Source organism: Kitasatospora sp. NPDC058444 (assembly GCF_042721415.1).
In the GTDB taxonomy this organism is placed as follows: Bacteria; Actinomycetota; Actinomycetes; order Streptomycetales; family Streptomycetaceae; genus Kitasatospora.
The window spans coordinates 1-56,534 of sequence record NZ_JBHXLL010000046.1 but is presented as its reverse complement, the minus strand read 5'-3'; the positions used below and the strand labels follow the sequence as shown (position 1 = coordinate 56,534).

Annotated in this window: 49 protein-coding genes (1 of these 49 running past the window's edge); 16 read left to right on the top strand and 33 right to left on the bottom strand. The window is 73.0% G+C overall.

What is annotated here, in order from left to right:
* From ACFWP2_RS33030 to ACFWP2_RS32990, 9 genes are all read right to left on the bottom strand, one after another.
* On the bottom strand, window positions 1–1,284 hold the start of the coding sequence (locus tag ACFWP2_RS33030) for an NADH-quinone oxidoreductase subunit G (RefSeq protein WP_380458377.1). Its footprint begins 1,299 nt before the window's first position; the window shows 1,284 of its 2,583 coding nt (coding positions 1–1,284); it begins with the start codon at window positions 1,282–1,284; the stop codon falls past the left edge of the window.
* Window positions 1,281–2,642 (bottom strand): NADH-quinone oxidoreductase subunit NuoF, encoded by a 1,362-nt coding sequence (gene nuoF / locus ACFWP2_RS33025; RefSeq protein ID WP_380458375.1) that lies wholly within the window; start codon window positions 2,640–2,642, stop codon window positions 1,281–1,283. The genes ACFWP2_RS33030 and nuoF overlap by 4 nt, the downstream gene beginning before the upstream one ends.
* Entirely contained in the window at window positions 2,642–3,496 is an 855-nt protein-coding gene (nuoE, locus tag ACFWP2_RS33020) for an NADH-quinone oxidoreductase subunit NuoE (protein ID WP_380458395.1), read from the bottom strand. Before nuoE ends, nuoF begins: the two co-directional genes overlap by 1 nt.
* A 17-nt stretch (window positions 3,497–3,513) precedes the next feature.
* A complete protein-coding gene (locus ACFWP2_RS33015; RefSeq protein ID WP_360343468.1) occupies window positions 3,514–4,854 on the bottom strand; it encodes an NADH-quinone oxidoreductase subunit D in 1,341 nt (446 codons plus the stop codon).
* Window positions 4,854–5,567, bottom strand: a complete 714-nt coding sequence (locus tag ACFWP2_RS33010) for an NADH-quinone oxidoreductase subunit C (RefSeq protein WP_380458373.1) — start codon at window positions 5,565–5,567, stop codon at window positions 4,854–4,856. The genes ACFWP2_RS33015 and ACFWP2_RS33010 overlap by 1 nt, the downstream gene beginning before the upstream one ends.
* Entirely contained in the window at window positions 5,564–6,118 is a 555-nt protein-coding gene (locus ACFWP2_RS33005; RefSeq protein WP_380458370.1) for a NuoB/complex I 20 kDa subunit family protein, read from the bottom strand. The genes ACFWP2_RS33010 and ACFWP2_RS33005 overlap by 4 nt, the downstream gene beginning before the upstream one ends.
* 128 nt (window positions 6,119–6,246) lie before the next feature.
* On the bottom strand, window positions 6,247–6,606 hold the full coding sequence (locus tag ACFWP2_RS33000; protein WP_380458368.1) for an NADH-quinone oxidoreductase subunit A: 360 nt from the start codon (window positions 6,604–6,606) through the stop codon (window positions 6,247–6,249).
* Window positions 6,607–7,273: 667 nt separating this feature from the next.
* Window positions 7,274–7,972 carry a response regulator gene (locus ACFWP2_RS32995; protein WP_380458366.1) on the bottom strand — a complete coding sequence of 233 codons (699 nt, stop codon included), beginning with the start codon at window positions 7,970–7,972 and terminating at the stop codon, window positions 7,274–7,276.
* A 35-nt stretch (window positions 7,973–8,007) separates the two neighbouring features.
* A complete protein-coding gene (locus ACFWP2_RS32990) occupies window positions 8,008–9,087 on the bottom strand; it encodes a sensor histidine kinase (RefSeq protein WP_380458364.1) in 1,080 nt (359 codons plus the stop codon).
* A gap of 199 nt (window positions 9,088–9,286) precedes the next feature.
* Between ACFWP2_RS32990 and ACFWP2_RS32985 the strand changes: the two genes are divergently transcribed.
* Window positions 9,287–9,871, top strand: coding sequence for a hypothetical protein (locus ACFWP2_RS32985; protein WP_380458362.1), 585 nt, complete (start codon window positions 9,287–9,289; stop codon window positions 9,869–9,871).
* Between the two features lie 13 nt (window positions 9,872–9,884).
* On the opposite strand, the gene ACFWP2_RS32980 is transcribed toward ACFWP2_RS32985, so the two are convergent.
* Window positions 9,885–10,877, bottom strand: coding sequence for a DMT family transporter (locus ACFWP2_RS32980; protein WP_380458360.1), 993 nt, complete (start codon window positions 10,875–10,877; stop codon window positions 9,885–9,887).
* 176 nt (window positions 10,878–11,053) lie between these two features.
* On the bottom strand, window positions 11,054–11,719 hold the full coding sequence (locus ACFWP2_RS32975) for a CatB-related O-acetyltransferase (RefSeq protein WP_380458358.1): 666 nt from the start codon (window positions 11,717–11,719) through the stop codon (window positions 11,054–11,056).
* Window positions 11,720–11,813: 94 nt separating this feature from the next.
* On the opposite strand from ACFWP2_RS32975, the gene ACFWP2_RS32970 reads away from it, so the two are divergent.
* The 3 genes from ACFWP2_RS32970 (at window position 11,814) to ACFWP2_RS32960 (ending at window position 13,724) form a co-directional block, all read left to right on the top strand.
* The gene (locus ACFWP2_RS32970) at window positions 11,814–12,464 is read left to right on the top strand and encodes a TetR/AcrR family transcriptional regulator (protein WP_380458356.1); all 651 of its coding nucleotides are present in this window, start codon (window positions 11,814–11,816) and stop codon (window positions 12,462–12,464) included.
* Window positions 12,465–12,557: 93 nt separating this feature from the next.
* Window positions 12,558–13,265, top strand: coding sequence for a peptidylprolyl isomerase (locus tag ACFWP2_RS32965; RefSeq protein WP_380458354.1), 708 nt, complete (start codon window positions 12,558–12,560; stop codon window positions 13,263–13,265).
* Between the two features lie 102 nt (window positions 13,266–13,367).
* Complete coding sequence (locus tag ACFWP2_RS32960) at window positions 13,368–13,724, top strand: MazG-like family protein (protein WP_380458352.1); 357 nt, start codon at window positions 13,368–13,370, stop codon at window positions 13,722–13,724.
* Between the two features lie 155 nt (window positions 13,725–13,879).
* Here ACFWP2_RS32960 and ACFWP2_RS32955 read toward each other — a convergent pair whose 3' ends face one another.
* The 6 genes from ACFWP2_RS32955 to ACFWP2_RS32930 form a co-directional block, all read right to left on the bottom strand.
* Window positions 13,880–15,190: a geranylgeranyl reductase family protein gene (locus ACFWP2_RS32955; RefSeq protein ID WP_360343495.1), complete on the bottom strand. Its 1,311-nt coding sequence runs from the start codon at window positions 15,188–15,190 to the stop codon at window positions 13,880–13,882.
* Window positions 15,191–15,386: 196 nt separating this feature from the next.
* A complete protein-coding gene (locus tag ACFWP2_RS32950) occupies window positions 15,387–16,082 on the bottom strand; it encodes a demethylmenaquinone methyltransferase (RefSeq protein ID WP_380458349.1) in 696 nt (231 codons plus the stop codon).
* Between the two features lie 154 nt (window positions 16,083–16,236).
* Window positions 16,237–16,824: a hypothetical protein gene (locus ACFWP2_RS32945; protein ID WP_380458347.1), complete on the bottom strand. Its 588-nt coding sequence runs from the start codon at window positions 16,822–16,824 to the stop codon at window positions 16,237–16,239.
* A gap of 249 nt (window positions 16,825–17,073) precedes the next feature.
* Window positions 17,074–17,739: a hypothetical protein gene (locus ACFWP2_RS32940; RefSeq protein ID WP_380458345.1), complete on the bottom strand. Its 666-nt coding sequence runs from the start codon at window positions 17,737–17,739 to the stop codon at window positions 17,074–17,076.
* A gap of 130 nt (window positions 17,740–17,869) precedes the next feature.
* Window positions 17,870–19,090: a cyclic dehypoxanthinyl futalosine synthase gene (mqnC, locus tag ACFWP2_RS32935; protein ID WP_380458343.1), complete on the bottom strand. Its 1,221-nt coding sequence runs from the start codon at window positions 19,088–19,090 to the stop codon at window positions 17,870–17,872.
* 199 nt (window positions 19,091–19,289) lie between these two features.
* Entirely contained in the window at window positions 19,290–20,126 is an 837-nt protein-coding gene (locus tag ACFWP2_RS32930) for a menaquinone biosynthetic enzyme MqnA/MqnD family protein (protein ID WP_380458393.1), read from the bottom strand.
* A 536-nt stretch (window positions 20,127–20,662) separates the two neighbouring features.
* On the opposite strand from ACFWP2_RS32930, the gene ACFWP2_RS32925 reads away from it, so the two are divergent.
* The gene (locus tag ACFWP2_RS32925; RefSeq protein ID WP_188301247.1) at window positions 20,663–20,866 is read left to right on the top strand and encodes a cold-shock protein; all 204 of its coding nucleotides are present in this window, start codon (window positions 20,663–20,665) and stop codon (window positions 20,864–20,866) included.
* A gap of 384 nt (window positions 20,867–21,250) precedes the next feature.
* On the opposite strand, the gene ACFWP2_RS32920 is transcribed toward ACFWP2_RS32925, so the two are convergent.
* Window positions 21,251–22,597 carry a dicarboxylate/amino acid:cation symporter gene (locus ACFWP2_RS32920; protein WP_380458340.1) on the bottom strand — a complete coding sequence of 449 codons (1,347 nt, stop codon included), beginning with the start codon at window positions 22,595–22,597 and terminating at the stop codon, window positions 21,251–21,253.
* Window positions 22,598–23,021: 424 nt separating this feature from the next.
* On the opposite strand from ACFWP2_RS32920, the gene ACFWP2_RS32915 reads away from it, so the two are divergent.
* Window positions 23,022–24,275: an MFS transporter gene (locus ACFWP2_RS32915; RefSeq protein WP_380458338.1), complete on the top strand. Its 1,254-nt coding sequence runs from the start codon at window positions 23,022–23,024 to the stop codon at window positions 24,273–24,275.
* A 75-nt stretch (window positions 24,276–24,350) separates the two neighbouring features.
* Here ACFWP2_RS32915 and ACFWP2_RS32910 read toward each other — a convergent pair whose 3' ends face one another.
* The 5 genes from ACFWP2_RS32910 to ACFWP2_RS32890 form a co-directional block, all read right to left on the bottom strand.
* On the bottom strand, window positions 24,351–27,629 hold the full coding sequence (locus tag ACFWP2_RS32910) for an SdrD B-like domain-containing protein (RefSeq protein ID WP_380458336.1): 3,279 nt from the start codon (window positions 27,627–27,629) through the stop codon (window positions 24,351–24,353).
* Window positions 27,630–27,747: 118 nt separating this feature from the next.
* Window positions 27,748–28,869: a LacI family DNA-binding transcriptional regulator gene (locus ACFWP2_RS32905; RefSeq protein ID WP_380458334.1), complete on the bottom strand. Its 1,122-nt coding sequence runs from the start codon at window positions 28,867–28,869 to the stop codon at window positions 27,748–27,750.
* A 29-nt stretch (window positions 28,870–28,898) separates the two neighbouring features.
* Window positions 28,899–29,252: a DUF4229 domain-containing protein gene (locus tag ACFWP2_RS32900; protein WP_380458332.1), complete on the bottom strand. Its 354-nt coding sequence runs from the start codon at window positions 29,250–29,252 to the stop codon at window positions 28,899–28,901.
* A 124-nt stretch (window positions 29,253–29,376) separates the two neighbouring features.
* A complete protein-coding gene (locus ACFWP2_RS32895) occupies window positions 29,377–29,904 on the bottom strand; it encodes a GNAT family N-acetyltransferase (RefSeq protein ID WP_380458330.1) in 528 nt (175 codons plus the stop codon).
* Window positions 29,905–30,055: 151 nt separating this feature from the next.
* On the bottom strand, window positions 30,056–31,372 hold the full coding sequence (locus ACFWP2_RS32890; protein ID WP_380458328.1) for an MFS transporter: 1,317 nt from the start codon (window positions 31,370–31,372) through the stop codon (window positions 30,056–30,058).
* A 120-nt stretch (window positions 31,373–31,492) separates the two neighbouring features.
* Between ACFWP2_RS32890 and ACFWP2_RS32885 the strand changes: the two genes are divergently transcribed.
* Window positions 31,493–32,530 (top strand): GlxA family transcriptional regulator, encoded by a 1,038-nt coding sequence (locus ACFWP2_RS32885; RefSeq protein ID WP_380458325.1) that lies wholly within the window; start codon window positions 31,493–31,495, stop codon window positions 32,528–32,530.
* A 405-nt stretch (window positions 32,531–32,935) separates the two neighbouring features.
* On the opposite strand, the gene ACFWP2_RS32880 is transcribed toward ACFWP2_RS32885, so the two are convergent.
* On the bottom strand, window positions 32,936–33,409 hold the full coding sequence (locus tag ACFWP2_RS32880) for an ATP-binding protein (RefSeq protein WP_380458323.1): 474 nt from the start codon (window positions 33,407–33,409) through the stop codon (window positions 32,936–32,938).
* A gap of 565 nt (window positions 33,410–33,974) precedes the next feature.
* Here ACFWP2_RS32880 and ACFWP2_RS32875 point away from each other — a divergent pair.
* Complete coding sequence (locus ACFWP2_RS32875; protein WP_380458321.1) at window positions 33,975–34,541, top strand: RNA polymerase sigma factor; 567 nt, start codon at window positions 33,975–33,977, stop codon at window positions 34,539–34,541.
* Window positions 34,538–35,752 carry a zf-HC2 domain-containing protein gene (locus ACFWP2_RS32870; protein ID WP_380458319.1) on the top strand — a complete coding sequence of 405 codons (1,215 nt, stop codon included), beginning with the start codon at window positions 34,538–34,540 and terminating at the stop codon, window positions 35,750–35,752. The genes ACFWP2_RS32875 and ACFWP2_RS32870 overlap by 4 nt, the downstream gene beginning before the upstream one ends.
* A gap of 31 nt (window positions 35,753–35,783) precedes the next feature.
* On the opposite strand, the gene purU is transcribed toward ACFWP2_RS32870, so the two are convergent.
* Both purU and ACFWP2_RS32860 read right to left on the bottom strand, forming a co-directional pair.
* Window positions 35,784–36,650, bottom strand: coding sequence for a formyltetrahydrofolate deformylase (gene purU / locus ACFWP2_RS32865; RefSeq protein ID WP_380458317.1), 867 nt, complete (start codon window positions 36,648–36,650; stop codon window positions 35,784–35,786).
* Between the two features lie 121 nt (window positions 36,651–36,771).
* The gene (locus ACFWP2_RS32860; RefSeq protein ID WP_380458315.1) at window positions 36,772–37,206 is read right to left on the bottom strand and encodes a hypothetical protein; all 435 of its coding nucleotides are present in this window, start codon (window positions 37,204–37,206) and stop codon (window positions 36,772–36,774) included.
* Between the two features lie 255 nt (window positions 37,207–37,461).
* Here ACFWP2_RS32860 and ACFWP2_RS32855 point away from each other — a divergent pair, with 255 nt between their 5' ends.
* Window positions 37,462–38,760: an ABC transporter substrate-binding protein gene (locus ACFWP2_RS32855; RefSeq protein WP_380458313.1), complete on the top strand. Its 1,299-nt coding sequence runs from the start codon at window positions 37,462–37,464 to the stop codon at window positions 38,758–38,760.
* Between the two features lie 123 nt (window positions 38,761–38,883).
* Here the strand turns inward: ACFWP2_RS32855 and ACFWP2_RS32850 are convergent, their stop codons facing one another.
* Together ACFWP2_RS32850 and ACFWP2_RS32845 are read right to left on the bottom strand one after the other, a co-directional pair.
* Window positions 38,884–40,086, bottom strand: a complete 1,203-nt coding sequence (locus ACFWP2_RS32850) for a hypothetical protein (protein ID WP_380458311.1) — start codon at window positions 40,084–40,086, stop codon at window positions 38,884–38,886.
* Window positions 40,087–40,345: 259 nt separating this feature from the next.
* Window positions 40,346–41,722, bottom strand: a complete 1,377-nt coding sequence (locus ACFWP2_RS32845) for a transcriptional regulator (RefSeq protein WP_380458309.1) — start codon at window positions 41,720–41,722, stop codon at window positions 40,346–40,348.
* Between the two features lie 306 nt (window positions 41,723–42,028).
* On the opposite strand from ACFWP2_RS32845, the gene ACFWP2_RS32840 reads away from it, so the two are divergent.
* On the top strand, window positions 42,029–42,742 hold the full coding sequence (locus ACFWP2_RS32840; RefSeq protein WP_380458307.1) for a bifunctional DNA primase/polymerase: 714 nt from the start codon (window positions 42,029–42,031) through the stop codon (window positions 42,740–42,742).
* Window positions 42,743–43,193: 451 nt separating this feature from the next.
* Here the strand turns inward: ACFWP2_RS32840 and ACFWP2_RS32835 are convergent, their stop codons facing one another.
* Complete coding sequence (locus ACFWP2_RS32835; protein ID WP_049649967.1) at window positions 43,194–43,886, bottom strand: metal-dependent transcriptional regulator; 693 nt, start codon at window positions 43,884–43,886, stop codon at window positions 43,194–43,196.
* A 221-nt stretch (window positions 43,887–44,107) separates the two neighbouring features.
* On the opposite strand from ACFWP2_RS32835, the gene ACFWP2_RS32830 reads away from it, so the two are divergent.
* The 3 genes from ACFWP2_RS32830 to ACFWP2_RS32820 all read left to right on the top strand — a co-directional run bounded on the left by ACFWP2_RS32830 (window position 44,108) and on the right by ACFWP2_RS32820 (window position 47,079).
* Window positions 44,108–44,872 carry a sugar isomerase domain-containing protein gene (locus ACFWP2_RS32830; RefSeq protein ID WP_380458305.1) on the top strand — a complete coding sequence of 255 codons (765 nt, stop codon included), beginning with the start codon at window positions 44,108–44,110 and terminating at the stop codon, window positions 44,870–44,872.
* Between the two features lie 369 nt (window positions 44,873–45,241).
* Window positions 45,242–46,159, top strand: coding sequence for a DUF4231 domain-containing protein (locus ACFWP2_RS32825; RefSeq protein ID WP_380458303.1), 918 nt, complete (start codon window positions 45,242–45,244; stop codon window positions 46,157–46,159).
* 23 nt (window positions 46,160–46,182) lie between these two features.
* A complete protein-coding gene (locus tag ACFWP2_RS32820) occupies window positions 46,183–47,079 on the top strand; it encodes an alpha/beta fold hydrolase (RefSeq protein ID WP_380458301.1) in 897 nt (298 codons plus the stop codon).
* On the opposite strand, the gene ACFWP2_RS32815 is transcribed toward ACFWP2_RS32820, so the two are convergent.
* From ACFWP2_RS32815 to ACFWP2_RS32805, 3 genes are all read right to left on the bottom strand, one after another.
* Complete coding sequence (locus ACFWP2_RS32815; protein WP_380458299.1) at window positions 47,050–48,012, bottom strand: 2-hydroxyacid dehydrogenase; 963 nt, start codon at window positions 48,010–48,012, stop codon at window positions 47,050–47,052. The genes ACFWP2_RS32820 and ACFWP2_RS32815 overlap by 30 nt on opposite strands.
* A 146-nt stretch (window positions 48,013–48,158) precedes the next feature.
* A complete protein-coding gene (fxsT, locus tag ACFWP2_RS32810; RefSeq protein ID WP_380458297.1) occupies window positions 48,159–52,169 on the bottom strand; it encodes an FxSxx-COOH system tetratricopeptide repeat protein in 4,011 nt (1,336 codons plus the stop codon).
* Window positions 52,166–53,641 (bottom strand): TIR-like protein FxsC, encoded by a 1,476-nt coding sequence (locus ACFWP2_RS32805; protein ID WP_380458295.1) that lies wholly within the window; start codon window positions 53,639–53,641, stop codon window positions 52,166–52,168. The genes fxsT and ACFWP2_RS32805 overlap by 4 nt, the downstream gene beginning before the upstream one ends.
* Before the next feature lie 198 nt (window positions 53,642–53,839).
* On the opposite strand from ACFWP2_RS32805, the gene ACFWP2_RS32800 reads away from it, so the two are divergent.
* Window positions 53,840–54,034: a DUF397 domain-containing protein gene (locus ACFWP2_RS32800; RefSeq protein WP_380458293.1), complete on the top strand. Its 195-nt coding sequence runs from the start codon at window positions 53,840–53,842 to the stop codon at window positions 54,032–54,034.
* Window positions 54,035–54,196: 162 nt separating this feature from the next.
* Here the strand turns inward: ACFWP2_RS32800 and ACFWP2_RS32795 are convergent, their stop codons facing one another.
* On the bottom strand, window positions 54,197–55,756 hold the full coding sequence (locus tag ACFWP2_RS32795) for an MBL fold metallo-hydrolase (protein WP_380458291.1): 1,560 nt from the start codon (window positions 55,754–55,756) through the stop codon (window positions 54,197–54,199).
* A gap of 78 nt (window positions 55,757–55,834) precedes the next feature.
* Here ACFWP2_RS32795 and ACFWP2_RS32790 point away from each other — a divergent pair, with 78 nt between their 5' ends.
* On the top strand, window positions 55,835–56,416 hold the full coding sequence (locus tag ACFWP2_RS32790; RefSeq protein ID WP_380458289.1) for a TetR/AcrR family transcriptional regulator: 582 nt from the start codon (window positions 55,835–55,837) through the stop codon (window positions 56,414–56,416).
* Window positions 56,417–56,534 lie beyond the last annotated feature (118 nt).

Below are 56,534 nucleotides of genomic sequence, written 5' to 3'. Positions count from 1 at the left end.
GAACGCGGCCACCGAGAACACCTTCAGGCCCGTCGCCCTGGTCGCCTTGCGCAGCCGCAGGAAGACGATCGGCGACTCCTCCTCGGGCTCGAAACCCGCCAGTAGCACCATCGGCGCCCGGTCGAGGTCCTCGTACGCGACGCCGGTGCCGCTCACGTCGACGCCCCGCCCGGCCACCGCCGCGGCCAGGAAGTCCGCCTCCTCACCGCTGTGCGGGCGGGCCCGGAAGTCCACGTCGTTGGTGCCGAGCACCACCCGCGCGAACTTCCCGTACGCGTAGGCGTCCTCGACCGTCACCCGGCCGCCGGCCAGCACCCCGGTCCGGGCGCCGCGCAGCCCCTCGGCCGCCCGGGCCAGCGCCTCCGGCCAGGAGGCCGGCACCAGTTCGCCGTCAACCCGCACCAGCGGGGTGGTCAGCCGGTCGCGCTGCTGGGCGTAGCGGAACGCGAAGCGGCCCTTGTCGCAGTTCCACTCCTCGTTCACCGCCGGGTCCTCGCCCGCCAGCCGGCGCAGCACCTTGCCGCGCCGGTGGTCGGTGCGCTGGGCGCAGCCGGAGGCGCAGTGCTCGCACACGCTCGGAGAGGAGACCAGGTCGAAGGGGCGCGAGCGGAACCGGTACGCGGCCGAGGTCAGCGCCCCCACCGGGCAGATCTGGATGGTGTTCCCGGAGAAGTACGACTCGAAGTCGTCGCCCTCACCGGTGCCGACCTGCTGCAGCGCCCCGCGCTCCACCAGGTCGATGAACGGGTCCCCGGCGATCTGCTGCGAGAAGCGGGTGCAGCGCGCGCACAGCACGCAGCGCTCGCGGTCCAGCAGCACCTGGCTGCTGATCGGCACCGGCTTCTCGTAGGTGCGCTTCATGCCCTCGAAGCGGGAGTCGGCGGCACCGCTGGTCATCGCCTGGTTCTGCAGCGGGCACTCGCCGCCCTTGTCGCAGACCGGGCAGTCCAGCGGGTGGTTGATCAGCAGCAGTTCCATCACGCCGCGCTGGGCCTTCTCGGCCACCGGCGAGCTGAGCTGGGTGCGCACCACCATGCCCTCGGCCACCGGGATCGTGCAGGAGGCGACCGGCTTGCGCTGGCCCTCGACCTCGACGATGCACTGGCGGCAGGCGCCGGCCGGATCGAGCAGCGGGTGGTCGCAGAAGCGCGGGATCTGGGTGCCGATGGTCTCGGCGGCCCGGATCACCAACGTTCCCTTGGGGACCCGCACTTCGACGCCGTCGATGGTGAGCGTGACCAGTTCGACCGCGGTCTCGGAGGCGGTTGGCTCTGTGATCGTCACGCGTGCACCTCCCTTTCGGTGGCGGACTGGTGGCCGGGGCGGGGGCCGTCGGCCCAGACGGTGGAGGCGGCCGGGTCGAACGGGCAGCGGCGCTCGGCCAGGTGCTGCTCGTACTCGGCCCGGAAGTGCTGGAGCGAGGAGACGATCGGGCTGGCCGCGCCGTCGCCCAGGGCGCAGAAGGACTTGCCGTTGATGTTGTCGGCGATGTCGAGGAGCTTCTCCAGGTCCCCGTCGACGCCCTCGCCCGCCTCGATCCGCTTGAGCAGCTGGACCAGCCAGTAGGTGCCCTCGCGGCAGGGGGTGCACTTGCCGCAGGACTCGTGGGCGTAGAACTCCGTCCAGCGGGTGACGGCCCGCACCACGCAGGTGGTCTCGTCGAAGACCTGGAGCGCCTTGGTGCCGAGCATCGAGCCGGCCGCGCCGACGCCCTCGTAGTCCAGCGGGACGTCGAGGTGCTGGTCGGTGAACATCGGGGTGGAGGAGCCGCCCGGGGTCCAGAACTTCAGTCGGTGCCCGGGGCGGACGCCGCCGCTGAGGTCGAGCAGCTGGCGCAGGGTGATGCCGAGCGGGGCCTCGTACTGGCCGGGGTTGGTGACGTGGCCGGAGAGCGAGTAGAGCGTGAAGCCGGGGGACTTCTCGGTGCCCAGGGCCTTGAACCACTCCTTGCCGCGGGACAGGATCGGCGGCACCGAGGCGATCGACTCGACGTTGTTGACCACCGTCGGGCAGGCGTACAGGCCGGCGATCGCCGGGAACGGGGGCCGCAGCCTCGGCTGGCCGCGGCGGCCCTCCAAGGAGTCCAGCAGCGCCGTCTCCTCTCCGCAGATGTAGGCGCCGGCCCCGGCGTGCACGGTGATGTCGAGGTCGGTGCCCGAGCCGAGGATGTTCCGGCCCAGCAGCCCGGCCCCGTACGCCTCGGCGACGGCCGCGTGCAGCCGGCGCAGCACCGGGACGACCTCGCCGCGCAGGTAGATGAAGGCGTGGTCGCAGCGGATCGCGTAGGAGGCGATGATCATGCCCTCGATCAGCGCGTGCGGGTTGGCGAACAGCAGCGGGATGTCCTTGCAGGTGCCCGGCTCGGACTCGTCCGCGTTGACCACCAGGTAGTGCGGCTTGCCGTCGTTCTGCGGGATGAACTGCCACTTCATGCCGGTCGGGAAGCCGGCGCCGCCGCGGCCGCGCAGGCCGGCCTCCTTGACCAGGGCGATCACGTCGTCCGGCGGCATGGCGAGGGCGGCCTTGAGGCCCTCGTAGCCGTGGTGGCGGCGGTAGGTGTCGAGCGTCCAGGGGCGGCTGTCGTCCCAGGAGTCGGACAGGACCGGGGTGAGCAGTTTCTCGGCCGGCTCGGCGGAGGTCATCACGCTTCGCTCCCTTCCTGGCCTTTGCCCGCCTGGCCGTTGCCCTCGGGGCGGGGAGATTCGGAGCGGGACTGCGCGGCGCGGGACTGCTCGGCGCGGGACTGCTCGGCGCGGGACTGCTCGGCGCGGGACTGCTCGGCGCGCGGCGACTCGGGGCGGGGGGAGACCACCTTGGTGCCGGGGGTGCCGGGCAGCGCCTCGCCGCGGGCCAGCCGCAGACCGGCCAGGGACGGCGCACCGCCGGCCCCGGACTCGTCGTTGGCGCCCGGGCGCTCGTCGGGGAAGCCGGCCAGGATCCGGGCGGTCTCCTTGAAGCCGCACAGCCGGGCGCCGCGGGTGGGCCGGACCTCGCGGCCGGCGCGCAGGTCGTCGACCAGCTGCCGGGCGCTCTCCGGGGTCTGATTGTCGAAGAACTCCCAGTTGACCATCACCACGGGCGCGTAGTCGCAGGCCGCGTTGCACTCGATGTGCTCGATCGAGACCTCGCCGTCCTCGGTGGTCTCGTTGTTGCGGATGCCCAGGTGGTCCTGGAGCTCGGCGAAGACCTGGTCGCCGCCGAGCACCGCGCACAGGGTGTTGGTGCAGACCCCGACGTGGTACTTCCCGGCGGGGCGGCGCCGGTACATGGTGTAGAAGGTCGCGACCGCGGTGACCTCGGCGGTGGTGAGGTCCAGCTGCTCGGCGCAGAAGCGGATCCCGGTCGGGCTGACGAAGCCCTCCTCGGCCTGCACCAGGTGCAGCAGCGGCAGCAGCGCCGAGCGGGCCTGCGGGTAGCGGCCGATCAGCTCCGCGGCGTCGGCGGCCAGCCGGGCGTGCACCTCCTCGGGGTACGGTGCGGCCGGCAGCGCCGGCAGTCCGAGTTCGACGTTGGTCACCGGTCCACGCCTCCCATCACCGGGTCGATCCCGGCCACCGCGACGATCACGTCGGCCACCTGGCCGCCCTCGCACATCGCCGCCATCGTCTGCAGATTGGTGAACGACGGATCCCGGAAGTGGACCCGGTACGGGCGCGTCCCGCCGTCGCTGACCACGTGCACGCCCAGCTCGCCCTTGGGCGACTCGACCGCCGCGTACGCCTGGCCGACCGGGACCCGGAAGCCCTCGGTGACCAGCTTGAAGTGGTGGATCAGGGCCTCCATCGAGGTGCCCATGATCTTGCGGATGTGGTCGAGCGAGTTGCCCATCCCGTCCGGGCCGACGGCCAGTTGGGCGGGCCAAGCGATCTTCTTGTCGGCCACCATGACCGGGCCCGGACGCAGCCGGTCCAGGCACTGCTCGACGATCCGCAGCGACTGCTTCATCTCCTCCAGGCGGATCAGGAAGCGGCCGTAGGAGTCGGCGCTGTCGGCGATCGCGACCTCGAAGTCGTAGTCCTGGTAGCCGCAGTACGGGTCGGTCTTGCGCAGGTCGTGCGGCAGGCCGGTGGCGCGCAGGATCGGGCCGGTGGCGCCGAGGGCCAGGCAGCCGGGCAGGTCCAGGAAGCCGACGTCGACCAGGCGGGCCTTGAACACCGGGTTGCCGGTGGCCAGTTTGTCGTACTCGTGCATCCGGGAGCGGAAGACCTTGACCGCCTCGCGGATCTGGTCGACGGCGCCGGGCGGCAGGTCCTGGGCGAGGCCGCCGGGGCGTACGTACGCGTGGTTCATGCGCAGGCCGGTGACCAGCTCGAAGACGTCCAGGATCAGCTCGCGGTCCCGGAAGCCGTAGATCATCAGGGTGGTGGAGCCGATCTCCATGCCGCCGGTGGCCAGGCAGACCAGGTGCGAGGCGATCCGGTTGAGCTCCATCATCATCACGCGGATGACGTTGGCGCGGGCCGGGACGTCGTCGGTGATGCCGAGCAGCTTCTCGACCGCCAGGCAGTAGGCGGTCTCGTTGAACAGCGGGGTCAGGTAGTCCATGCGGGTCACGAAGGTGGTGCCCTGGACCCAGCTGCGGAACTCCATGTTCTTCTCGATGCCGGTGTGGAGGTAGCCGATGCCGCAGCGGGCCTCCTTCACCGTCTCGCCGTCGATCTCCAGGATCAGCCGCAGCACGCCGTGGGTGGACGGGTGCTGGGGGCCCATGTTGACGATGATGCGCTCGTCGTCGGCCCGGCCGACCGCCTCGACCACCTCGCCCCAGTCGCCGCCGGTGACGGTGAAGACCCGGCCCTCGGTGGTCTCGCGGGCGTCCGCTTCCTCGGTCTCTCCAAAGTGCTGGGTGTTCATCAGCTGTACGACCTCCGCTGGTCGGGAGCCGGGATCTGGGCGCCCTTGTACTCGACGGGGATGCCGCCGAGCGGGTAGTCCTTGCGCTGCGGGTGGCCCAGCCAGTCGTCCGGCATCATGATCCGGGTGAGCGCCGGGTGGCCCTCGAAGACCAGGCCGAAGAAGTCGTAGGCCTCGCGCTCGTGCCAGTCGTTGGTCGGGTAGACGCTCACCACGGACGGGATGCGCGGGTCGGCGTCGGGTGCGGTGACCTCCAGCCGGATCAGCCGGCCGTGGGTGATCGAGCGCAGGTGGTAGACCGCGTGCAGTTCGCGGCCCTTGTCGCCGGGGTAGTGCACGCCGCTCACGCCCAGGCAGAGTTCGAAGCGCAGCGCCGGGTCGTCGCGGAGGATGCGGACCGTCCCCAGCAGGTGGTCGCGGTCGATGTGGAAGGTGAGCTCGCCGCGGTCGACCACGGTCTTCTCGATCACCTCGACCGGGTCCAGGCCCTGCTCCTCCAGGGCGCCCTCCAACTCGTCGGCGACCTCGTCGAACCAGCCGCCGTACGGGCGCTCGCTCGGACCGGGCAGCACGATCGGGGCGGCCAGACCGCCGAAGCCGGAGGTGTCGCCGGTGCCGCTGGTGCCGAACATTCCCTGGCGGCGGCCGACCACCTCGACCGGGATCTCGCGGACCGGCTGCTCGCGCCGGGTCTCGGGTACCTGATCGTTCATCGCAGCTGCCCCCGCATCTCGCTGATCGGGGTCGCCTTCAGGGCGAGCGCCTCGCCGAGCTCCTCGGCCCGGCGCCTGTTCACGCCCAGCGACTCGTGCTGGATCTTGTCGTGCAGCTTCAGGATGGCGTCCATCAGCATCTCCGGACGGGGCGGACAGCCGGGCAGGTAGATGTCCACCGGGACGATGTGGTCGACGCCCTGGACGATCGCGTAGTTGTTGAACATGCCGCCGGACGAGGCACAGACACCCATCGAGATGACCCACTTGGGGTTGGGCATCTGGTCGTACACCTGGCGCAGCACCGGGGCCATCTTCTGGCTCACCCGCCCCGCCACGATCATCAGATCGGCCTGCCGGGGGGAGCCCCGGAAGACCTCCATCCCGAACCGGGCGAGGTCGTAGCGGCCCGCCCCGGTGGTCATCATCTCGATCGCGCAGCAGGCCAGACCGAAGGTGGCCGGGAAGAGTGACGCCTTGCGCACCCAGCCGGCGGCCGTCTCCACGGTCGTGAGCAGAAAGCCGCTCGGCAGCTTCTCCTCGATTCCCATCAGATCCCTCTCAATGCCCTCGAGTCCGCTGATACGTGGGCCGGTTCTGGCTTGTCCGCTCGTTCACAAGCGGGTGCGCAGCCGGCGGACGGGTGGGGTCGCCACCCCGCGCTCGGACCACTCCGCGCTCAGTCCCACTCCAGGCCGCCGCGACGCCACACGTAGGCGTACGCGACGAAGACGGTGGCGATGAACAGGAGCATCTCGACCAGCCCGAAGATCCCCAGGGCGTCGAAGGTCACCGCCCAGGGGTAGAGGAAGACGATCTCGATGTCGAAGACGATGAAGAGCATCGCCGTCAGGTAGTACTTGATCGGGAACCGACCGCCGCCCACGGGCTGCGGGGTCGGCTCGATGCCGCACTCGTACGCCTCCAACTTGGCCCGGTTGTAGCGCTTGGGGCCGGTGAGTGAGGCCATCGTGACGGAGCCGACCGCGAACGCCGCCGCGATGGCACCGAGTACGAGGATCGGCGCGTAGGCATTCATAGCCCCCGCTCCCTCCGTCCAGTCGTCCTTGACTGCAGATCGGAACCGGCGGGTCACACAGAGGTGAACCCGCGTTCCAGTTCCCGAGATCCACCCCATGTGAGGCAGTTCACAAAGCCTGGAACGAGCGCATCCTATGCCCGCCGGCTTGTGATCTGCGACACGCAGTTCACCGCCATCTTTGTGATCTACGACACTCTTCGAATGGTGTCGAATGTGAACATGCCCAGATTTGTCGACGCAAAGCAGCCAAATGATCACAAGCAGTCGCATTTACCTGTGAAGCGGCAGGTCAGAGGCATGTTCCTATATCAACTATGCGTCGGCCTGAGCAAATTTCCAGGCGTCATGTTGACGTGTTATAGAGGCTCACTCGCAGGGGTGGCGGGGGTCCGAACGCTCGCTTGACCCTTCGTTCACAAGCGCGCGAGCTTGTCGTTGGGTGGGGTTCCCCTGCGGCTCCCCGACCGCCGCCCGCCGCCTCGGATCGCACCTTCCACCCGCTGCCTCGGCCCGGTGGGGTGGCGGGCGGTGGGGCGGCGGGGCGGCGGGCAAGTGCGGGCAGGACACGGTTCGGCCTGCCCGGGCCTCGTCTCCGCGCTCTCGCCTTCGGGCTCTGGCCTCCGGGCTCTTGTCTTCGAGCTCTCGTCTCCGGGACAGGGATCGGCTATTGGCGGCCGACCGCCTGCTCCCAGATCCAGGCCGCGATGCCCACCCGGTTTCGGGCTCCGATCTTGCGCTGGATGTTGGCGAGATGGTTCTTCACCGTTCCCGGCGAGATGAACAGCCCTGCGCCGATCTCGGCATTGGTCGCGCCGTCTGCCACCAGCTCGGCGATCTCCCTTTCTCTCGTGGTCAGTTCCTCCGTCGGCCCGGCTGTCGACTGCCGGGCCCCCGCGGCCGCCTTGGCCCCTGGCCCGGGCGCCGGCTCCATACCCGGGAGTGCCATGTGCCGCAGGAGCCGGACGGTGATCTGTGGACTGATCAACGCGTCCCCGGCCATCGCCGCCCGGACCGCCTCGATCAGCAGCACCGGCCCCGACCGCTTCAGCAGGAATCCGGCGGCCCCGTGCCGCAGGGCTGTGTGCACGTACTCGTCCAGGTCGAAGGTGGTCACCACGATCACCTTGCACTGGTCAGCCAACTGCCGTGTGACCTCCAGGCCGTCGAGCTTCGGCATCCGGATGTCCGCGAGCACCACGTCCGGCCGCAGCCTCCTGGCCTCCTGCACCGCCGCGGCACCGTCTGCCGCCTCCGCCACCACCACCATGTCCGGCTGGACGTCGAGGATCATCCGGAACGCACTGCGAACGTCCGCCTGGTCGTCCGCGATCAGAATCCGAACCGGCCCTGCACCACTGCCCATCTCCGTACCTCCCCGTTACCGTCCCGCCTCGGCTCCTACGATCCCGTCTGCCGTGGGCCGGCTGCCTCCAGCGGCAACAGCGCCGTCACCCGCCAGGCCTCCCGCTCATGCGGACCGGCTTCCAGTGAACCGCCGAGGGCCTCCACCCGGGCCGCCAACCCCGGCAGACCGTTGCCACCGCCCCGGCGCGGCCGCCCCGCCGGGCCCGGCGCCCGACCGTCGTTGGTCACCGTCAGCTCCAGCAGTCCGCCGCTGCGGCGGGCCCGGACCTCGATCTTCCGTGCGCCCGGGGCGTGCCGCCGGACATTGGTCAGGGATTCGACCACGATCCGGTGGACGGTGCCCTCCACCTCGCGCGGCACCGGCTCCTCCGGCAGCTCCAGGCGGACCTCGGCTCCGCCCGTCGCCGTGAACCGCTCGGCCACCTCGGCGAGTTCGGCGAGCCCGGGCTGCGGACCGCGACCGCGGCCCTCCTCGCTGCGCAGCAGCTGTACCGTCCGGTCCAGCGAGGCCAGCGCCCGCTGCCCGGCCTGCTCTATTCGCTGGAACATCTCGGCCGCCCGGGCCGGATCGATCCCGGCCAGGTAGGCCCCCGCCTGTGCCTGGGCGACCATGCCGCTGACGTCGTGCGCCACGAAGTCGTGCAGGTCGTGGGCCAACTCCAGCCGCTGCGCCCGCTTGGCCTCGGCCACCGCCTCGTTGCGCGCCGCGTCCAGGCCCCGCAGGTAGAGCCCGATCAGAACGGCCGGCAGGGAGAGCATCGATCCGAACCCGAAGAGCGTGAGCGTGTCCGCCGGCCCGTCGATGAAAGCGAACCGGGACGGCCAGAGGGCGACCGCTCCGCACGCCGTCCAGGCGGCCGCCGCACACCGCGGACCGTCCTCGGCGCGCAGGCTGACGACCACCGACAGCAGCAGGACGGCCAGCTCGGCCAGACCCAACAGCCCCGCCCAGCGCTGCCCCTCCACCCAGCGGCCGAGGAACCAGAGGGCGACCGTGACCACGATCGACACCGCCCCGAGCGCCATGGTCACGGCCGCCGCCCCGTACCGCCCCCGAGCCGCCCAGGCGGGCGGCACCAGGAGCAGGACGGCCCCGGACAGGATCTGAGTCATCGTCACCACCTCTCCTCGACCCTTCGAATGCCGTCACACTACGACGCCGCCCGGGCGGCGCGCCTGTGCCGATCGGCATATTTCAAAGGCCGGCTGAGCAGGAGGAACAGCCCGATCGGCATCTGCCGCGAACCCTGGTGGGCCTCCAGTCTTGAGTCATCGCACCGGCCACGGAGGCCGGAGCCGAAGGGAGACCACCATGTCGAAGCTCGTGATCAACGCCCGTGGCACCGCCCACCGCGCCGCGGCGGCCACCCCGGCCGCCCCTGCCGTCCCGCCCGCTCCGCGCTGGGCGCGGCTCGCCGCCAAGGCCGCCCTCCTCACCACCGTGCCCTCGGGGCTGTGGCGGATCGCCTTCGGCTTCGGCGTCCCGGTCGGCTTCACCGGTGCGACGTACGCGGCGTACGCCGAGCACCAGCCGGGCTGGGGCACGGTCTACTGCGTGGTGCTGAGCGCCCTGGCCGAGTCGCTGGCCTTCCTGACCCTGGGCCTGGTCCGACCGTGGGGGCTGGTGGCTCCCCGGTGGATACCACTGCTGGGCGGCCGGCGGATCCGACCGCTCGCCGCGATCGTCCCCGCGTTGCTGGGTTCGGTGATACTCACCTACCTCGGTACGGCCGCACTGCTCGGCGGCTGGGCCCACAACCTGGCCGAGCCGGATTCTCCGCACGGTCTCGCCGCCGCGGTGATGACGCTGGCCTACCTGCCCCTGGTCGCCTGGGGCCCGCTGCTCGGCGCGGTCACCCTCGACTACGCCCGCCGGACGCTGCGGCGGCGCCGGTGACGACGGCAGCTGGTCACACCTCGGCCGGCTCCGCGCTCGACCCCACCGGATCGGTCTCGCTCGTACCCGGGCCCTCGTTCCGGGGCGGGGCCGACGCGGGAGCCGTGCGCCGACCCCACTCCGTCGCGACCAGCACCAGGGCTCCGCCGAGCAGGGCGAGCGGGCCCATCCGGTTCCCGGCCAGGGTGATCCCGAAGACGGCGGCCCACAGCGGCTCGGTGCCGAGCAGCAGGCTCACCCGCGAGGGCGACGTGGCCCGCACGGCCCACATCTGGACGAAGAAGGCGAACAGGGTGCAGAACAGGGACAGATGCAGCAGCCAGGCCCACTGGCCGGCCCCGTACGAACGCGCGACCGTCCAGGGCGCAGGACCGACCGACAGTGCGACGACGGAGAACACGCCGGTGGCCACGGCGAGTTGGACCCAGGTGACGGCGAGCATGTCGGTGTCCCGAACGGCCCGGGCGCGGGCCATCGCGAGGACGTACGCCGAGCGGACGAGGGCGGCGGCCAGCACCAGCAGATCACCGAGCGCCGGAGGGCGCAGCCCGCCGTCGCCGGTGAGCAGGGCGACGCCGAGGACGGCCAGTCCGGCGGCCGCGAGGAAGGCCTTCGGTGGTGCGGTCCTGCCGAGGGCGCTCTCGCCGAGCGGGGTGAGCACCATGGCGAGGCTGATGATCAGCCCGGCGTTGGTCGCGGAGGTGTGCACGGCCCCATAGGTCTCCAGCAGGAAGATCCCGCTGAGCACCAGCCCCAGTGCGGCGCCGCCGAGCCACTCGGCCCGGCTCAACCGGCGCAGGGCTCGCCAGGCGACCACCCCGAGCAGCGGCAGCACCAGCCCGAATCGCAGCACCAGCATCGCCACGACCGTCCCGGGCTCGGCCACCCGCTGGACGGCCAGGAAGCTCGACCCCCACACCACGGCCACGAGCAGGACCGGAAGATCACGAAGGACCGACGAGGACGAGGGCAAGCCCTCGGGCAGGTCGGACAAGGAGGCTGGCATGCGAAAGATCCCTCCGAACGGACGGAGCCGACGGGCGCGAGTACCGTACGGCGTCGGACGGACCCAGGAACCGGGTGCGTGGCCCGGCGGCGGACGAGGTGGAGCGCGGAGCGAGGGGGCGCCATCTTCGCGCACCGGGCCGCCGATGATCAATGCCCTGCGCGGGCAGGGGTGGGTCAGGCGGCGAGCAGACCGTTCGCCGCGGCGATCGCCTCGATGTCGGCCGGGGTGCCGGACATGATGGCGCGGACGTGTTCGGTGACCAGCTCGGCCGGCCAGTCCCACCAGGCCGCGCGCAGCAGGCGCTCGATGTCGGCGTCGTCGAAGCGGCGGCGGATCGGTCGGGCGGGGTTGCCGCCGACGACGGTGCACGGCTCGACGTCGGCGGTGACCATCGCTCCGGCCGCGATGATCGCGCCGTCGCCGATCCGGACACCGGGCAGGACGGTGGCCCCGTGGCCGAACCAGACGTCGTTGCCGACCACCGTGTCGCCCCGGCTGGGCAGGCCCGTGACGATGTCGAGGGTCCGCTCGGTCCAGCTGCCCCCGAACATCGTGAAGGGGAAGGTGGAGACACCGATGGTCGGATGGGCGGCGCCGGCCATCAGGAAGCGGGTGCCGGTGGCGATCGCGCAGTACTTGCCGATCACCAGCCGCTCCGGGCCGTACGCGTAGAGGACGTTGCGCTCCTCGAAGCGGGTGGCTCCGTCGGGGTCGTCGAAGTAGGTGTACGCGCCGACCTCGATCCGCGGGTCGGTGACGAGCGGGCGCAGCAGGACGACCCGGTCGTGGCCGGCGAGCGGGTGGAGGGCGGTGGCGTCGGGGATGACGGTGGCGGTCAAGCGAGCTCCTCTCGTAACGCGACATCAGTCGCATTACGATGAGCATGGCATGACCGCCACGCCACGACAATCCTTAATGCGACAGGAGTCGACTTTGACTGAGGCCACCCACCCCGCACCGGAACCCCGCACTCCCACCCCGCGCCCGGGCGGCCGCAGCGCCCGGGTCCGGGCGGAGGTGGTCGCCGCCACGCTCGCCGAGGTCACCGAGAACGGGTACGACGACCTCACCGTCGAGGCGGTCGCCACCCGCTCCGGCATCCACAAGGCGACTCTCTACCGGCGCTGGGGCGGAGTGGACGGCCTGGTCGCCGACGCCCTGACCACCTCCGCCGACCAGCCCTGGCTCCTGCCCGACACCGGAGACCTCCAGCAGGACCTCCGCCGGATCACCCAGGAGGTGTTCAGCGTCTTCACCGACCCGGAGCGAGGCCGCACACCCATCGCGCTGATCTCCGCCGCTCAGCGCTCGGACGCCGGCGCCGCCGCCCTCCACTCCTTCTTCGCGGCCCGCCACCGCCAGGCCGCCGAGGTGGCCGAACGGGCCGTCGCCCGGGGCGAGCTCCCTGCCGGCACAGATGGCGCGGAGGTGGTCCGGGCCGCCACCGCGCCGCTCTACTACCGCCTCTTCGTCTCCGGCGAGCCCCTGGACGCCCACACCGCCGAGCGGGCCGCCGACGCCGCGGCCCTGGCCGCCCGGGCCGGACTCTTCACACCCACCTCGCGCACCACGGAACAGAACTGACAAACCATCACGCCGCATCCGCCCGAGTCATCCGAGCCGCCACAACCGCCACAACCTCTACCGCATCCCCACCCGGCCGTGGATGATGCACCCATGACAACCCCGCCGTCCACCACCCCTCGGAAGGCCCGTCACGTGAAGCGCACCCACTGGGCGCTGGTCGCCGCCGCCACCGTCCTCCCGCTGGTGGCGAGCACCGGCACCGCCGTCGCGGACGCCCCCGTGGCCGCCACCCCCGCCGCCGGCTGCACCTACACGCCGGCCGTCCCGGCCGACAACTTCAAGGGCATCCCGGTCTTCGACGCCAAGAAGGCGGCGCAGCCCTACCGCGCGACGCTGCGGACCAGCCAGGGCCAGATCACCTTCGAGGCCCTGACCGACAAGGCGCCCTGCACCACCTTCTCGTTCCGGTTCCTCGCCGAGCACGACTACTTCGACCGCAGCCACTGCCACCGCCTCACCACCCAGCGGATCTACGTCCTCCAGTGCGGCGACCCGACCGGCACGGGCAGCGGTGGTCCGGGCTACTCGTTCCCGGACGAGAACCTGACCGGCGCCACCTACCCGGCCGGAACCGTGGCCATGGCCAACGCCGGCCCGAACACCAACGGCAGCCAGTTCTTCTTCGTCTGGAAGGACACCAAGCTCTCCCCCGCCTACACGCCCTTCGGCCGGGTCACCGCCGGGCTGGACGTGCTCCAGAAGATCGCCGCCGGCGGCGAGGACGACCAGAACAACCCGGGCGACGGCTTCCCCACGCTCCCGGTGAACATCCGCAACGTGAAGATCAGCACCCGCTGACCGGGCGGGCCGGACAGCCCCGGCCCGCCGCCCACCCGCCCGCCCCCGCTCCCGTACGGTGGCAGCACCAACGACACCGCATGGGAGCAGGAGCAGCGCCGCATGGACAGCCGGATCTGGGAGAGCGTCGACCACTTGGTCGCATGGCTGGACGAGCAGAGCACGCAGTCACCCCAGGAGGAGCGGCTGCTGCGGATCCTCAAGCTCTCCGAGGAGATCGGCGAGGTCGGTGCGGCGGTGATCGGTGCCACCGGCCAGAACCCGCGCAAGGGGGTCACCCACACCTGGGAGGACGTCCAGCACGAGCTCTGCGACGTCGTCTTCTCCGCCCTCGTCGCCCTGAGGACCCTCACCCCCGACGCGGCCCGGATCTTCACCGAGCGCCTCGCCTACGTCGAACAGCGCTCCGCCGCCTCCCGCCGGGCGCCGGAGGCCCCTCGGGCGGCCGACGAGGCGTAGGCGACGAGGCAAAGGCGGCGAGGCGTAGACGGCGAGACCCAGCCGACCAGGCACAGGCGACGCGGCACAGGCGATGCGGCACAGGCGACGCCCCGGCCGGAGCCGGGCGCCCGATCCAGGTCAGGCGCCCGAGCCGGGCCAGGCGTTCGAACAGGTCAGGCGTTCGGCGCGACCCTGGCGAGGCCGTTGATCACGCGGTCCATCGCGTCGCCGCCCTGCGGGTCGGTGAGGTTGGCGAGCAGCTTGAGGGTGAAGCGCATCAGCATCGGGTGGGTGAGGCCGCGCTGGGTGGCGATCTGCATCACCTTGGGGTTGCCGATGAGCTTCACGAAGGCGCGGCCCAGCGTGTAGTAGCCGCCGTACACGTCCTTGAGGATCCGCGGGTAGGCCTGGAGGGCTCGCTCGCGGCCACCGTCGGTGACCCGGGCGAGGGCCTGCACGATGACTCCGGCGGCGATCTGGCCGGATTCCATCGCGTAGGCGATGCCCTCGCCGTTGAAGGGGTTGACCATGCCGCCCGCGTCGCCGACGAGCAGCAGCCCGCGGGTGTAGTGCGGCTGCCGGTTGAAGGCCATCGGCAGCGCGGCGCCGCGGATCGGCTCGGTCATGTTCTCGGGGGTGTAGCCCCACTCCTCCGGCATGCCGGCGCACCAGGCCTTGAGCACCTCGCGCCAGTCCAGCTCGCCGAAGGCCGGCGAGGAGTTGAGGATGCCGAGGCCGACGTTGGAGGTTCCGTCACCCATGCCGAAGACCCAGCCGTACCCGGGCAGCAGCTTGCGCTCCCCGCCACGGGTGTCCCACAGCTCCAGCCAGGACTCCAGGTAGTCGTCGTCGTGGCGCGGCGAGGTGAAGTAGGTGCGGTAGGCGACGCCCATCGGGCGGTCCTCGCGCCGGTGCAGTCCCATGGCGAGCGAGAGCCGGGTGGAGTTGCCGTCGGCGGCGACCACCAGCGGGGCCCGGAAGGTGACCTGGCGCTTCTCCTCACCGAGCTTGGCGGTGACGCCGACGATCCGGCCGGTGCGCTCGTCCAGGACCGGCCCGCTGACGTTGCAGCGCTCGTAGAGCCGGGCGCCGGCCTTCTCGGCCTGACGGGCCAGCAGCTCGTCGAAGTCGGCGCGCTTGCGCACCAGGCCGTAGTCGGGGAAGGAGGACAGCTCGGGCCAGTCCAGCTCCAGCCGGACGCCGCCGCCGATGATGCGCAGGCCCTTGTTGTGCAGCCAGCCGTTCTCGGTGGAGACGTCGATGCCCATGTCCACCAGCTGCTTGGTGGCGCGCGGGGTCAGGCCGTCGCCGCACACCTTCTCGCGCGGGAAGGCGGTCTTCTCCAGCAGCAGCACGTCCAGCCCGGCCTGGGCCAGGTAGTAGGCGGTGGTGGAACCGGCCGGGCCCGCGCCGACCACGATGACGTCGGCCGTGCTCTCCACGGGGCTGTCCGGCTTCGTCAGATCGGCTGCGGTCTCGGACACGTGGACACACTCCTGGAACTGCGGCTGGGGGACGGCGGCTTTGTCTCCGGCAGTCTAGTTCCGCTCACGTCACCGGATGCGCCCCCGCCCCCGACCACCGGCCCGAGCCGCGGCGGTCGAGCCTCACTCCCGAGCCGTGACACCCGAACCGCCGGGCCCGACCCGGCCCGACCCGGCCCAGCCCGACCGAGCCCGGCTAAGCGATCTTGTACGCCCGGTGCAGCGCGACGATCCCGCCGGTCAGGTTCCGCCAGGCGACCTTCGACCAGCCGCTCTCCTGGAGCTTGGTGGCCAGCCCCGGCTGGTCCGGCCAGGCCCGGATGGACTCGGCGAGGTAGACGTACGCGTCCGGGTTGCTGCTGACGGCGGTGGCCACCGGCGGCAGCGCGCGCATCAGGTACTCGGTGTAGACGGTCCGGAACGGCGTCCAGGTCGGGGTGGAGAACTCGCAGATCACCAGCTTGCCGCCTGGCTTGGTGACCCGCAGCATCTCGCGCAGCCCCGCGTCGGTGTCCTGGACGTTGCGCAGCGCGAAGGAGATCGTCACCGAGTCGAAGGTGTCGTCCGCGAACGGCAGCCGGGTGGCGTCGCCGGCGGTGAGCGCCAGCTCGGGGTGGCGGCGCTTGCCCTCGGCCAGCATGCCGACCGAGAAGTCGCACGGGACGACCTCGGCCCCGGCCTCGGCGAAGGGCAGCGAGGAGGTGCCGGTGCCGGCCCCGAGGTCGAGCACGAGGTCCCCCGGTCCAGCGGCCACCGTCTCGGCCACCGCCCGGCGCCAGGCGCGGGCCTGGCCGAGGGAGAGCACGTCGTTGGTGCGGTCGTACTTGGCCGCGACGTCGTCGAACATGGCGGCGACTTCGTGCGGCTGCTTGTCCAGAGAGGCTCGGGTCACGACCCCATTGTTCACCCTCACACGAACGCCCCGACCAACGGGGCACGCCGACCCGAAGCCGAACCCGGCCGAACCCCAGCCGAACCCGGCCGAACCCCAGCCGAACCCGGCCGGACCCGGCCGAACCCCCGCCCGCCCCTGCCGGCACGGCGCGTCAGTGCTGAGCGCGCCGTCCGCCCGCGCGGCGCCGCCGACGCGACCGCTTGCCGTGCGTTATCGCGGGCATCCCGTCCGCCAGCGCCCCCGTCGCCAGTGCGAGGTTGGCGGCCAGCTTCCCCTGCCCGCCGCGGACCGCGAGGGCCTTGTGGTGCCGCCGGATGCGCAGCACGCAGATCACGAAGAGCACGATGGCCACCGGCACGCTGAACCGGGCCAGGCCCACGCCGACCGGCTGCGGGTAGGTGTCGCCGCAGATCCGCACCGCGCCCGGGTCGTCGGCGGCGTGCTCCAGGCAGATCCTGTCGCCGACCTTGGCGGCGTCCGAGAGCGGCAGCGCGGCCGCGGTGTGCGACTCCCCGCCAACCCGGTAGCTGACGGCGCTGTAGGTGCCGCCGCCGGTCGGGAGCTGGGTGACGACGCCCTCGACTCTCACCGGGTGCGCCTCGATCCGGTCGGCCTGGTCGGCCTGGCGCCAACCCAGCAGGCACATGCCGACGGCCAGCACGGCGCTGAGCACGGCGGCGAGGTACCAACCACGGCCCAACCGCGGGATGCGCGGCGGGGGAACGGTCGCGGTTCGCATGGTTCCTGTCCTGGCTTGCCTTCGGGGCCGGGGACACGGCCCCGCCACCCGCGGCGCGGGCGGTGGTGTGGTGAGGGTACGGAGTGAGCTGTCCGGGATCGTATCCGCTGGCGGGCCCTCAGGTCACGATGAAGAGACAATCACTCTCCGCCACCGGCACCGCAGTTCGGGTGCACACGAAGGAAGTCCCGTGCGCCACAAGGAAATCCGGCTACCGGCGGGTACGTCACGCCCACCGTGACGACCGTCTCACCGCCGGCGGTACACCAACCGTCCGCCCAGCACCGTGGCCAGGCACCCGCCCGCCACCGGCTCCGCGCCCGCGAACACCGCGAAGTCCGCCCGGCCCCCGGCCGCCACCCGCCCGTACGCGGCCTCCACGAGCGGCAGCACGGCCAGCGGGTCCAGCGGCCCCGCACCCGCGCCACCCGGCCCTCCTGACGAGCCGGCGGAACCATCCGAACCGGTGGAAACAGCGGAACCGGGCAGCCCCACGATCCCCGACCGCGCCACCGCCGTCCGCACCGAGGCCCGCTCGAAGGGCCCGGCCACCGCCGTCACCCCGTACCCGAGCATCCGCTGCAGTCCCCGCCGCGCACTGGCCCCGCACCGCGCCTCGTCCGTGGACCCGGCCAGCCCGTCCGCCACCGGCTCGACGCCGACCTCCTCCCGGGGATCGGGGTGGTACGCACGTTCCAGCAGCCAGTGCCCGTACGGATTGCGCAGCCCGGGGGTGAGCGCGGCCGCACCCCAGTCCCGCACCCGCGCGCCCGGGTGCGCGGCCGCCAGCTCCCCGTACGGTCCGACCGCTTCCACCAGCTCGCCACGCACCACCACCGCCCCGTCGGCGATGGACGGGGCGGTGGGATCGGCCGGGTCGGGCAGCACGAACGCCGCCCGGTGCAGAGTCAGCACAACAGCGCCTTCGGCTTCGACGACAACGGCTGGGACAACAGCTGGGACAACGGAAGCGACAGCGGCAGCGACAGCGGCACCAGCACCGGGACCGAGACCGGAACCGGAACCGGCATCCGGAGAAGAGGACTCAGTTGTCCAGGATCTTCAGCTCGGGGTGCGCGGTGCCGCCCTCGATCGCCGTGGAGGCGATGTGCGAGGCGACGCGCGGGTCGACCGGGTCGTTGGCCGGGTCGTCGAGCACCCGCAGGTGCTGGTACGTGGTCGAGCGCTGCGCCGGGACGCGGTCGGCGGCCCGGATGAGGTGGATCAGCTCGGTGAGGTTGGAGCGGTGCTTGGCGCCCGCCGCCGAGACGACGTTCTCCTCCAGCATGACGGACCCGAGGTCGTCGGCACCGTAGTGCAGCGACAGCTGGCCGGCCTCCTTGCCGGTGGTGAGCCAGGAGCCCTGGATGTGGGCGACGTTGTCGAGGAACAGGCGGGCGATCGCGATCATCCGCAGGTACTCGAAGACGGTGGCCTGGGTCGAGCCCTTCAGGTGGTTGTTCTGCGGCTGGTAGGTGTACGGGATGAAGGCCCGGAAGCCGCCGGTGCGGTCCTGCACGTCGCGGATCATCCGCAGGTGCTCGATCCGCTCGGCGTTGGTCTCGCCGGTGCCCATCAGCATGGTGGAGGTGGACTCCACGCCGAGGCCGTGGGCGATCTCCATGATCTCCAGCCAGCGCTCGCCGGACTCCTTCAGCGGGGCGATCGCCTTGCGCGGCCGCGCCGGCAGCAGCTCGGCGCCGGCGCCGGCGAAGGAGTCCAGGCCGGCCTTGTGGATCCGGGTGATGGCCTCTTCGACGGAGACGCCCGAGATCCGCGCCATGTGCTCGACCTCGGAGGCGCCCAGCGAGTGGATCACCAGCTCCGGGAAGTCGGCCTTGATCGCCGAGAACGCGCGCTCGTAGTACTCCACGCCGTAGTCCGGGTGGTGGCCGCCCTGGAACATGATCTGGGTGCCGCCCAGCTCGACCGTCTCGGCGCAGCGGCGCAGGATCTCGTCGAGCTCGCGGGACCAGCCCTTGTCGCTCTTCGGCGGCACGTAGAAGGCGCAGAACTTGCACGCCGTCACGCAGACGTTGGTGTAGTTGATGTTGCGCTCGATGATGTACGTCGCGATGTGCTCGGTGCCGGCGTAGCGACGGCGGCGCACCGCGTCGGCGGCGGAGCCGAGCGCGTGCAGCGGCGCCGAGCGGTAGAGCTCCAGCGCCTCCTCCGGGGTGATCCGGCCACCGGCGGCGGCGCGGTCGAGCACGGCCTTCAGGTCGGTGCTGGACGCATCGAGGGTGGTCGCTGCGAGCTCGGTCACCTGGCGGCCTTCTCTCTCTACAAGTGCTACTCGGGTACGGCCGAACCAGCCTACGCCAGCACATTCCGCCGCCCGCGTCAGCCCGCTGAACTGCGCATGAGCCGCGCGGCACCCGGGCCTTGCCGTCCAGGGCGGGAGCAGGACGGGAGCAGGGCCGGGGGCCCGAGAACGGGACCCCGGCCCGAACGCGCGCCCGCCCCTACGCCCCCAGCGGCAGCGCCACCGGCTCCAGCAGCCGCACCGCGACGTCCGGCGCGAACCCGCTGTCGTGCGCGACCCGCCGGGCGAACTCCGTGACGCCCGCCAGCTGCCGCTCGCCGAGCGAGAAGTCGAGCGCCTCGCTGAAGTACCGCTCCAGCACGTCCGCCCCGAAGGCCTCCCAACGGGCGGCCTGCTCGGCGACCTTGGCGGCCTCGACCAGCGACAGGTCGCGCGACTCCAGGAAGGCCCGGTGCACCGCGGCGGTCAGTTCCGGGGCGCGTTCGGCGAACTCGCGCCGCACCGCCCAGACGGCGAAGACGAAGGGCAGGCCGGTCCACTCCTTCCACATCTCGCCGAGGTCGTGGACGGTCAGCCCGAGGTCGGCGGCCTGCCCGAGGTAAGCGCGCAGGGCCGGGTCCCCGATCAGGACGGCGGCGTCGGCCTCGGCGAGCATCGCGCTGAGGTCCGGCGGGCAGCTGAAGTAGTCCGGGCGCACGCCCTCGCGCTCCTCCAGGAGCAGCCGGGCGAGCCGTACGGAGGTGCGGCTGGTGGAGCCGAGGGCGACCCGGCGGCCGTCGAGGTCGGCGAGCGGCACCTTGCTCACGATCAGGCAGGACATCACCGGGCCGTCGCTGCCGACCGCGATGTCCGGCAGGACCAGCAGGTCGTCCGCGTTGCGCAGGTACTCCACGCAGGTGATCGGGCCGATGTCCAGGGTGCCGTCGACGAGCTGGTCGCTCAGCTTCTCCGGGGTGTCCTTGGTGAGGTCCAGATCGAGGAGGTTCCCGGTCCTGGCGAGCCCCCAGTAGAGGGGAACGCAGTTCAGGAACTGGATGTGGCCGACCCGTGGCCTGACCGGGGTGTTCTCCTGGGGCTCTCGCGTCCGCGCGTCCGGTGTCTGTGCTTCCGGTGCTGCCACTGCGCCGCTCCCTTGCTGTTCGTGCCTCCCCGCAGCGTATGCCTGCTGTTCGCGGCGGCTCGCACCGGCCACCCGACACGCCCTCACGCGCCGTCGACGCGCTGCCGAGGGACCGTCGAGGCACCGCCGAAGGACCGACGAAGGACCGACGAAGGACCGCCGAGGCGCCGCCGAAGTGCCTTTCCGACACGCCCTCTCCGGCCCTTACGACACGCGCCTTCCACGCCGCAAGTGACCTCTGGTCGTCACAGCGACCGCATGCTAGCGTTGCCCTCAGTTGCAGTTTGATTCCCCTTGCAGTACTTGAAGCCTGCGGAGCATGTAACCGCAGGCTTTTTGTAGTTTTTCAGCAATATCGAAAAATTTCGGACACGTCCGGAGGCAGGGCGATCAGCGCAGCGGACCGGGTGTCACACGGTGTGGCCCCCGACACGCATCGCAAGGAGAACGGCATGGCTCAGGGAACCGTCAAGTGGTTCAACGCTGAGAAGGGCTTCGGCTTCATCGCCCAGGATGGCGGCGGCCCCGACGTCTTCGTTCACTACTCCGCCATCAACGCGAACGGCTTCCGTTCGCTGGAGGAGAACCAGACGGTCACCTTCGACGTCACCCAGGGCCCGAAGGGCCCGCAGGCGGAGAACGTCACCGCTGTCTGACCATCCTCTGATGATCTGATCGCTCGGGACCCGTACGGGTCCGCCGGCGGCTCCCGACAGCCGCCACCATGAGCACAAGAGCAGTACCCAAGGGGGCCCGCCCATCCGGCGGGCCCCCTGCCTTTTCGAAAACCGTGGCCCGCGACGAAGTTCGGACACGGAGCGAAGGAATGCGGAAAGGGCCCTCCCCCGTCACCGGGAGAGGGCCCTTTCCGTCATGCCGGTCGAACGTCCCCTCTGGCGTTCGACCGCACGTTCAACCGAAGGCCACCAACCTCGGGCCTCAGACTCAGACTCAGCCTCAGGCCGCGAGCTCGGACCGCCACCCTCGGGCCACGACCCTCAGGCCACGAGCCAGGACCGCGGCCCTCAGGACCGCGCCCCTCAGGCCGCGACCGGAGCCGCGCCGCCCTGGCCGGCGGCGACGGCCGGCTTCGCGTCCTCCTCGTACAGGTCCCCGGAGGGGTTGTTGTACGCGGCGACGTCCAGGATCTTCTCCCGGGCGGCGACCACGATCGGCACGACGACCTGGCCGGCGACGTTGGTCGCGGTGCGCATCATGTCCAGGATCGGGTCGATGGCGAGCAGCAGGCCGACGCCCTCCAGCGGTAGGCCCAGGGTGGACAGGGTCAGCGTCAGCATGACGATCGCACCGGTGAGGCCCGCGGTGGCGGCCGAGCCGACCACCGAGACGAAGGCGATCAGGATGTAGTCCTTGATGCCCAGCTCGATGTTGTAGACCTGGGCGACGAAGATCGCGGCGACGGCCGGGTAGATCGCGGCGCAGCCGTCCATCTTGGTGGTGGCGCCGAACGGCACGGAGAAGGACGCGTACTCGCTCGGGACGCCGAGGCGCTCGGTCACGCGGCGGGTGACCGGCAGGGTGCCGACCGAGGAGCGGGAGACGAAGGCCAGCTGGATCGCGGGCCAGGCGCCCTTGTAGAAGTGCAGCGGGTTGAGCCCGGCGGCGAAGCGCAGCACCAGCGAGTAGACGACGAACAGGACCAGCGCGCAGCCGAGGTAGATGTCCAGGGTCAGCGTGGCGAAGGGCTTCAGCAGGTCCCAGCCGTACTTGGCGACGGACTTGCCGATCAGGCCGAGGGTGCCGAGCGGGGAGAGCCGGATGACCCACCACAGCGCGGTCTGGGTCAGCTCCAGCACGGACTCGCTGAGCTTGAGGACCGGCTCGGCCTTGGCACCGAGCTTGATGATCGCCGCACCGACCACGACCGCCAGGAAGACGATCTGGAGCACGTTCACCTTGGCGAAGGTGTCGACGATGTTGGTCGGGAAGATCCCGGTCAGGAAGTCGATCCAGGTGCCCTTGGAGTCGAGCGCCTTGAGGCCCTCGGTCTTCAGGTTGGTGCCCTCGCCCGGGTTGGTCAGCAGGCCCAGGCCCAGGCCGATGCCGACGGCGATGAGCCCGGTGATCATGAACCAGAGCAGCGTGCGGGTGGCCAGGCGGGCCGCGTTGGTCACGTTGCGCAGGTTGGCGACGCTCACCACGATCGCGGTGAACACCAGCGGCGGGACGGCCAGCTTGAGCAGCTGGACGAAGATCTTGCCGATGGTCTCCAGGGTGGTGGCCAGCCAGGAGATGTCGGCGGCGCGGGCCAGGTAGCCCAGGCCGACGCCGAGCACGAGGCCGGCGACGATCTGCACCCAGAAGGGCGTCTTTCGGATGCGGGCGAGCAGGGACGGCGACGAGGTCGCCTCGGGCGCTGTGGACATGGGGGAGCGTCTCCGGGGGAGGGCGTTGCTGACGGTGAGGCGGGGGCGGAGCAGGCGGCACGGCACGGGGCCGGACGGGAAGGGTCGGGCCCCGGTCAGGGGCGTGCCGCCGCGATACAGCTCAGGGCAGTACAGCGCGGGGCGCGACAACGGCGCGGGCTGTCCACAGCACCGGTCAGAGCACACGGGCGGGCGGCGGCGGGCCGTGGGCCCGGGCCGTGCATCCGCAGTGCGTCTGAGGCTGACATGGCCGATACGTTAGCAGTAAAGGTTTGAGATGTTCAAAGTACTTGTTTGAGATCACGCAGAGTGCATGCCCACCGCAACCTCGTCACGAACACGAACTCCGGACACGAACGAGACTGACGCCCCATCAGGGCGACTCGGCAGCCCGATTGACCGCTGAGCAGTTATACGTATAACTTTGGCGGCGTCCCCGACCCTGCCTGCCCACCCGGAGAGGACGCCGATGGGCTACCTCGCCCTGCTCCGTGCCCCGCACGTCACCCGTCTGCTGCTCGGCACCCTGCTCGGCCGTCTGCCCGCCGGCATGACCGCCCTCGTCATCGCGCTCGCCCTGCGTGACGCCGGGGTCGCGTACGGCCGGGTCGGACTGGCCACCTCCGCCTACGCGATCGCCGCCGCCATCGGCGGGCCGGTGCTCGGCCGGATCGTGGACCGCACCGGACAGCCGCGCGTCCTGCTCGCCTCCGCCGTGGTGGCCGGCGGCGGGTACGCGCTGCTCGCCCTCGCCCCCGGCTCCGCGGTCGGCGCACCGCTCGGGGCCGCCATCGCCGGCCTCGCCATGCCCCCGCTGGAACCCTGCCTGCGCTCGCTCTGGCCGGACGTGGTCGAGGAGAAGCAGCTCGACACCGCGTACGCCTTCGACTCGGCCTCCCAGCAGATCCTCTACGTGGCCGGCCCGCTGGCCGTCGCCGCCATCTCCGGGCTCTTCAGCCCGGTCGCCGCACTCTGGGTGGCCGCCGGGCTCGGACTGGCCGGCGCGCTGATCGTGGCCACCGCCGGACCCGCCCGGTCCTGGCGCGCCCCGGCGCGGGAGCAGTCCGCCGGACTGCTCGGACCGCTGCGCTCCCCCGGACTGGTGCTCCTGCTGGTCGGACTGGCCGGGGCCGGCTGGGCGGTCGGCGGGCAGAACGTGCTGTTCATCGCCTACGCCGAGCGGCACGTCGGCGCGCTGCCCGGCGGCGGAGGCACCCTGCTGGCGCTGGCGGCGCTCGGCGGCCTGCTCGGCGCGCTCGCCTACGGCGCGGTCAAGTGGCGGCAGACCACCGCCACCCGCACCTGGGTGATGGCCCTCGCGATGGCCGCCTCCTACCCGCCGCTGGTCATCCTGCCCGGGCCGTACCCGATGGCCGCCCTGGCCTTCCTCTCCGGGATCATGCTGGCCCCGCTGCTGGCGGCGGCGTTCGTCCTGGTCGCCGAACTGGCGCCGACCGGCACCGTCACCGAGGCCTTCGCCTGGCTGGTGACGCTCTTCGCCACCGGCAACTCGCTCGGCTACGCCGTCTCCGGCAAGCTCGCCGAGGGCTCGCTGCGCTCGGTGGCGCTCTGCGCGGTGGGCGGGATCGCCCTCGGCGGACTGGTGCTGTTCGGCGCCCGGCGCTGGTTCCAGCCGACGCCGCTGGCCCCGTCCCCGCAGCCCGTCCCGGTGGGCTGACCCACCCCCACGAACGACTGCGCCCGCCGGCGGTCTGGCCGGCGGGCGCAGTCTTCTCCTCTTACCTACGGGTGATCAGCTGTGGCGGCCCCGACGACGCCGGGCGATCACCGTGAACAGCGCACCGGAGCCCAGGACGGCGGCACCGAGCGCGGCCGGCAGCAGCCCGGGCCCACCGGTGTGGGGCAGCTCGCCGCCGCGGCTCGGGGACGGGTGCGGGCTGTGAGTCGGACCGTGGGACGGACTCCCCGTCGGTGACGGCGACGACGTCGGCGACGGCGAGGACGTCGGCGACGGCGAAGGCGAAGGCGACGAGGTCGGCGAAGGCGAGGACGTGGGAGGCGGCGACGAGGTCGGCGACGGCGTACCGGCCGGCACCAGCCCCATGTCCAGGCCCAGGTCGTACTGCCCGCCGGCCAGCCGCACCGTCCGGGTGAGCCCGGTGGTCGGGTCGGCGTCCGAGTCCAGCGCCGGATCCGTCCCCGCGTGCTGCCGGGTGACCTTCGCCCCCGCCGGAACGGTCGTCAGGTCGAACCGCACCGCGTACTGCCCGTCCGGCAGCTTGTCGAACAGGTAGTGCCCTTCGGCGTCGGTCACCGTGGTGACCGGCTTGCCCGTCTTGTCCCGGACGGGCTGCCCGGCCCCGTCCAGCAGCTCCACCCGGACGCCCGGCACCCCGCTCTCGCCGGGGTCCTGGATGCCGTTGCCGTCGCGGTCGGCCCAGACGCGGTCGCCGAGCGCGTTGTCCGGCGGCACCGGTGCCTGGACGCCGACCCCGACCTTGGCCGGCTCGGCGGGCAGCAGCGGGCTGCCGGTGGAGTCGGTGGCGGTGTAGGCGAAGCTGTTCCAGGCGAAGTCGGTGTCACCGGCGTCCACCGAGGCGACCATCGACCAGGTCAGGGTGAACAGCCCGCCCGCCGGCAGGGTGCCCGGGCGGCGGATCCGGAACCAGGTGGCGTCGCCCGGCCCGGGGAAGGTCGTGGTCCACCGCGCGTTCGCGTCGCAGGGGCCGGGAACGGTGATCGCGCCGGTCAGGCAGGGGTCGGGCGAGGTGGTGTAGTCGATCACCACCGTCGGGTCGCTGGAGGTCAGCGGCTGGGACAGCGAGGGCGTCCAGGCGGAACCGCGCGGGACGTCGGGGTTCAGCACGTACGAGTCGCCCGGGGTGGGCAGCTTGTCGTACGCGATGAACTCGGTGACGGGGTCGGGCGAGTCGTTGCGGACGGTCAGCCGGTAGGAGACGCCGCCGCCGGGGGTGGTGCTGCCGGTGCTGCCGTAGTCCTGGTCGAGGTCGCCCTTGACCTCCTTGAAGGCGCGCAGCACGGCCGGGACCTGGACCTCGACCGGGGAGGAGGCGTGGCAGACGGTCTCGGCGGTGTCGCCGTTGCCGTTGACGTCATGGGTGTCCGGCACGCCGTCGTCGGTGCCGAAGTAGGAGCAGGTGACCGGTGCGGTGGCCCCCTCGGTGGTGACGTAGACGTCGTTGGTGAGGGTGCCGGGCCGGGCGCCGCCGGCGACCTGGACGTCGATCAGGGTGCGGTAGGCCCGGTGGTCGTCGACGTACATCATGTCGGGCGCTCCGGCCGGCCAGGTCAGCTTGAGCAGTTGGCGGCCGTCCGGGCCGGGCAGCACCTGGACGGACTGCGGGGCGACGGACTCCCGATGGGCCGGGTCGGGGCGGGCGCTGCCGTCCTGGTAGACGAGGCCGGGCGGCAGCAGGTCGTACAGGACGAGCGGAGTGCCCAGGGTGCGGCCGGTGCGGTTGTACGGGACGACCTGGAAGGTGGCGATGCCGCCGGGGGCGAGGACGGCGCCGGCGGTGGTGGTCTTGGCGGCGCCGAGGTTGGTGGCCGCGGTGACGGTGGTGTCGGCGCAGGCGCTCGCCGAGGAGGTCTCCCCCGCGGCGTCGGTGCCGGTCACGTCCACGCAGTTGTGCAGCGGGGTGGGCGCGGGGCTGCCGTCGTGGCCGGGGGTGACGACCTGGGCGTGCAGCCGTACGGCGTTGCCGGGGCTCCAACCAGTGGGGATCGGGCCGTTCCAGTCGAAGCGCAGCCCGTCCAGCCGGCGGCCGGCCGGAATGCCGATCACGTCCCGGGCCGGACTGCCGGCGCCCTCGGCGAAGGTGATCCAGCGGCCGGTGGAGCCGTTGAACGGGCTGCCGGGGGTGAAGGTCAGCCAGGTCGGGTCGCCGTTCAGCCGGTACCGCAGGGCGAGGACGACGCTGGTGGGGTTCCACTCCGACAGTTGGAGGGCCTGCGGGATCAGCCAGTCGTAGAGGCCGGGGGTGGTGCCGGAGCCGGGGTCGGTCATCACCAGGCTGGTGGCGGGCCCGGCGGAGTTGGTGGGGTGCAGGTTGATCGACGCGATGTCGCCGGAGACGACCTCGCGCTGCCACTGCTTGCCGGCGGTGACCTGGATGCCGGTGGCGGGCGGCTGGAAGGTGGGGGTCTGCGCGGTGTCGGTGGACAGGTCGCGCATCGGCTCGGGGCCGAGCGGATCGCCCTGCAGGACCACCGAGTTGGTGGAGGTGGTGCCGCTGGGGAAGGTCGGGTCGGGGTAGTCGACGACCAGCACGCCGGGGTAGCGGCAGCCCGCGCGGCCGTCGTCGGCCCGGAACGCGCCGATGTCGTGGACCCAGCGGTCCGGGTTGTCCGGGTCCTGGGTCCAGCCGGGCGAGCGCCCGGTGTCGACGACGGCGCCGGGCGGCAGGGTGTCGACGAGCCGGCCGGCGTCGAGGTCGACGTTGGGGACGCCCGGGACGGAGCAGGCGCTGAACTGGTAGGTGACCGAGCGGCCGTCCCGGCTGCTGGTCTGGACGCTCTTGGTGACCTTGTAGTCGGGCTGGACGACCGCGGTGGTGGTGGCCGAGCCGGTCCGCGGTGCCTCCCCGTCGGCGCTCAGGGTGGCCGAGTTGACGGTCCGGGTGCTGTTCGGGGTGGTGAAGTTCGGGAACCTGAGCACCACCTTGACGGTCGCGGTGGTCCCGGGGGTGAGCGTGAGCAGCTTGATGTCGAGGGCGCCGCCGACCGTGCCCGCGGCCGGCACGGTGGAGCCCGCGACGTCCACGGTGGACGCGTCCGGGATCCAGCCGACGAACTCCATCCCGGCCGGGAGGCCATCGGTGATCCGGCCGTTGGTGCAGTCGGTCACCGAGCAGGTGTAGCGCAGGGTGTAGGTGACGTTCTCGCCGGGCGCCACGGTGGTCTTGTCCACCGTCTTGGTGAAGGTGACGGCGGCCTCGGCGGGCGGGGCGGTGAGGGTGCCGGTGAGCAGCGCGCCCGCGAGGAGGCCGAAGGCCGCTGCCGTTCGGGCTGCTCGGGGCGGGCGGGGGTTTCGTGGTCGGAGCGTCCGCATGAGCGGAATCTCAGCGTCCGATAATCCCTTCGGGCCCGCGCCGCGAGTCGAACCGAACGGTAATCACCCGGTCGGACGTTCAGACTGGTCCGACGGAGTGACCAGTCCTCCCGGACCGCTACGCCGGCGCCGTGGAGGAGCGCAGCACCAGCGAGGTGGCCAGCGGCGCGACCGGCGCCACCCGCTCCCCGCGCAGCAGGGCCGCCAGCGCGGCCGCGCCCGCCCGGCCCAGTTCCTCACCGGGCAGGTCGACGGTGGTCAGCGGCGGGGCGAGCAGCGCGGCCACCGCGACGTTGTCCATGCCGACCACCGACAGGTCCTCCGGCACCCGCAGCCCGAGCTCGGCGGCGGCCTGGTAGACCCCGGAGGCGACCACGTCGTCGTCGCAGATCACCGCCCGCGGCCGGTCCGCCCGCTCCAGCAGCCGGCCCGCGACGGTCCGCGCGGCCCGGTGGCCGTCGTTCAGGCTCACGCCCAACTCCACGACGTCCAGGTCGAGTTCACGGACAGCCCGCTCGAAAGCGGCCTGCCGGACCCGGAACGTGTAGGCGGAGTGGCTGGAGCGCAGCCGGCCGATCCGGCGGTGCCCGAGCGCGGCCAGGTGCTCGACCGCGGCGCGCATCCCGCCGGCCACGTCGAGCTCGACGGTCGGACGGGCCCGGTCGGTGCCGGGGTCGGCGTCCAGGAAGACGGCGGGGGTGTCGGCGGGCAGCTCGCCGAGCTGGCTGTCGTCCGGGGAGCAGATCAGCAGGCCGTCGAAGCGGCCGGCGGTGGCGGCCTCGGCCAGGGTGGCGCTGCCCCAGCCGGAGCTGACCACGACGGCCAGGCCGTTGCGGCCGGCCTCCTCGTGGACGCCTTCCAGCACCCGGCCGAAGAACGGGCCCTGGAGGTTGGGCACGGCCAGCAGGATCATTCCGCTGCGCCCGAGCCGCAGCTGGCGCCCGGCCGCCTGCGGGCGGTAGCCGAGGCTGCGGGCGGCCTCCCGGACCCGCTCCCGGGTGGCCTCGGAGACCCGTCGGCCGGCCTCGGCTCCGGAGAAGACCAGGGAGACGGTGGCCTGGGAGACCCCGGCGAGCCGCGCCACGTCCCGCCCGGTGGGCCGGCGCACGGGGGCCGGCCAGGTACCGAGCGCCCCCTCGACGGACGCACCCTCAGCGGGCGGCTGCTCGGTGGACGCCCCTTCGACGGGCTGCTGCTCGGCGGGCGGCTCGGACGGCGCGGAGTCTCGGGTGGCGGGCACGGCGGCTGCGCTCCGGGGCGGGGCCGGGGTCAGCTCTGGCCGGCGGCGGCCGCGCGGGCGGCGTCGTCGGCGGCGTCCTCCTCGGCGTTCTGCGCGGCGATCCGGTCGGCGGTCCGGTTGCGCATCCCGGAGACCCTGCCGCTGATCTGCGAGGACATCTCGTCGCGCTGCTTGCTCAGCAGCGCGTAGCTGAGCGGCGCGGAGGCGACCGCGGCCAGCAGGAACAGGAAGATCATGCCGGCCTCACCACTGACCGGGATGATCTGGAAGTGCCCGAGCAGCAGGGCCACCAGCAGGCAGCCGAGGAAGATGCTGACCCGCAGGGAGGTGTAGCGGAGCGTGGCGTGCGACTTCTCCGGGCCGTTGCTGGTCACTCGACACATCCTTCTTCGTTGCGCTGGGGCCGGTCCTCCAGTCAAGCATGCCTGACGGCCGGGGCGGGGCACGGGGCTCCCGATCCGGCCCGCCCGGCCCCTGCGGGCCCGCCCGATTCCGGCGGGGCCGTCCTCAGCGCAGGTCGAGCCACATGGTGATGTCGTCCCGGTCGTCCCCGGGGGCGACCCGGATCGCGGCCGGCACCCGGCCGACCTCCCGGTAGCCGCTGCGGGCGTAGAACCGCTCCAGCCCCAGGCCGCCGCGCGCGGTGAGCCGCAGCGACTCCAGGCCCCACTCCCGGGCCACCCGCTCGGCCTCGGCGAGCAGTCGGGCGCCGTGGCCCAGGCCCTGGACGTCGGGGTGCACCATGACCCGCTTGAGCATCCGCCAGTGCTCCATGAGGTCGAAGCGCATCGACGCGAAGAACAGCACGCCGACCAGCCGGCCCGTCGCGCTCTCGTGCGCGACCAGCAACCGGTCCGGGCCGTCCGGCTCGACCCCGGCGAACTGGCGTTCGGCGGAGTCCCGGACCTCCTCCTCGGTGACCGGTGCCACGAAACCGACCGCCCCGCCCGCGTTGGTGACGTCGGCCCACAGCCGGACGATCTCCGTCCGCAGATCGGGGTCGAGCTCCGGGTCCAGGGTGAAGATGAGCGCCATGGAGCGGAGCCTAGACCTCCGGTACGACGGTCCTACCGGGTGGTCCGGCATCACCCCCGACGCCCGGACCGGCCCGCGAACCGGTGCGAACCGGCGCGAACCGGTGCACGAACCGGCCGGCCACCGGCCGGTCACCGGCACGGTCCGCCCGTCACGGGAGGGCCGGCACCGCCCGCTCGGCCCGCCCGCCGCGCAGCGCCAGGCAGAGCCCCACCGCGACCGCGCACAGCGCCCCGGCGCCGTACCAGGTGAGGTCGTAGTTGCCGAGCGCGTCACGGGCCAGGCCCGCCAGCCCGGCGACGACGGCCGCGCCGATCTGGTGGGCGGCGAGCACCCAGCCGAAGACGATCGGGGCGTCCTCGCCGAAGTGCCGGCGGCACAGCGCGACGGTCGGCGGCACGGTGGCCACCCAGTCCAGGCCGTAGAAGATCACGAAGGCGAGGATCGGCGGCTGGAGCGATCCGGCCAGCAGCTGCGGCAGCAGGAGCAGGGACAGACCGCGCAGCCCGTAGTAGACGGTCAGCAGCAGCCGGGAGTCGACCCGGTCGGTGAGCCAGCCGCTGAAGACGGTGCCGAGCACGTCGAACACGCCGATCAGGGCGAGCAGGCTCGCGGCGGTGGTGACCGGCATGCCGTGGTCGTGCGCGGCCGGGATGAAGTGGGTGCCGACCAGGCCGGCGGTGGTGGCGCCGCAGATCGCGAAGGAGCCGGCCAGCAGCCAGAACGCCCGGGCGCGCGCGGCGTTCCGCAGCACCCGCAGCGAGCGGGTCAGGGCGCGGCCGCCGGCGACCGGGGCGGCCGGGGCCTCGGTCGCCCCGTACGGGAGCAGGCCGAGGTCGGCGGGGCGCTCGCGCATCAGCAGCAGGACCGGGACGGCGACGGCGGTGGCGGCGAGCGAGACCACGACCACGGCCGAGCGCCAGCCGTGCTGCTCGACCAGCCAGGCGCCGACCGGCAGGAAGACCAGGTTCCCCGCCGCTCCGGCGGCCGTCAGCACCCCGGTGACCAGGCCCTGGCGGGCCTGGAACCAGCGGCCGGTGATGGTGGTGGCGAAGGCGCCGGCCATCGAGCCGCTGCCGAGGCCGACCAGCACGCCCCAGCAGAGCACCAGTTGCCAGGGCTCGCGCATCAGCATGGTCAGCCCGGAGCCGACCGAGATGGTCAGCAGCGCGCAGACCACCACCAGGCGCACCCCGAAACGGTCCATCAGGGCGGCGGCGAAGGGGGCGGTGAGGCCGTAGAGCGTCAGGTTGACGGAGGTGGCGCTGGAGATCGTCCCGAGCGACCAGCCGAACTCGTTGTGCAGGGCGTCCATCATCAGGCTCGGCGTGGAGCGGAAGCCGGCCGAGCCGAGCAGGACGAGCAGGGAGACACCGGCCACCACCCAGGCGTAGTGCACCCGGGGGCGCTTGGCCGGGGTGGGCGGTCGGGAGCCGGAGACGGGGGCGAGGGCGCTGCGTTCGGTCACGCGAACGAGTGTTCCGGTCCGCCCGGGGCCGGACGAGTGGCCTGAATGACAGCTTTCGCAAGATTCGGGCCACGGCCCGCAGTACCCTGGCCCGGACCCACCGACGCCCGAGGGGACGGCATGGCACACCTGGTCGCGGTACTCGCCCTGGAGGGCGTGATCGCCTTCGAACTCGGCATCCCCGCCCGCATCTTCGGGGGCGCCAGGGACCCGGCCGGACGGCCGCTGTACGAGGTGGCCACCTGCACCCTGGACGGACGGCCGGTCACCACCAGCGCCGACTTCCGGATCATGGTCGACCACGGGCCCGAACTGCTGGAACGGGCGGACACCGTGCTGATCCCGGCCTCCGCCGACTCCGGCCCGGCCGTCGCCGACGCCTGCTTCACCCCGGCCCTGGCCGCCGCGCTGGCCCGGATCCGGCCCGGCACCCGGCTGATGTCGATCTGCACCGGCTCCTTCGTCCTGGCCGCCGCCGGCCTGCTGGACGGCCGCCCGGCCACCACCCACTGGCGCTACACCGAGCACTTCGCCCGGCTGTTCCCCAAGGTGCGGCTGGACCCCGACGTGCTCTACACCGACGACGGCGACGTCCTCACCTCCGGCGGGGTGGCCGCCGGGGTGGACCTGTGCCTGCACGTGGTGCGCCGCGACCACGGCAGCGCGGTGGCCAACGCGGTGGCCCGCAACTGCCTGGTGCCACCGTGGCGCGAGGGCGGCCAGAAGCAGTACGTGGAGGCCCCGAGCCCGGTGGACTCCGGCGGCAGCGGCACCGCCGCGGTGCGCGCCTGGGCGCTGGAGCACCTGGACCGGCCGCTGGTGCTGCGCCAGCTCGCCGACCGGGCGGGGATGAGCGTGCGGACCTTCACCCGGCGCTTCCGCGAGGAGACCGGCGCCAGCCCCGGCCAGTGGATCACCACCCAGCGCACCGAGCGGGCCCGCCAGTTGCTGGAGCGGACCGATCTGACGATCGACCAGGTCGCCCGGGAGTCCGGTTTCGGCACCGCCGCCTCACTGCGGCTTCAGCTGCGCGGCCGGCTCGACGTCGCGCCGAGCGCCTACCGGCGCACCTTCCGCACCCTCCCGCCCTTCCCCGAGAGCGGAGCCGCACCCGGGAGCCGGGCCGTCCACGGGGGTCCCGCCCGGCGCGCTTCCTGAGCGCGACCCGGGACCCGCCCGAGCGGTGGCCGGATCTCGTCAGGACCCGGCGGCGGATCGGATGGCGGCAGGCCGTGCGCGCGCCGAGCGCGGTACGGCAGGCCGCCATCCGACCCCGGCGCGCTCACCCTGATTCCGCGCCACGCTCTCCGCACTCGCCGAGGAGCGGCCCGTGACCGACCGTCCGCGGTCCCCCCTGCCGGCACCCGAATCCCCTGGACAGCAGCACCGCGGCGGTGGACGGACGTCCCCTCGGCGTCCCCTCGCGACGGAGCGCCGCACCCAAGCGTGATCAGTCGGATACGTCACGTCAATGGGTAGTCGGAAATTCGGAATGGTTGCGTCACCTTTCGGCCGGTGATCAGCATCGTGCCCGGCACGGTCCGACGGCCGTCGCGAAAGCCGCTATTGCGCCAAAGCCGCCCAGTCCACGTCGGCCAGCGGATCCGCGGGGCGGGCGTCGCTGCCGATCTCGCACCAGACCCGCTTGCCCGGGCCCTCCGGGTACCAGCCCCAGCGCTCGCAGAGCAGTTCGACCAGCTCCAGGCCGCGCCCGTTGGTCGCGTCCCGGTCCGCACCGGCGTGCCGCGGCGCCGGGGGGACCTGGCTCGCGTCGGCGACCTCCACCCGCAGCGGGGCGGCCGGCCCGTCCTCCTGGGGGCCGTCGGCCATCGGCAGACAGAGTCTCAGCACGGCCGGACAGCCGGTGTGCACCACGGCGTTGGTGACCAGCTCCGACACCACCAGCACCACCGTCTCGGCCATCGGCGCATCCGGGTCCACCCCGTGGTTCAGCAGCCGCGAGCGCACCCACCGGCGGGCCCGGCCGACCTCGGCGGGGTCAGCCTGCACCGCCAGCTGTACCTGAAGAACCTGCACCGCTCCACCACCCGCACTCGCAGTTCGGCCTTAGTCCCGATCGGGTCGGATCGGCCGGCGGGCCCACGCACGTCGCCCGGCACCACCCGAGCCGTGCCCGGGCGCCCGCCCGGTCCGTCCGTCCGCGCCCACTCGTCCGCGCCGTCTCGTCGGTCGGGCACCGGCCGCGACACGAATACGCCTCAGGATGGGCGGGGGGACGGACCTCAGCAAGCGCTTCGGGCATATTCCGGCGATCGGGCGACAGGGCAGTGCATACTGTGCCGCTCACTCTCGCGAGGCTCGTACCGGTGATCGTTCGGCCGCGGCCGACCGGCCGGTCCCACCGCCGGGAGCCCACGCCGCGCACCCCGCGCGCCCTGCCCGCCACTCGCGCCCCGCGTGCCACTCACGCCCCGCCCGCCACTCGCGGACCACCCGCCGGGGACCCGGGCCGGGAAGCACATCCATGAAGAGGGCGATCCGCGAGGAACGGTTCCGTTCTTGCCGGAATCGCCCCCGGCGCCGCCCGGCCGCAAGATACCGTTGGGTAAGCCAGCGAACCCGGTCAGGAGGGTGGTTCCCGATGGCCACCCCGGAGCGGACCCCGCGCTGGGACGAGCAGCTGCAGCGCCGCCTCGCCCGCGGCGAGGAGACGGCGCTCGGCGAACTCTACGACCGGCTCGCGCCGATGGTGCACGGCCTGGCCGGACGGATACTCGCCGACCAGACGGCCGCCACCCAGCTCACCCGGGAGGTCTTCGCCCACGTCTGGGAGCACCCCGAGGACTTCGACCCCGACCAGGGCACCCTGCGCTCCTGGCTCGGCGCGCTGACCCACCACCGCGCGGTCGAACGGCTGCGGGCACGGCGGGCCGCCGAACGGGTACCGGGCGCGGAGGCCGAGATCCGCGCCGTGGCCACCGCCGCGCGGATGCAGTACGTGGTCGACTCCCTGCCCCAACCCCTGCGTGAGACCATCGCGGTGACCTACTACGACGGCCGCACCTACCGCGAGACGGCCCGGCTGCTCGGCATCAGCGAGCAGGCCGCCAAGCAGCGGATGCGGCTCGGTCTGGAGCTGCTGGCCACCGAACTGGCCGACGAACGCGCCCGCCAGGACGGAGCCGGGGACGGGAACGGGGAGACGTGAGCAGCACTGAGGAGCAGCACGACGCCCTGCGCTCGCTGCTCGGCGCGTGGGCCCTCGGCGCCTGCCCGGCCCGCGAGGCCGCCGAGTTGGAGCAGCACCTGCGGGACTGCCGGGAGTGCGCCGAGGAGGCGGCCCGGCTGCGCGAGGCGGCCGGCTGGCTCTCCCTGGACGAGCCGCTGGACCAGCCCGGCTCGCTGCGCCAGCAGGTGCTCGACTGGTGCCTGGCCCGCCGGCCGGCCGAACTGCCCGTCCCCGTCTGGGGCGTGCCGTACACGGCGGAGACCGCCAAGCTCGACGCGCTGCTGCGCGACCTCGGCCCGGAGGAGTGGCAGGAGGTGGCGGAACTGCCGTGGCACGGCGGCACCGAACGGCTGCGTCCGGCCGAGGTGTTGGGCCACCTGACCGCGGTGGACGGCTTCCTGGCGCTGGCGCTCGGTCTGCCCGACCCGGTGCCGGCCGCTCCGGGCCCGCCCACCGCGCCGGCCGGGCGGCGGGTGCCCCCGCAGGAGCCGGTCGCCGGACCGTCCGTGCCGCGCGTCCCGCCGCAGGGCGGCCCGTACGCCGGGATCACCGCGCGCACCACCCGGCTGATCGCCGAGCAGGCCGGCCTGGCGCCGCAGTCGGTGCGCTCCCGCTGGCGGCGGCAGGCCCATGACCTGGTGCGCAGCGCCGCGCTCGCGCCGCAGGGCAACACCCCGGTCGACTACGGCTTCGCGGTGCTGCCGCTGCGCGACGCCTTCGTGGACCGCGCCTTCGAGTGCTTCGTGCACGGCGAGGACGTGGCCCGGGCGGTCGCCTACCCGTACGATCCGCCGACGCCGCAGCACCTGCGGCAGATGGTGGAGCTGGTGGTCCGGCTGCTCCCCCGGGCACTGGCCGGGCTGCGCGCGGGCCGGCCCGCGCACGCCGGGGCGCCGGGTGCGCCGGAGGGCGGGGTCCGGACGGCCCGGCGGGTGCGGCTGATGGTCGACGGCCCGGCGGGCGGCGAGTGGCTGATCGCCCTGGACGGCGACGGCGGCGGCGACCGCTCCGGCGGCACCGGCGGCGCGCCCGGCGGGGAGCCGGTGGCGTCGATGGTGCTGGACGGCCTGGAGCTGTGCCAGCTGGCCGCCGCGCACCGCGACCCGGACCGGCTGCCGGTCGGCGAGCACGGCGACCGGGCCGCGGTCCGCGAGGTGCTGCACGCGCTCCCGCTGCTCTCCCGGCCGTAGCGGACCACCGCCACGGCCCACCGCCCGCGGCCTACGCGAAGACGACCGTGCGGGTCCCGTCCAGCAGCACCCGGTGCTCGCTGTGCCACTTCACCGCGCGGGCCAGCGCCTGGCACTCGACGTCCCGGCCGAGCGCGACCAGCTGGTCGGGGCTGACGTCGTGGGTGACCCGGGCCACCTCCTGCTCGATGATCGGGCCCTCGTCCAGGTCGGCGGTGACGTAGTGGGCGGTGGCGCCGATCAGCTTCACGCCGCGCGCGTGCGCCTGGTGGTACGGCTTGGCGCCCTTGAAGCTCGGCAGGAAGGAGTGGTGGATGTTGATCACCCGGCCGGACAGCTCGGTGCACAGCCGGTCGGAGAGCACCTGCATGTAGCGGGCCAGCACGACCAGTTCGACGTTCTCCGCGGCGACCAGGTCGAGCAGCTGCCGCTCGGCCTCGGCCTTGGTGTCCTTGGTGACCGGGATGTGGTGGAACGGGATGCCGTAGCTCTCGGTCAGGTCCCGCAGGTCGGTGTGGTTGGAGACCACCGCGGCGATCTCCACCGGCAGGGCGCCGATCCGGGTGCGGTAGAGCAGGTCGTTCAGGCAGTGCCCGAACTTGCTGACCATGAGCACGATCCGCATCCGCTCCTCGGTCGGGTGGATCTGCCAGTCCATCCCGAAGGAGGCGCCGATCGCGGCGAAGCTGGCCCGCAGCTTGTCGGCGGTGACCGGCTCCGGGGCGGAGAAGTGCACCCGCATGAAGAAGAGCCCGCTGTCGGCGTCCCCGAACTGCTGGCTGTCGATGATGTTGCAGCCGGTCATGAAGAGGTAGCTGGAGACAGCGTGGACGATGCCCTGCTTGTCGGGGCAGGACAGCGTGAGGACGTACTGGGCGCCGGCCGGCTGCTGATCCACTGGGGGTATCCCGTTCTGAGCTCGTGACGTGCGTGGACGGTCCAGCGTGTCACATCCCGGACACCCGCCGCCCGGCTGCCCGTACTGCGGGACGGCGGGTGCGCGGCGGGTGCCCGGCGGGTCAGACCTGGGTGAGGATGCGCAGCACGTCCAGCGACTTGGGCGCCGCGTCCGGGTCGTCCCCGTCGCCGGCGGCCAGCACGACGTGCGCCTCCCGGGCGGCCCGGACGGTCTCCGGCCAGCCGGGGTGGCCGAGGTAGGCGGAGGCCGGGGCGTCCGCACCGACCTCGTGCAGCATCTGCACGGCCCGCAGCACCGCGACGTCCACCAGCGCGGCCTCGGCGGAGTCACGGAAGATCGTCCCGATGTACTTCTCGGCCGACCAGCGGTCCAGCCAGGTGTCCTCGACGAGGCGGTAGACGGCGTCGGTCACGTCGCCGTACCCCTCCCGGCCGGTCAGCCAGGTCTCCTGCTGGAAACCGGGGTCGGAGAGCATGTGCAGCGCCGAGCGCAGTCGGGCTCGCCAGCGCCACCAGGGCAGGTCGTTGAGCGGCATGCCGCCCATCGTGCTGGAGCGGTGGCCCGGACGAGAAGGGTTTCGGGCGGACCGATACGAAGAATCTGTGCTGGCGGACATGGTGAACGATCGTACGTTCCCCGCCTGTTCGTACTCCACTCGCGATCTACACGCGTACCGCTCCGGATTTCGGCGGGCGTTTGCCGTCCGTTCGCATTTCGGCCCTCTCGGCTTGTGACGCCGGGGCTTGGCTTGCTCCGGTGCGCCGGAGTGCGCCCCAGAGAGGGAAGACCGATGACCAGCCGAAGGGACTCGTTCCAGGCCCGTCCCCAGACCGGGCGGCGCCGCCGACGCCCGATCGCAGCCGCCGCCACCGCCGCGGTCCTGCTCCCCACCCTCTTCTCGGCCTCCGCGTGCGGCGGACCGGCCGATGCCTCGACCAGCGGCACCGATCTGACCGTGATGACCTGGGCGCCGGCCGGCACGGGCTCCGCCGACCGCCCGGGCATGACGGCGCTCGCCTCCGCCATCGGCCAGGACGTCAACACCAAGGGCGGGCTGAACGGCCACCGGCTGCGCGTGATCACCTGCAACGAGCACAACACCGCGGACGGTGCCCGCGCCTGTGCCCAGCAGGCGGTGGACGCCAAGGTGGTCGCCGTGATCGGCTCCTACAGCCAGTGGGGCGAGGCGTTCATGCCGGTGCTGGAGCGCTCCGGCATCCCGCTGATCGGCGGCTACGGGCTCTCCCAGCCGGAGTTCTCCAGCCCGCTGTCCTACCCGGTGGACGGCGGCATGCCGGCGCTGATCGCGGGCAACGGCCGCCAGCTGGTGGACGCCGGCTGCAAGACCGTCTCGCTGGTCCGCCCGGACACCCCGGCCGGCGACAACCTGCTCGGCTACCTGGGCACCGCGCTGCGGCCGGCCGGGATCAAGCTGACGGACGTCAAGGCGCCCGAGCAGTCCTCCGACTACACCCCGGTGATCCGCAAGGCGATCGGCAAGGACGAGCCGGGCAACTGCATCACCAGCGCCCTGGCCGCCGAGCCGACCGGCAACCTGCTGGACTCCTACCGGCGGCTGAACGCGAAGAACACCCGGATCGCCTCGGTGATCGGCAGCGTCCAGCAGTCGGTGGTGGACTCCACCGGCGGCGACTCCGGCCCGCTCGCCGGCGCCTACGTCACCAGCTGGTACCCGCCGGAGTCGGCGAAGATCTGGGACGGGCTGCGCGCGGTGGTGCGCACCGACACCACCGGCGGGCACCCCATCGACGTCGCCGACCCGGGCGTGCAGACCACCTGGGTCGCGTACGAGGTGTTCCGGACGGCGGTGCAGAAACTGGCGGAGTCCGGCCGGACGATCACCCCGAAGACGGTCTCCTCGCTGCTGGACAGCGGCGAGGGCATCGACGTCGGGATCACCCCGCCGCTCAACTGGGGGACCACCAACATGCTGCCCAGCAGCGGGTCGCCGCGGCTGGTGAACACCTGGGTCACCTACCAGGTGGTCAAGAACGGCCGGATGACCCTGCAGCAGCCGGGCTTCGTGGACATCCGCTGGGCGCTCACCGGGGGCCGTCCGCCGGCCTGAGGCGGACCGCCCGGGGCGAGGGGGGACGGGCCTTTCCGGCCCGTCCCCCCTCGTCGTTCACGAGCCGTCGTTCACGGGCCGCTGACACGCACGGGCCGCCGTCGCGCACCGGCCCGCCGTCGCTCAGAGGTCGCCGTCGCTCCGGTTGGGCAGTCCGGTCTGGGCGGCGACCGCGTTCCAGAGCGTGGCGGCCTGCTTCTTCGCGGTGGTCGCGGTGCCGCTCGCCTGGACGGCGTTCTTGTAGTGCTGGTTGTCCTGCTTCTTCGCGTCGCAGGCGCCCTGCGCGTCCTGCGCCCAGGCCGCGTACTCGTCGTCGGCCTGGGCCGAGGCCGTCCAGGCCGCGTTGAGCTGGTCGACCAGCTGCTGGCCGCCGGGCAGCTTGTCGGTCTTCAGCTGGCCCAGCTTGCTCTGGAGCTCGCGCCGCTTGCCGGCCGCGGCGGTCAGCGCCTGCTGGGACTCGGGCAGCTTGTCGCACTTCTGCACCGAGGCGACCGCGGAGACCACCGAGCTGCGGCTGTCGCTCGCGGTGCCCAGCAGGTCCGACAGCGGCTGCGCCTGGGCCTTGACCTCCGGGTCGACGGCCGCGGCCGAGCCGCTCGCGCTCGGCGCCCCGGGCGTGGTGGCGCCGGAGGTGGCGGCCACCGGGGTGGGGTTCTTCTTGTCGTCCTTGGGCTCGCCGCCACCGCTCATCAGGACGGCGACCAGGATGCCGGCCGCCGCGCAGCCCGCCACCACGCCGCCGATGATCAGCTTGTTGGACGGACGTCCGCCGCGTCCCGAGCCGCCCGCCTGGGTCGTGTCGTACCCCTGGCCGTAGTCCTGCCCCTGCTCCGGGGCGTAGCCCTGGTGGTAGTCCTGGGCCGGGTAGGCCGGCTGTGGCTGCGCGGCCGGCGGGTAGGCCTGGTACCCGGGCGCGGGCTGCGGCTGCGGGTAGCCGGGCTGGGCCTGCGCCGCCGGGTAGCCGGCCGCCCGCGGGTCGCCGGCGGGGTACGGCGGCAGGTGCTGGGTCTCCGGCGCCGGATCGTGCTGCGGGGCTCCGTACCCGGGCTGCGGCGCACCCCACGGGGCCTGCCCCGGCAGCGAGTGCCCGGGCATCGGCTGGCCCGGCATCGGCTGCGCGGGCATGGCCTGGGTCGGCAACGCGTGCCCGCCCTCGCCGAGGTACTCCGGCTGCCCGGACGGCTGCCCCACCGGCGGCACGGCCGACTGGGCCTGCGGCTGGCCCGGCTGCCCCTGCGGCTGGCCCTGCGGCTGGCCGGGCTCGGGGCGGAACAGGTCGTCCAGGTTGAAGTCACCGGAGTTCGGGTACGAGCGGCGCTGACTCAACGCGATTCCTCACCTGTGCAGGACCGCGCACTGATGGCGGACCACATCTCGTCGGTTCTTGGGAGCATCACAGTTCCTTGGACGTCGCGCCCACGCTACCGGTTCGCCTCACCGGGTGACCACGTGGGCGGGACATCCGTCACGCTCCCTGCACAGACGATCCGCGACCGCCCCGGGCTCGGGCCGTCCCCGGGCCGAGGGCGGGGGCGGACCCCGGGCCCGGGGACGGAACCGGCCCCGGAACGGAACGCGGGGCCGCCTACGCCGCCTCGGCGTCCGCGCGGGCGTGGAACTCCCGGACCACCCGCTGCTCCCGGTACGGCTCCAGCCGGCGCCGGAACTCGTCCAGGTACTCCACGCCCCGGTTGGACCGCAGCCCGCTCAGCAGCCGGACCGCCTGGGCGCCCGTCTCGCAGGCGCGTTCCAGGTCCCGCTGCTGGAGCTGGGCGGTGGCCAGCAGGACGAGGTCGACCGCGCGGCGCCGCACCCGGGTCGGCGGGTGCAGGTCGAGCGCCCGGCGGGCGTAGTGCTCGGCCTGGCCGGCCTGCTCCAGGTCCCGGTGGCAGTGGGCCAGCTCGTCCGCGAGGTAGGCGTCGTCGAAGTGGGCGATCCAGTCCGGGTCGTCCTCCGGGCGGCGCCTCTCCATCATCTCCAGCGCCCTGGCCGACACCAGCTCGCAGGAGCGGGCGTCGCCGAGCAGGGCGTGGCCGCGGGCCTCGGCGGCGTAGAACATCGCCATCGCCGTCGGGGTGGCCACCGAGCGGGCGCCCTCCTGCGCGGCGCGGGCGAGTTGGGCGATCTCCCGCGGGTTGCCGAGGGTGGCCGCCAGGTGGCTCATCGAGGCGGCCAGCACGTAGCCGCCGTAACCGCGGTCGTCGGCGGCCTGGGCCAGTCGCAGGGCCTGGATGTAGTAGCGCTGGGCGAGGCCGGGCTGCCCGGTGTCCACCGCCATGTAGCCGGCCAGTTCGGTCAACCTGGCTACGGCGGCGAAGAGTTGGCGCCCGGTCTCCTCCCGGTAGGCGCCGCCGAGCAGGCCGGAGACCACCGAGTTGAGGTAGTGCACCACCACCGGTCGCACGTGGCCGCTGCCGAAGCGGTGGTCCAGGTCGACCAGCATCGTGGTGGTCGCCCTGATCGCGGCCACGTCGGTCGGACCGACCCGGGGGCCGCCGGCCCGCGCCACCACCGGGTCCGGCGGGGTGATCAGCCAGTCCCGGCTGGGCTCCACCAGCGCGGAGGCGGCGACCGTCGCGCCGGTCAGGAAGTCCCGCCGGCCGACGTCGCTGCGCCACAGCTCGCAGACCTGCTCCAGGGCGGCACCGATGGTCGGCGCGAACTGGAGCCCGATGCCGGAGCTCAGGTTCTTGCCGTCCGCCATGCCGATCTCCTCGACCGACACGCTGCGGCCGAGTTTGCGGCCCAGGGCCTCGGCGATCACGGCCGGCGCCTGCCCGCGCGGCTGCTGCCCGCGCAGCCAGCGGGCCACCGAGGTCTTGTCGTACCGAAGGTCCAGCCCGTGCTCGGCACCACAGAGGTTGACCCTCCGGGCCAGGCCGGCGTTGGAGCAGCTGGCCTCCTGGATCAGTTGCTGCAGACGCTCGTTGGGCTGTCGTGCGACGAGTGGTCTCGCGGCCATTGGGCTTCGCCTCCCCACACCCTCCGGTCCCGGCCGGCGGGCGACGATTCTGCTGATCTGTTGCCGACTGTCCGACCGTCCAAGGAATCTGACACCAGGTTAGCGATCAGCAACGCCAGCGGGATACCCACGGTGACGAACCGCACCCCCCTTGCGCCCTGGGAAATGCTCCTGTGCGCCCCCGCTGCGCCTGCCCTCGGCCCCACCAACTCGGTCGACTAACCGGAACGGGTGACATTGCCGGGATGCACCCAACCGGGCGCCTTCGGGCCGTAACCAGCCTCACACACGGTAGTTGAGTACCCCGTGGAAGACATCCCCGACGCCTCGGACCGGAACGAGGGGGCCGCCGCGCCCCCCTTGCTCGTCGAAGCCGTCGGCTACGCCGAGACCCGCCACTGGGAGGTGGCCCCGGGCGCCTGGCTGATCGACGACGGCGGCGGCGACGTCCGCTGCTCCTGCGACGACCGCCGCTGCACGCTGCCGGGTGCCCACCCGCTGGACCCGGACTGGGCGCGGACGGCCAGCGCCGGTCCCGGCGCGGTGCGGAGCTGGTGGACGGACCGGCCGCGGGCGTCGATCCTGCTGCCCACCGGGCGCTCCTTCGACGTGCTGGACGTCCCCGAGACGGCCGGCTGCCTGGCACTCGCCCGGATGGAGCGGATGGACCTCCAGCTCGGCCCGGTGGTGGTCCAGCCCGCCGCGCCGGGGCGGATCGGGCGACGGCTGCACTTCCTGGTGCTGCCCGGGGCCGCGGCCAGGCTCCCCGAGATGCTCCGCCGGCTCGGCCGGCCGCCGGGCCGGCTGGACCTGGTCGCCCGGGGCGAGGGGGACTGGACGGTCGCCCCGCCGTCCCGGATCGGCTCCCTCGGGTACGCCCAGTGGGCCCGCTCCCCCTCGGCGCTCAACCGCTGGCTGCCGGACGCCGCCGAAGTGATCGGCCCGCTCGCGTACGCCTGCGCCCGCGAGACGCCCTCGACCCGCTCCGCCCGGACCTCCCGGCCGGCGCCGGTGGGCTGAGCCCCGCCCCCGCGCCCGGCCCCCGCGTCCGGCCCCTGGAACGGCCGCCCTCTGCCGATCGGGTGAGGGTGCGCACCGCGCGACACAACGCGCGCGAGTGACGGGCCTTGTCTCCCACCGGAGACGGGGCCCGTCATACGCATTTCCGGATAAGGCTTCCGTGTACCCGCTGGTCAACCGGCAAAGCCCCTCGTACGAGTGACAGCACTCAAGGATTGCCATGATCGGCCGAGGGGAGGAATTGCGATGTGTGGGGACGCCGGCAGGGGCGCTCGGACGGGGAAGCCGGGCGGCGGCGACGGAGGGAAACGGGAGGGAGCAGGAGGGGACGGAGGGGATGGAGGGGACGGGGAGGACGAAGGGGCCCGCTGGGGAGCAGCGGGCCCCTTCGCCGTACGGGCCCCTTTGCCCTACGGGCCCCTTCGCCGTACCGGATCCGGTACGGGCCGGCTCAGGCCTGGGCGACGAAGACGTGCTGGGCGATGTCCTTGCCCAGCTCCGCCGCGTTGTCCCCGGTGCCGACCAGCACGCCGCCGACGCCGGCGCTCACCTTGACCGTGGAGCCCGGCCGGACCCCGGCCCGGCGCAGGGTGCTCATCAGCGCGCTGTCCGTCTGGATCGGCTCACCGATCCGGCGGACCACCACGTCGGCCCCGGCCTCGCCCGGCTTGACGGTGTCCAGCGGGACGAGCCCGGCGTCGAAGCCCTCGCCCTCGGCCTTGGTGTCGCCCAGCTCGTCCAAGCCCGGGATCGGGTTGCCGTACGGCGACTGGGTGGGGTGGCCGAGCATGGCGAGCACCTTGCGCTCGACCGTCTCGCTCATCACGTGCTCCCAGCGGCAGGCCTCCTCGTGCACCTGCTCCCACTCCAGGCCGATCACGTCGACGAGCAGGCACTCGGCGATGCGGTGCTTGCGCATGACGCGCACCGCGAGCCGGCGGCCCTCCTCGGTCAGTTCGAGGTGGCGGTCCCCGGCGACCTGGAGCAGCCCGTCGCGCTCCATCCGGCCGACCGTCTGGCTGACCGTGGGGCCGCTCTGTTCCAGTCGCTCCGCGATCCGGGCGCGCATCGGGACGATGCCCTCCTCCTCCAGCTCCAGGATGGTGCGAAGGTACATCTCAGTGGTGTCGATCAGCCCAGACATCGCCGCTGGCTCCGTTCTTCGGTGTCCTCACCGCCAATTCTGACGTACCGGACCGACAACCGGGCCCGCCCCGGGGCTCCGGAGACCCGTTTTGTTCCTGTTGACAACGATGCCGCCGGGGCGCGACCGTGCTCGCCGAAGCTTTCTCCACCGGCGGTCTGGACCACCCGGACCACCCCACCCGGCCGGATCCCCCACCCGGCAGAGAGCGAAGGCAGCAGATGAACGACCTGGTCGGCCGGTACTTCGACGCCGCGATCTCCCACCTCCAGCGGGTCCGCGAGGAGGAGGCCGACGCCATCGAGGCCGCCGCCGCGCTGCTGGCGGAGGCGATGACCGAGGGCCGCCGGGTCTTCACCTTCGGTGCCGGGCACTCCGCGCTGCCGGCCCAGGACGTGGTCTACCGGGCCGGCGGGCTGGTCCCGATGAACCTGCTGAACGTGCCCGGGATGGCCGGGGTGACGGTGATGCCGGCGCCGCTGTCCAGCGCCCTGGAGCGGGTCTCCGGCCTGGCCACCGCCACCCTGGACCTCACCCCGGCGACCACCGGGGACCTGCTGTTCGTGATCTCGCTCTCCGGCCGCCAGGTGATGCCGGTCGAGCTGGCCCGGTACGCCCGGGAACGCGGCCTCAAGGTGATCGGCGTGACCTCGCTGGCGTACCCGGAGCAGGTGCCCTCCGCGCACCCGACCGGCACCTACCTGAAGGACCACTGCGACGTGGTGCTGGACAGCAAGATCGCGGTCGGTGACGGCGAGCTGACCCACCCGGGCGCCGAGACCACCTTCGGCCCGGTCTCCACCATCGTGACCAGCGCGCTGATGCAGGCCGTGGTCGCCTCCGCGGTCGGCCGGCTGGCCGACCGGGCGGCCGCCGGGGAGTGTCCGGCGCCACCGCTGTTCCGCTCCGGCAACGTCCCCGGCGGCACCGAGTGGAACGCCGAGCAGATGGCCGAGAACGCCGAGCGGGTCTTCTACACCTACTGAGACCCGTCGCGACCTACTGAGCCCCGTCGCGCCGCGTCCGCCCTCCGCGCCGCGCCCACCTGCCGAGCAGCGCCCGCCGGACCTGCGGATCCCGCCACCCCGCACGCACCGGTCCGCGCTCCGCCGGCCCCCACCGGCCCGCCGCCCGCGCACACCCGCCGCCGGGTGCGCGCCCCCGCCACCTCCCGCACGCTGGGTGCCGGGCCGAACACGGGGAGTACCGGACAATCCACCGGGGCTTCCCGGCCACATCCGGCCGCCCCGGCCGTCACCAGGCGTACCGGCGAGTCCCCCGGGGCAGGAGAGCGGTGCGACCGGAGCGACTGGTGGGGGCCGAACATGGCGTCTGTTGCGGGACGGACCGGATGGGTGCGTGAGCGGGACCTGCTGCCGGAGTTCTTCTGGGCCGCCGACGCGGCCTCGCTGCGCGGGCAGCGCCGCTCGGTGCTGCTCTCCGCCTGGGAGCTGGTCCTGCTGGTGGTGGCCGCGGCGACCGGCTCGGCCGACGGCGAGCCCTGGGCGTGGCCCGCGGCGGCCGCCTACCTCGGCGCGATCGCGCTGGCGGTGGTGATCAGCCGGCAGAACCCCCAGGGCCTCTGGTACGAGGGGCGGGCGGCCGCCGAGTCGGTGAAGACGCTGGCCTGGAAGTACGCCGTCCGGGCCGACGCCTACCAGCCCCCGCCGCGCGCCCTGCCGGACGCCGAGGGCCTCTACCGCTTCCAGCTCGCCCGGGTGCTCGGCGCGTTCCGGGACAGCCCGGTGGCCGTTCCGGACGCCGGGGTGGAGGTCACCCCGGCGATGCGCGACCTGCGCGAGCAGCCGCTGGCGGTGCGCCGCGAGGTGTACCTGGCCGAGCGGATCCAGCTCCAGCACGACTGGTACCGCGCCAAGGCCCGCTACTGCGCCCGCGCCGGGTACTGGGCCGGGGTGCTGGGCGTGCTGCTGCCCGCGCTCGGCCTGGTGCTCGCCCTGCTGCGGGCGCTCGGCGCGTTCACCTACGACGCGCTGGGCACGGTCTCGGCGGTGGCCGCCTCGGTCGCCGCCTGGGCGCAGCTGCGCCAGTACCGGCCGCTGGCCGCCGCGTACGCCCTGGCCGCCGAGGAGCTGGCGCAGATCCAGCGCCAACTCGCCCAGCTGGACCTGGAGTCGATGGAGGCCGAGGAGATCTGGGCCCGTCTGGCCCGGGACGCCGAGGACGCGATCTCCCGCGAGCACACCACCTGGCAGGCCCGCCGGGAGGTGCGCACCACCACCGACCGGGAGCACGCAACCGACCCGGAGCACTGAGGAGGCCGCAGGTGTCGTTACGGATGGTCAAAACGGCGGACGACCGCGCGCTCGCCGTCGAGTCCCTCGGCGACCCGCGCGGCCGTCCCGTGTTCCTGCTGCACGGCATGCCGGGCAGCAGGGTCGGCCCGCACCCGCGCAGCACCGTGCTGTACCGGCTGGGCGTCCGGCTGATCTCGTACGACCGGCCGGGCTACGGCGACTCGACCCGGCTGTTCGGCCGCCGGGTGAGCGCGGCGGCCGCGGACGTACGGACCATCGCGGACGAGTTCGGGCTGGAGCGCTTCGCGGTGCTCGGCCGCTCCGGCGGCGGCCCGCACGCGCTGGCCTGCGCGGCGCTGCTGCCGGAGCGGGTCAGCCGGGCGGCGGTGCTGGTCGGCCTCGCGCCGCGCAACGCGGCCGGCCTGGACTGGTACGCGGGGATGACGCCGTCCAACGTCCGCGCCTACAAGGAGGCCGAGCGCGGGCACGGCCGGATCGCCGACGCGATGGAGTTCCGCTCCCGGCAGATCAAGGACGACCCGGTCCGGCTGCTGAACGGGCTGCGCACCGAACTCTCCGCCGCCGACCGGGAGGTGGTGGCCGACAGCGGACTGCGGCGGATGCTCCAGAGCAACTACCGGGAGGCTTTCCGGCACGGCGCCGACGGCTGGATCGACGACGTGCTGGCCTTCACCGCCGACTGGGGGTTCGAGGTCGGGTCGGTCCGGGTGCCGACCTGGCTCTGGCACGGCGCGGACGACCAGTTCTCGCCGGTCGACCACTCCCGCTGGCTGGCCGACCACATCCCGGACGCCGAGCTGTTCCTGGAGCCCGGCGCCGCGCACTTCGGGGCGTTCCGGGTGATGACCACGGCACTGGCCTGGGCCGCCGGGTGGGGCGGCCCGGGCTCAGACCTCCACCGGCGTCAGGGGCGCTGAACCGCCGAGCACCGCCAGCACGTTGTCCACCGCCAGGCCGCCCATCGCCTGCCGGGTGCGGACGGTGGCGCTGCCCAGGTGCGGGGCGAGCACCGCGCGCTCCTGGGCGAGCAGCGCGGACGGGACGGCCGGCTCGTGCTCGAAGTTGTCCACGGCGGCGGCGAACAGCGCGCCGGACTCCAGCGCGGCGGCCAGCGCCTCCTCGTCCACCACGCCCGCGGTCATGCTGACCACCACCGCGCCGCGCGGCAGCAGGGCGAGCCGGCGGGCGTCCAGCAGGTGCCGGGTCCCCTCGGTGAACGGGCAGGTGACGACCAGCACGGTGGAGGTGGCGAGCAGGTCCTCCAGCGGCTTCCAGTCGGCGCCCTCGGCCTGCTCGGCCGGCAGTTCGCGGCGGTTGTGGTAGCTGACCGGCATGTCGAAGGCGCGGGCCCGGCGGGCCACCGCCCGGCCGATCCGGCCCATGCCGAGCACGCCCAGCGGGGTGCCGGTCAGCTCCAGGCCGAGCAGGAAGTTCGGCGCCCAGGTCCAGGACGCTCCGGAGCGCAGCAGCCGCTCGCCCTCGCCGAGCCGGCGGGTGGCGGCCAGCAGCAGGGCCCAGGCCATGTCGGCGGTGGCGGTGGTGAGCACGCCCGGGGTGTTGGTCACCAGGACGCCGCGTTCGGCGCAGGCGGCGACGTCCACGTTGTGGTAGCCGACGGCGTGGTTGGCGACGACGGCCAGCCGCGGGCCGGCCGCGTCGAGGAACTCGGCGTCCACCCGGTCGTCCAGGGTGGTGATCACGGCCCGCCTGCCGCGGACGGCGGCCAGCAGGTCGGCCCGGTCCATCGCCAGGTCGGAGTCGTGGCAGGTGACGGCGTGGTGCTCGGTGAGCCGTTCGAGGACACCGGGGGCGAGGCGCCGGGTGACCAGGACCGGGGGCGGGGTGCTCATGCGCCCGCCTCGCTTCGCTCGGCAGGGGCATTCGCCCACGCGCACCTCTTGATGATTCGCTCGCTGCGCTCGCTCATGGTCTGGGAGCGTACCCCCGGTCCGGCGACGCACCCCCGGTCCGGGGACGCGCCCCGCCCCCTTCCCGGTCAGACCGGCTGCGGCTCCAGGTCGCGGTTGATCCGCTTCCAGCCCCGCGCGGAGACCGTGTTTGGGTGCTCCTCACCGAACTGCCGGATCAGTTCCGAGATCGCCCGCGCCCGCAGCTCCGCCGCCTGGGTGTGCCGCCCGTCGGCCCGCAGGGTGATCGCCAGGTTGGCCTCGCAGGCCACCGCGTCCGGGTGCTGGGCGCTGTAGCGGTCGCACAGCCCCTGGTACGCGGCCCGGCCGAGCCGCTCGGCGCGGTCAAGCTGCCCGTCGTCGCCGTAGGCGTTGGCCAGGTTGATCATCGCGTTGAGGGTGTACGGGTGCTCCGACCCGACCGAGCGGGCCAGCCCCTCGACGGTGAGCCGGCCGCGCTCGATGGCCCCCGGGACGTCGCCGCTGCCCCGCAGGTAGATGCCGAGGTTGTTGGCGCAGGCCAGGGTGAACGGGTGCTCGTCGCCGAACAGCCGCCGGTGGCCCTCGAAGACGGTGGAGCAGAGGTCGCGGGCGGCCTCCTTGTCACCGGAGGCGCTGTGGTCGGCGGCCAGGTTGAGCGCGCAGGCGAGCGCGTCGGGGGCGTCGGCGCCGTAGCGCTCCAGGTAGCGCTCGTAGGTCTCCTTGGTGATCCGGCGGGCCTCGGCGAGCTGGCCGATCCGGCGCAGCGAGACGGCCAGCGACTTGGCGTTGCGCAGGTTCTCCGGCAGGTCCGGGTCGAGCACGTCGCCGAGGTCGGAGGTGACCTCCTGGAGCAGGTCCACCGAGCCGCGGTAGTCGCCGAGTTCGCGCAGGTCGCGGGCCAGGTTGGACTTGGTGGACAGGGTGTAGGGGTGCTTGGGGCCGAGGACGGCGGTGCGCCGGTCGAGGGTCTCCTGGTCGAGTTCGCGGGCCGCCTCGCTGTCGCCGACCAGCCGGTAGTCGATCGCCAGGTTGTTCGCCATGGAGAGCGTGCGCGGGTTGTCGTCGCCGAACAACTCGCGGAACTGGTCGAGGATTTCGCGATCGAGGTCGAGTGCGGCCTGGAACCGGCCGAGCGCCCGGCGGTCGGCGCCGAGCGAGCCGGCCGTCATCAGGGTGTACGGGTGGTGCTCGCCGAGCAGGCCCCGCTGGCGCTCCAGGGTGTCCTCGTCCAGGGCCAGCGCCTCGCCGTAATTGCCCTGGGAGCGCAGCACGTTGGCGAGCTGGAAGCGCAGCAGCAGGGTCTGCCGGTCGTTCTCGCCGAGCTTGCCGGTCCACTCCACGTCCAGGGCGTGGCCGAGGTCGCGGGCGCGGTCGAGTTCGCCGCGCTTCCACAGGTAGCGGACGCGGTCGATGAGCAGCTGGCGGGTGTCCGCCTCGTCGCAGTTGTGGGCCTTGGACGGCGACAGGTGCGGCCAGATCTCGTCGAAGGCGGGCCAGTTGGCCGGGTCGTCGGTGTCGCCGAGGACGGGCCGGGCGCCGGTGAGGATGCGGTGCACCTCGTGGACGGCGATCTCCTGCTCCTCGGCGGTCATGCCGGCCCGGATCACCGCCTGGACGAGCCGGTGCACCTGGAAGCTGTTGCTGCCGGCGTCGACCTTGGCCAGGGCGTACCGGCCGATCGCCTGGATCACCTTGCCCAGCATGAACTTGTCGCTGAGGTCGGCGTCGAACTTCACCAGCGCCCGGATCATCTGGTCGCTGTAGAAGAGGTTCATCGAGATCGGCTCGGGCGCGAAGAACGCGCACAGCTGGAGCAGCCGGACGGCCGCCGGGGACTGCTGGCGCAGCCGTCCGATCGACACGTTCCAGGTCGCGGCGACCGGCGTCGGGTAGTCGGCCGGGCGGCCGACGGCCAGCGCGCGGGCGGCCTCGGCGTGCAGTTGGGAGACGTAGGTCTCCACCGGGGTGCCGGTGGTGTCCAGCCAGGCGGCGGCCACCTCGACGGCCAGCGGCAGGTCTCCGACCGCCTCGGCGACCCGGTCGGCGTCCGGGCGGGAGAGGCTGCGGGCGCGCCGGCACAGGTGCTCGACGCTCTCGCCGCGGGTGAAGACGTCGACCTCCAGCGCCTCGGCGTGCCCGGTCCAGGCCTGGTTGCGGGAGGTGACCAGGATGTGGCCGGAGCCGCCGGGGAAGAACCGCCGGATCTCGGCGGGCTCGTCGGCGTTGTCGAAGATCAGCAGCCAGCGCGAGGTGGGCACGCCGCGGCGCAGCGCCTCCCGGGCGGCCTCGGCGGCCTCGGTCACCGAGTCGCCGACCCGCAGGCCCAGCCGGCGGGCGAGTTCGGCGAGCGCCGGGGCGACCAGCTCGGTCTGCTCGGCGTCGATCCACCAGACCAGGTCGTAGTCGGACATGAAGCGGTGGGCGTACTCCAGCGCCACCTGGGTCTTGCCGACGCCGCCGAGCCCGTACAGGGTCTGCGGGGTGGGCAGCACGGCCGCCATGCCGCCGCGCAGCTGGTTGCGCAGCTGCTCCAGGACGGCGGCGCGGCCGGTGAAGGAGGGGTTGCGCGGCGGGACGTCCCACACCGAGGGCTTGCTGCCGGGGAAGCGCGGCCCGTCGGCGGGCGCGTCGTCGAGCGCGGCGTCGCCGCGGCCGAGCGCGCGCAGCAGGCTCTGGATCGACTGGGTCTCGTCGCGGCCGACCAGGTCGACCGGGTTGCGGTTGCTGAACGGCGCGGTGAGCCGCACGTCGCCGACCCGGACGGGCAGCAGCTGGCGCCGGGTGCCGGAGGGGTCGGAGCTGACCACCGACTCCCACAGCGCCCGCGCCTGCGGGGAGCGCTGGTAGGCGGGCGAGAGCACGGCGACCGTCCGGAACGCGGAGTCGATGCCCCGCTCGGTCTCCTCGCGCGGGTCGGTGCCGGCGCTGAGGTCGCGCGGCAGCACCCGGAATCCGGCCCTGGTCAGGACGGACTCGATCCAGTCCGCCCACATCCGGTCCTCGGGGACGTAGGAGAGGTAGAGGTCGGCGGGCACGGACGGGCGGCGGCGGGTGAACGCGTCCACGTAGCGCAGCCGGACCGTCTCGTCCACCGGCGGCAGGCCGGCCACCCGCCCCTCGGTGATCATCGAGGTGAGCCGCTCACAGGCGGCCAGCATCGAGGTGGGCGTGCCGGTCTGGTCGCCGAAGGTCGCGAGGATCTCCTCGTAGGCGTAGAACGGCCGGTACGGGATCTCCACCGAGCCCCAGTACTGGGCGAGTTCCTCGCCGTCGAAGCCGCTCGGCAGCCCGTCGAAGCGGACCCGGGCGAGGGCGCGGCCGGCGTCGGCCTTCTCCTTCTCGCCCTCGTCGATGCGCATCGGGACGGGCAGGATGCGGATTCCGCGCTCGCGGTAGCGGTCGTGGATGTGCTGGGCGATCCGCGAGGCGCCGTCGATGGACTGGTCGCTGAGGGTGAAGCAGACCACCAGGTCGTCGGGCATCTGGACGGTGCAGATCTCGGCGATGTCGGACAGGCCGGTGCGGGAGTCGATCAGCACGTAGTCGTAGCGCTTGGCCATGTCGGCCTTGAGGGCGTCGAAGAACTGCCCGCCGTCGAAGCGGTCGTAGAAGATGTCCCAGTCGAGGTGGGTGACGGCCTCGGAGTAGTCGCGGTTGAACTGGCCCGCGGAGAGGAAGTCCAGGCTGCCGCCGGCCGGGAAGTGCGGCCAGGTGAGCGAGAGCGCGTGCGGGTGCACCCGGGCGAAGTCCAGGTGCCAGCCCTCGGCGTGCTCGACCGGGCGCAGCGCCTCCTCGCGGTACTCGGCGATCAGGTCCATCATCCCGGTGGTGCCGGCCAGCGAGGCGGGGTCGAGGAACGGGTGGAAGAACTTGGCGAGGCCGGGCGCCTCCAGGTCCCAGTCCACGGTGAGGACGCGGAAGCCGTTGGCGGCCAGGATCCAGGCGGTGTTGGCGAGCGCCATGGTGCGGCCGGTGCCGCCCTTGTACGAGTAGAAGGTGATGATCCGGCCGTTGCGGTCCTGTTCCGCCGCCCGCCGCTCGGCGGCCTCCCGCTGGGCGGCCAGCTCGGCGGAGGTGAGCCCGCCGAGACGGAGGTTCCTGGTGCGGTTCTCAGTCATCGCGGTCCTCGTCCTCCCAAGGGCGCCATCCCGTCATCGGGTTCATCGCCGTCGTCGCGGTACGGGTCGTGCTCGCGGTGCGGGTCGTGTGCGCGGTGCGGGTCGCGCTCGCGGTGCGCGTCGGGCTCGCGGTGCGGGCCGGGCTCGCGGTGCGGGCCGGGCTCGCGGTGCGCGTCGTCGCCGCCCTGATCGTCCTCGAATCCGTCCGGTCCGTACCCGCCCGCGCCGCGCCGGAACGCCTCCCGCAGGCTCGGCCGGGGCGGCGGCGGTTCCTCCGGTTCGGCCCGGGTGCGGCCCTCGAACGCGTACTTGGCCTTCATCGCCGCCCGGGGCAGCGCGTCGTCGAAGTCCTCCAGGGTGTGCAGCCCGGTCGGTCCGGCCGCGCCGAGGAAGCTCGGCCGGCTGGCCCGCCGGGTGATGCGCAGCGTCTCGTCGCTCAGGTCGCCCAGTTCCTCGGCCCGGTCGGCGCACTCCGGGTCGTCGCCGTTGAACGGCTCCAGGATGCTCACCCAGGTGGAGTCCGAGCGGTCGAAGCGCCGGACCAGCTCGCGCCGGCGCGGGTCGCGCAGCGCCCAGCGGTCGAGCAGCAGCAGGCCGGGCGCCTCGGCGTTGCCGCCGATGATCGACTCGACCTCCTCGTCGAACTCGTGCACGGTCGGCTGGAACCCCAACTGCCGGGCGAGGCGCGCCGCGTGCTGGGCGATCGGCGAGCCGACCGGCCGGTACGGGTGCCAGTCGGTGCGCCGCTCACCGTAGTAGTCGGGGCTTCGGTCGGCGGGCAACTCGTTCTGGTGGTAGGCGAGTACGGAGATCCGCAGCTGCTTGGTCGGGGCGGTGACGTTGAACGCGCTCGGGAGGCCGTTGAACCCCAGCCGCCGCCCGACCGGGATCACCGTCTCCTCGGCGACCTGCACGATCCGGGCCGCCAGCCGGTGCACCGCCAGCTCGTAGGCGGCGCGGAAGTAGCTGAGCTTCATCAGCGCGTACAGGCCCTCGGTGGCGTACTCGGGCCCGAAACTGGCGTGGTTGAACTGGAGTTCACTGGCCACGTTCGGCAGCCGGTAGCGGCTCATCGGCGCCCACAGCACCGGGACGATGCCGCTGGTGCGCTCCGAGTCGAGGTTCGCCGGATAGACCGGCCGGCGGGTGAAGGCGTGCCATTCCTGGCCGCACGGAACGCTGTTGAAGTACCTCGGCGAGTAGAGGGGTACGAATACCCGGCACGACGCCAACTCGTCGGACAGCCGATCGGCCCACAACTCGCCCTGGTGCATGGACTCGTCCATGAAGCCGACCGCGGCCCCGTCCGGGACGGTGGTGAGCTGGAGCACCGCCTCGCAGAGGTCCCGGTACAACTGCCTGACCCAGTGGTTCGGATCGCTCGCGCCCCGCGCACCGGCCTTGGGGGTGTGCGCGTAGGAGAGGAAGAAGTACGGCCGGGCGTCGTCGTCGTCCCAGCCCCGGTCAGTCACACGCGCCTCCCCCGGGCCCGTCGGCAAACCTGCCTCCCGCAGCCCCCGTGCGGCGGGGCTTCAGTGTAGGAACGACTGACACCCCAATGGAATAGCACAACGTCTCGCACGAATTGACATGACCGAAACGATGCCGCCACCCGTGCACAGGGACCAGTACCCTCGTTCCGGCCGCCACGCACCACCAGGAGGGCATCCGTGGAACACCTCGACTGGCAGAGGTCCAGCACCAGCGTCGACAAGGACGAGTGGATCGAGATCGCCTCCGAGGGCGATCACGTCTACATCCGGCAGTCCAACGACCCCACCCTGATCGTCACCACCACGCGCATCAAGTTCAACGCCTGGGTGCGCGGCGCCAAGGCGGGCGAGTTCGACCACTTCGTCGCCTGAGCGGGCCGTACCGGGCAGCACCGGACCGTGCCGGGTCGCACCCGGGCCGCACCCGGGGCGCACCGGGTCGTACCCGGGCCGCACCCCGTCCGACGTGCGCCGGAGGTGGCGCGGGAGGCCGGCTGAGCCGACTTCCCGCGCCACCGGGCCCCGGCGCGTCCGCTACCCGCTCACCGCACTCGCCCCGGCGAGCCAGCCGTCGAGCGGGACCTCGCAGGAGTTGAGGATGCCCGCGACCATCCCGTACGTCCCGACCAGGGCCAGGAGCTCCAGCAGCTGCGGCGCACGGTAGCGGTCGGCCAGCGCCCGCCAGGTGTCCGGGGCGAGCGCGTGCCCGTCGTGCAGTTCGTCGACGGCCCGCAGCAGGGTGCGGTCCGCCTCCGGCCAGTCCGGGTGCTCCGGGCCGTCCTGGACGCGGGCGATCTCGGGCCCGGTCAGCCCGGCCGCGACGGCCAGGCGGGCGTGGTGCTCCCACTCGTACGCCGAGCCGGTGCGGTGCGCCGTGCGGAGAATGGCCAGTTCGCGCTCACGGAACGGCAGCAGGCCCTGGTTGAGCTGGGCGAGCAGGGGCGCGAGGGCGACCAGCAGGTCCGGGTGGTGGCCGATGGTGGCCAGGACGTTGAGCACCGGGCGGCCCGCCAGCGGCCCGGCGCCGTCGGTGAACAGGGCGGCCGCGGGGCCCTCCAGGCGTCCGGCGAGGGCGGCGACCTCGGCGGCCGGCCGCGGCGCCAGGCGAGGGGCCCGCTGCGGGTCCTGTCGGGGGGCCTGTCGGGGGGCCTGCCGGGGGGCCTTCTGCCGGCCGTCGGTGAACTCGTCCAGCCCGGCCAGCAGTTCCTCCTCACCGGGGGTCCCGTCGCCGTTCAGTTCGCGGTACACGGCGCCGACGTTCAGGAGCAGCCGCTCCCGGTCGTCCCAGTCCTCGAAGCCGTCCAGGTCCATCTCCCGCGCGGCCCGCAGCACCGGGACGCCCGCCCGGTGGGCACGGCCCGCGTGGTCGCGGACCCGCTCCAGGTAGCCGCGGAAGGTGCGGACCTCGGGTTTGCCCACGACCGGGCCGTGCCCGGGCACGATCGTCTCGACGTCCAGGCCGAGGATCAGGTCGCAGGCGGCGATCCAGCGTTCCACCGGGCCGCTGTGGATCACCGGGTGGCCGCCGACGAACAGGATGTCCCCGGCGAACAGCACCCCCGCGTCGGGCACGTGGACCAGGACGTCACCCCGGGTGTGGGCGGGGCCGACCTCGATCAGCCGGGCGGTGCGGCGGCCGACGGCGACCTCCAGTTCGCCGGAGAAGGTCCGGTTCGGGAGCGTGGGCGCGATGCCGGTGAAGTCGAAGGCCCTCCGCATGTCCTGGACGACGCGCGGGAGCGGAAGGTCGCCCGGCGCGGCCAGGAGTTCGTGGAGGTGGTCGCCGCTCATGTCGGCCGCGGCGGCCTCGGAGGCGATCACCGTGGCGTGCGGGAGCAGTTGGTTGCCCCACCAGTGGTCGCCGTCGCTGTGGCTGTTGACCAGGGTGCCGATCGTGACGGCGGGCAGGGTTCGCTCGATCGCGGTCAGCAGGTCCCGGGTCTGCGGGACGGTGAACAGGGTGTCGACGAGCAGGGCCTCGAGGCCGGAGACGATCAGCCCGGCGTTGCTGAGGCCCCAGGAGCCGTTCGGTTGCAGGTAGGCGTGGGTGTCCGGGGCGATCTCGTGCAGGCCGAGGGTGTACGGGACGGCCATGGCTGGGCCTCCTCGCTAGGTGGACTGGAGTCTCAACATGTACTCCAGTCCATATTTGGATTCAAGTACACTTTTGAGGTGACCTCTCCGACGAACCGACGCGACCAGCGCCGCACCGCGACCCGGGAGCGACTGCTCACCGCAGCCCTGGAACTGTTCGCGACGCAGGGGTACGCGGCCACCACCTACGACCACATCGCCGAACGCGCCGACGTGGGACGCCAGACGGCGTTCAACCACTTCCGGCGCAAGGAGGACTTCGTCACCGCCTGGGTCCGGCAGCGGCACGAAGCCCTGGACCGGCAGGAGGAGGGGAGCGCGTCCGCCATCGAGGCGCTCGCCGGCGCACTTCGCACCCTCGCGGACCTCAACGAGCGGGAGTACCCGCTGGCGAAGGAGCTCCACGACAGCGGAGTGCTCCACACCGCCTTCGCCCTCGGCGCCGCAACGCCGCCGGCGTTCACCACGGCTGCCCTGCGGGGGCACGAACAGGGCGAGTTCCGGCCGGAGTTGGCCCCGGAAGCCGTCGCCGACCTGGTGTTCGACACCTACATCACAGCCCTGGGCCGCTGGCTGGCCGCCGACGCGGGCCACTCACTCGCCGAGGCCCTGCTGGCCAGGCTCGACATCCTCGCCGCCGGCTTCACGGCAACTCATTGAGCAGGCGCGGGGGGCGCCCCCCCCCCCGGGGGGCGCCGCCCCGCCGGCGGGAGCAAAAAAAAAAAAACACCCACACCACAAACCAAACACGACAAACAAGGGGGGGTAGAAGAAGGAG

What these genes read in the sequence shown, in the direction of transcription:
- ACFWP2_RS32925 (WP_188301247.1), top strand. Translation starts at nt 20,663, where the DNA reads ATGGCTCAGGGAACCGTCAAGTGGTTCAACGCTGAGAAGGGCTTCGGC.
- ACFWP2_RS32965 (WP_380458354.1), top strand. Translation starts at nt 12,558, where the DNA reads ATGACAACCCCGCCGTCCACCACCCCTCGGAAGGCCCGTCACGTGAAG.
- ACFWP2_RS32845 (WP_380458309.1), bottom strand. Translation starts at nt 41,722, where the DNA reads ATGGCCGCGAGACCACTCGTCGCACGACAGCCCAACGAGCGTCTGCAG.
- ACFWP2_RS32820 (WP_380458301.1), top strand. Translation starts at nt 46,183, where the DNA reads ATGGTCAAAACGGCGGACGACCGCGCGCTCGCCGTCGAGTCCCTCGGC.
- ACFWP2_RS32860 (WP_380458315.1), bottom strand. Translation starts at nt 37,206, where the DNA reads ATGCCGCTCAACGACCTGCCCTGGTGGCGCTGGCGAGCCCGACTGCGC.
- ACFWP2_RS32875 (WP_380458321.1), top strand. Translation starts at nt 33,975, where the DNA reads ATGGCCACCCCGGAGCGGACCCCGCGCTGGGACGAGCAGCTGCAGCGC.
- ACFWP2_RS32815 (WP_380458299.1), bottom strand. Translation starts at nt 48,012, where the DNA reads ATGAGCACCCCGCCCCCGGTCCTGGTCACCCGGCGCCTCGCCCCCGGT.
- ACFWP2_RS32885 (WP_380458325.1), top strand. Translation starts at nt 31,493, where the DNA reads ATGGCACACCTGGTCGCGGTACTCGCCCTGGAGGGCGTGATCGCCTTC.
- ACFWP2_RS32835 (WP_049649967.1), bottom strand. Translation starts at nt 43,886, where the DNA reads ATGTCTGGGCTGATCGACACCACTGAGATGTACCTTCGCACCATCCTG.
- ACFWP2_RS32795 (WP_380458291.1), bottom strand. Translation starts at nt 55,756, where the DNA reads ATGGCCGTCCCGTACACCCTCGGCCTGCACGAGATCGCCCCGGACACC.
- ACFWP2_RS32945 (WP_380458347.1), bottom strand. Translation starts at nt 16,824, where the DNA reads ATGCGAACCGCGACCGTTCCCCCGCCGCGCATCCCGCGGTTGGGCCGT.
- ACFWP2_RS33010 (WP_380458373.1), bottom strand. Translation starts at nt 5,567, where the DNA reads ATGAACGATCAGGTACCCGAGACCCGGCGCGAGCAGCCGGTCCGCGAG.
- ACFWP2_RS32960 (WP_380458352.1), top strand. Translation starts at nt 13,368, where the DNA reads ATGGACAGCCGGATCTGGGAGAGCGTCGACCACTTGGTCGCATGGCTG.
- nuoF (WP_380458375.1), bottom strand. Translation starts at nt 2,642, where the DNA reads ATGACCTCCGCCGAGCCGGCCGAGAAACTGCTCACCCCGGTCCTGTCC.
- ACFWP2_RS32990 (WP_380458364.1), bottom strand. Translation starts at nt 9,087, where the DNA reads ATGACTCAGATCCTGTCCGGGGCCGTCCTGCTCCTGGTGCCGCCCGCC.
- ACFWP2_RS32995 (WP_380458366.1), bottom strand. Translation starts at nt 7,972, where the DNA reads ATGGGCAGTGGTGCAGGGCCGGTTCGGATTCTGATCGCGGACGACCAG.
- ACFWP2_RS32910 (WP_380458336.1), bottom strand. Translation starts at nt 27,629, where the DNA reads ATGCGGACGCTCCGACCACGAAACCCCCGCCCGCCCCGAGCAGCCCGA.
- ACFWP2_RS32985 (WP_380458362.1), top strand. Translation starts at nt 9,287, where the DNA reads ATGTCGAAGCTCGTGATCAACGCCCGTGGCACCGCCCACCGCGCCGCG.
- ACFWP2_RS32980 (WP_380458360.1), bottom strand. Translation starts at nt 10,877, where the DNA reads ATGCCAGCCTCCTTGTCCGACCTGCCCGAGGGCTTGCCCTCGTCCTCG.
- ACFWP2_RS32900 (WP_380458332.1), bottom strand. Translation starts at nt 29,252, where the DNA reads ATGTGTCGAGTGACCAGCAACGGCCCGGAGAAGTCGCACGCCACGCTC.
- ACFWP2_RS32855 (WP_380458313.1), top strand. Translation starts at nt 37,462, where the DNA reads ATGACCAGCCGAAGGGACTCGTTCCAGGCCCGTCCCCAGACCGGGCGG.
- ACFWP2_RS33005 (WP_380458370.1), bottom strand. Translation starts at nt 6,118, where the DNA reads ATGGGAATCGAGGAGAAGCTGCCGAGCGGCTTTCTGCTCACGACCGTG.
- ACFWP2_RS32895 (WP_380458330.1), bottom strand. Translation starts at nt 29,904, where the DNA reads ATGGCGCTCATCTTCACCCTGGACCCGGAGCTCGACCCCGATCTGCGG.
- ACFWP2_RS32920 (WP_380458340.1), bottom strand. Translation starts at nt 22,597, where the DNA reads ATGTCCACAGCGCCCGAGGCGACCTCGTCGCCGTCCCTGCTCGCCCGC.
- ACFWP2_RS32830 (WP_380458305.1), top strand. Translation starts at nt 44,108, where the DNA reads ATGAACGACCTGGTCGGCCGGTACTTCGACGCCGCGATCTCCCACCTC.
- fxsT (WP_380458297.1), bottom strand. Translation starts at nt 52,169, where the DNA reads ATGACTGAGAACCGCACCAGGAACCTCCGTCTCGGCGGGCTCACCTCC.
- ACFWP2_RS33000 (WP_380458368.1), bottom strand. Translation starts at nt 6,606, where the DNA reads ATGAATGCCTACGCGCCGATCCTCGTACTCGGTGCCATCGCGGCGGCG.
- ACFWP2_RS33015 (WP_360343468.1), bottom strand. Translation starts at nt 4,854, where the DNA reads ATGAACACCCAGCACTTTGGAGAGACCGAGGAAGCGGACGCCCGCGAG.